This is a genomic window from Pseudomonas sp. P867 (genome assembly GCF_019891455.1).
GTDB lineage: Bacteria > Pseudomonadota > Gammaproteobacteria > Pseudomonadales > Pseudomonadaceae > Aquipseudomonas > Aquipseudomonas synxantha_A.
The window spans coordinates 55,647-104,963 of sequence record NZ_JAFLXB010000018.1 but is presented as its reverse complement, the minus strand read 5'-3'; the positions used below and the strand labels follow the sequence as shown (position 1 = coordinate 104,963).

Genomic DNA, 49,317 nt, shown 5'->3' with positions numbered 1-49,317 from the left:
GGTCACCGAAGGGCCGAAAAACCACTCAATGTGGTGAGTAGGTTCTCCAGTGGTGGTCGCGCTTGAGTTCAGGCAATCTGAAAATCCGACTTTTTCAACAGAATCGGCCGATTGCTGCCCCTGGCGAGAGGCATAAAACGGCCAAAGGCGGACATCAAAGCAGGGAGAAATAAATCCTCCCATTTACCCCCGGTCTCGCCTCCTTCCGACTAGTAAGTGCTCTGGCCGGCATGAGGCGACCCCGTATTAGCACGTGCAGGTGCAGTAGGCTCATACGGGACAAATGATTTACGAGAGAATCGGGATGTCAGCCAGCATGTCCTTAAGCGTGATGGCATCCCACGGCAGATGCTCGGTGATACCTAAACCAACTACATCAGTCGCACTGGACACATCGTTGATCAATCGCACCACTTGGGCCGCGCTCATTTTCCCTGCTGGAAAAGCCTCATAAGGATCGCTCGCCGGGTTGGGCTCACCGAAGAACACCGAGCGAAACTCAGTCGGGTTCAGAACATCCAGGTCAAAGTGGATGGCCAGATGCTTGATTTCGTTGAGACGGATCCACTCCAGTACGCTTTCACTGGACGAGATCAGCGCTTCTGGTGTTGCAACACTCAGACTGTGGCGTTCGATGAATTCAGCTTCCTGGCGGGTCAGACCATCCTGCCGCAGCCCTGCAAACATCACCTTCTTCGGATCAATGTGCACCTTTACTTGAGCTGCCAGCGTTGCGTCTCCTTCACCGAGCAGGTTGGCCATTACCATCGTGTGGGCGTTGCAATACTCTTTCGGGTTTTTGATATCCGGGTGTGCATCTATCCAGAGGATAGCGAGCTGGCCGTCGTACCGTTCGTTGAGGTAAGCGAACGGGGCTTGGTCGACCAGGCAGTCGCCTCCAAATACCACTACGCGGTCTGGGCGATGCTCATTAAGTACTTCAGTTGTTGCCTGGAGCTGCTCCATGATCGCTTCACGATGGGCTACGCCATCCTGAATCACCGTCTTCTGCCCGGTATAGGGCTTTACGGGAATCTCGATCAGAGGGCTGGTACTGGCCGGTGCCAGGAAGGCTAGTAGCTCTGCACCGAACCCGGTTGGCGGATTGTCACCACCTTGCCACTGGGGAATCTTCAGGCGAAGTGTTTTACGTGGGCCGGCCAGCTCGATGGTAAGCTCGCTTTCCTTAACGCTGGCAATCGGCTGGAGCACATCACCGTTGAACGGACGCATTTCAAGCTGAGCTTCCAATCGGTTTGGCAGGTCTGGGTTAGCCAGGGCTGCTTTGCCAATGGCTAAAACGCTCGCGCCTGCATCCAGCACCTTGCCGGCACTCTCAAGATCTTCCAGGCCGCCATTGGCAATGATCGAAACGCCAGGGGCGTAACGGTGCGCGAGCGACACCAGGGTATCCTGGCCTTCGGGGAAGGCTGGCTTTGAAGCATCGTATTCAGTGACATGGATGAAGTCTGCGCCTGCTTGCGCAAGAGCACTGAAAATGATCTGCGCGTCAGCTTCGCCGCCCGGCCACTTACTGGTGAAATCGTTCACCTTGCCTTGTGAGATCCGGATGCCGACCCGAGCTAACTGACCGATTTCCTTTTTGACCTTCTCTACGATTTCCGCCAGCAGCGAGACCCGCCTCTGCGTATTTCCACCCCAGCGATCGGTGCGTTTGTTGGTCTCGTAGCTTAGGAACTGATCGAGCAAATAGCCGTTGGCACCGTGAATCTCGACGCCGTCGAAGCCCGATATGCGTACAGCGCGAATCGCTGAGCTGACGAAGCCCTCGACGATTTCAGCGATTTGCTGCTCGCTCAATTCTTTCGGTTCGGCGTAATCGCCCTTGCCGTAGTAGAAACTCAGTTGCTGACCCTTTGGCTTGATCGCCGAAGGCGCGACGGTTTCGGTGCGAAAACGATTACTCTGGCTGAGCGCGCCCGAGTGCATTATCTGAGCGAAGAAACGGCTGCCCCTGGCCTGAACCGCCTGCACGGTAGCCACCCAGGCGTGCGCTTGTTCGTCGTCAGCCAAGCCAGGCTGGAATGCGTATCCCTGGGAGTAATTCCTGTCGGTATAAAGCCCTTCGGTAGTAATCAGACCGAAACCACCCTGTGCGAAGCGCAGGTAGTACTCATGCATCGCCGCAGTGATTTTGCCATGCTCAGTGGCAGTGACGCGGGTCATGGGGGCAACAGCAAGATGGTTCTTCAGCTTCAAACCGTCTATTTGAGTGGTTGCCAAAACTCGAGGTATTACTTGCGCAGTCATGATCTCAGTCCTCATCAAAATTCTTGGACTGTTGGACGAATCACGATTTCGTTGATGTCCACGTCCTGGGGTTGTTCGATGGCATAGGCGATGGCGCGGGCGACTGAATCGGAGGAAATCTGGTTGGCCTGATAGAAGCCTTTCACCACCTCCGCAGTATCGCTATCGCAGGTGTGGTGCTTGAGCTCAGACTCAACCGCGCCGGGAGAGATGATTGTCGAGCGGATGTTATGGCCAATCTCGCTGCGCAAGCCTTCAGCGATCGCCCGCACAGCGAACTTGGTGGCGCTGTAGACACTGCCGATGGGTGCAAAGACCTTGATGCCGGCTACCGACGAAATATTGATGATATGCCCGCTGTTCTGAGCCTCGAAGCGTGGCAGTACGGCCGCGATACCATAGAGCACGCCTTTGATGTTGATGTCGATCATGCGATCCCATTCATCAACCCTGAGCTTGTTGATCGGCGCCAGCGGCATGGTGCCGGCGTTATTAACCAGCACATCGATTCGGCCGAACTTCTCGACGCCGGCGGCTGCCAACGCTTCCAGATCCTCTCGACGCGTCACATCCGTTTGCACCGCGATGGCTTGGCCACCCTCAGCAGCAATCTCTGCGACTATTTGATCAAGGCGTTCCAGTCGGCGAGCACCCAGAACAACCTGTGCACCCGCACGAGCCAGGAGGCGAGCTGTAGCCTCGCCCAAACCGCTGCTGGCTCCGGTAATGATGACAACTTTGCCTGCGATATTTGATTGGCTCATACGAAGAATCTCCGTTGTTGGAAAAGGTGCGTTACACCCTACCCGTCAATGACCAACCAAATAATGGGTAAACTGCTTATTTATAAACAACCAAGAGTTGCCTATGGATCGTCTTCGAGCTATCGAAATCTTCATCAAATCCGCCGACCTGGGCAGTTTTTACAAAGCCGCCGCAGTGCTGGGTATAACCCCTCAAGCCGTCAGCAAGGCCGTTCGTCAGCTGGAGGCAGAGTTAGGATTGCCGCTGTTCCGGCGTTCGCGGCGCAGCTCAAGCCTGACCGAAGAGGGGCGCACCTTCCTCGAACGAACCCGAGGCGGGGTTGCGGCACTGGCATCGGCATGGGAACAGACCCGACAAGCCACTGCGTCTGACCAGGGGCTCATTCGTCTGACAGCACCATTGAGCTTATGTAAGAACCTCATGCTGCCACTCATCAAGAGCTTTCAGCAGGCACATCCAGATGTTGAATTCGATCTGGTGGCGGAGGATCGATACACAGATATCGTGAGTGCCGGCATTGATGTGGGCTTCAGATCAGGTTTCTCCCCCGAAGGGCAGCTCGTGGTGAGGGAACTGATGCGACTCCAACTGATCGCCTGTGCCTCTCCAGACTATCTGGATCAACACGGCGTTCCTGCCACGCGCATGGATCTGGTCAACCATGAGTGCATTGGCAGTCGTAGGCCGAATACCGGTCGGGTCATTCCTTGGGAATTCAACGTCGATGGCATCGCCGAGTACGAGCCTGTCCATGTCTCGTTCTGTACCAATGACGTAGGTACCGAATTGCAAGCCGCTTTGGCAGGCATGGGGATAGGCATGATCGATGGCATCATCGCCGCTCCCTATCTGCGCAGCGGTGAACTAGTTCCTCTGTTCTGCAGTAGCATCAGCGAGCGATACGCGATCTTTCTTTATCATGCCCATCAGCCTGACATGCCTCGGCGCGTCCAGCGCTTCATTGAGCACGCGGCCCAGTATATTAAACAGCAGGCCGACAGTTTCCGCTTTGATGAAAAACAGCTTTCAGCTTTGCATCTGGGATACGTAAAGGAACTTCAAAAACCATTCAAACAGTCAGGGCGAGAATATGTAATCACTCTTGGCAGGTCCGAGAGCCAAGAGTGACTGATCCAAGCGCCACTGCCATCTTCCTTACTTACTGCAGATATCGAAGAGGCTGATTCGTACCACAGATGGAGATTTGCAAAGATCTGCTTCTGGCCGAAAGACTGACAAGTCTTGAGCGTACGCTTTTGGCCGGTTAGCTAACGTTGCTCCGATTAGCCATCCTTGTCCTTCCACACGTGGAGGACTTGTCATGAACATCATCGCTACCTGCAGACGTCAGCCCCGGAACAAAGGAAAACTGGTCGGGCAGAAAACCCCACTCCGACTGAGAGATATCTGGGCCATCCGAGTAAGGCTTCAAATTGCGGAAAGAACCCGAGATCTGGCTCTCTTCGATCTGGCCATCGACAGCAAGCTTCGAGCCTGCGACTTAACCAAGCTCCGCGTGCGCGACGTTGCTCATGGCGAGCACTTATCATCACGAACCATGGTGATGCAGCAGAAGACGCAACGGCCTGTGCAGTTTGAGATCACTGATCAAACACGATCTGCTCTCTGGGCCTGGATACATCGGGCCCAGCTACGCAGCGAGGACTACCTTTTTCCTAGCCGGCTGCATACTTCAGACCATCTATCTACTCGTCAATACGCTCGTATCGTCAAAGGCTGGGTGAAAGCCGTGGGCCTTGATCCAGCCATGTATGGCACACACACAATGAGACGTACGAAGGCATCACTGATCTATCGCAGGACGAAGAACCTGCGGGCGGTTCAGTTGCTGCTCGGCCATACGAAGCTGGAGAGCACTGTTCGATACCTGGGGATTGAGGTCGATGACGCCCTGGAGATGGCGGAACAGACTGAGGTTTGACCATGCATAGCGACGGTCGAAGTTAGACCGTCGCTAACCGGCCCGCTCGTCGACAGAGACGTCGACTACGCGGACCGCATTGGTATCACTGACTTAATCGTCAAGGCTTTCGGGAAGCAGAGTGCTTTGTCCGCGATAGTCACCTTGGATGAAACGTTTCATAGGCAATCCTGCGTTATCACTTTGGGCAATCGGAGCAACGTTGGAAGACTCTTGATGTACTCTGATGCAAGAAAGTAATGCTAGTAAATTTGGAGCTTAAGGATCTGCCTATGGATGTGATTTCAGCGCACCAATTTTCTACAAATCACCGTACTCAAATTGAGGCAAGCGATCACTGTGGCTGTTTTTACTGCTTAGGTGTGTTTTCGCCCTCTGAAATCACTGAGTGGGTTGATCTAGATAGCACCGCTCTGTGTCCGAAGTGCGGGATCGACTCGGTCATCGGTTCAGCATCCAGTCTGCCGATTACCCCTGTATTTCTTTCGAAAATGCACGAACACTGGTTCTAGAAGATCCTGTCATTCGAGGGCATCCCTTCGGTTTGAGATCTACAGACTAGCTTTACCTCAGTGCCGAACGTTCCTGCTAAGTATTTACACACTCTGGGCCGAAAGCAGTCGCCGCTCTCCTCATCGCAGAGGGCTTTGTGCCGAGGCTGAATCCACCAAAGCCATCAAGCGCCAACTCGCCGAGTCGTTGTACGTGGCTTACAACGACGCGACGAGTTATCGAGCTATTGAATTAAAGGGCTAATCATCACCCAGGGCAGGGCGCTTCGCGATCGAGGAGTCTGGCGGTAAGCAGTACGCCCAGTTCGCTCAGTTGGTGTATGGCGAGGGCGATGTCGCGGTGTTTGCCGTTGAGGTCTTCGGACAGGTCGAGCAGGAGGGTGCTGACGCTGGTGAAGGTTTCGTAGCTGTTGGTGATGAGGCTTTCGTTGTTGGCGTTGGGGGCAACGTTGAAGAGGGCACTTGAATCTGCTTTTGACATGAGTAGACATCCTGAGTGATGCCACCACCTTTCCGCTACTAAACAGTGGGTGGCAGCTGTACGCAGGTTAGTAGACCGGTGGACATCTAAAGCCGGCGCGCCCGAAGACGCCCTGCGCACAGCCACCATCAAGCACAGACGCACTGTCTGACTGATGAAACTCATGCACTAATAGATACCCAAGCTCAGGCTACTAAACCCGAATCACTGAACAATTCAGCGACCGAGCCACCTTAGAGACGGCCACCCCAGCGCACAAGCCGGCGGATTCTGACGCACGCGTAGGCAATGGAGCAAGGCGCGGTGTGGAAATCGGATTTTGCCTTCAGGCGCTGCGTTATCGTTTGGGTTTTTCGCGAGCAAGCTCGCTCCTACAGAAGTGCCATATTCCGGTGTTATGGTTGGCGCTGACGATGGAGGACTGAACATGACATTGACTGTCGACACCTTGCTCGAATTGGCCATGGCCAACCCTATCAATGCGCAAATCACCGCGCGCCTGCCGGATCTGGGTGTGCAGCAGTGCATGCTCACGGCGGGCTGTTTGTTCCAGGCGGTGTGGAACCATCAGGCGAATCTGCCGGCGGCTCAGGGCGTGAAGGACTATGACGTTTTTTACTTTGACGAGGACCTGTCCTACGAGGCGGAAGACGCGGTAATTCGTGCGGCGCAGGTGCTATTCCAAGACCTGGGGGTGAATGTGGAGGTCAGGAATCAGGCGCGGGTGCACCTTTGGTATGGGCAGCGGTTTGGCCGGCCTTACCCGCAGTTGCATTCGGCCCGGCAAGGGGTGGACCGTTACCTGGTGGCGGGCACGTGTATTGCGCTGGATATTGCCTCGGGCGAGGTGTACGCGCCTTATGGCTTGGAGGATGTGAAGCAGGGTGTCTTGCGTATCAACCCCTTGCATCCGGAGCCGGAGCTGTTTTTGCACAAGGCCAGGAGTTATCAAGCGCGTTGGCCGTGGCTCGAGATTGTCGAGCCGGGCTTAGCCCCAATGCTGTAGGAGCGAGCTTGCTCGCGAAAATCGTTAACGATAACGCGTGCCTTCAGATTAAACGCGGCGCCTGTGAGTTTTTCGCGAGCAAGCTCGCTCCTACAGTAACCCCCCGAGTACGCCGCAACCTATTACTACCAGCCATGGCGGCAGCTTCCACACCATCAACGCGACCAGTGCGAGTAGCGCCAACGCCACGTCATACACATTGAAAATCGCGCTGGTCCACACTGGCTGGTACAGCGCCGCCAACAACAGGCCAACCACCGCCGCGTTCACCCCGGCCAGTGCCGCCTGGGTACGCGGGCTGCTGCGCAGGTTTGCCCAGAAGGGCAAGGCACCGAAGATCAGCAGGAACGACGGTGCGAAGATCGCCAGCAGGGCGATCACCCCGCCAAGCCAACCGCTCGGGGCGTGGGTCATGGAGGCACCGAGGAAGGCGGCGAAGGTGAACAGCGGGCCGGGCATAGCCTGGGTGGCGCCGTAACCGGCGAGGAATACATCGTTGCTGACCCAGTGGCTGGGCACCACTTCGGCTTGCAGTAGCGGCAACACTACGTGGCCGCCGCCGAATACCAGCGCGCCGGTGCGGTAGAAGGCGTCCACCAGCGCCAGCGTGGGGTTGAGCGCCCATGCGGAGAGGAGTGGCAAGCCTATAAGCAGCAGCAAAAACAGCATCAACCACAGGGCTCCGGCACGGCGGCTGATGGCGATGGGCAGCGCGTCGGGCTCGGCACTGCTCTCGGGCTTGAACAGCAACAGGCCGGCCACGCCTGCGACCACCATGACCCCGACTTGAGCCCAGGCGGAGGGTTGCAGCAGCACCACGCAGGCGGCGATCAACATCAACGCCACCCGTAAAACGCCTCGGCACAGGTTGCGTGCCATGCCCCATACGGCCTGGGCCACCACCGCTACGGCGACGACCTTGAGGCCGTGCAGCGCGCCATGGGGGAGGGCGCCGCCGTAGTGGGCCAGCCCCAGGGCAAACAGGATCAGGGCGATGGCCGACGGCAAGGTGAACCCGGCCCAGGCTGCCGCCGCGCCCCGGTAACCCGCGCGGGACAGGCCCAACGCGATACCGACCTGGCTGCTGGCCGGGCCGGGGAGGAATTGGCAGAGGGCGACCAGTTCGGCATAGCTGCGCTCGCTGAGCCAGCGGCGGCGGCTGACGAACTCTTGGCGAAAATAGCCCAGGTGCGCAATCGGCCCGCCGAAGGAGGTGAGGCCCAGGCGCAGGAAGATCAGGAACACTGACCAGGGGCTGCTGCGGTGATCGGCAAGCTGGGGCAAGGGGGCGTCTCGGGCAACGATGCTGGATGTTGCCGACCATAACCAATTTTCATGACGCGCAGAAGAGCGGGTATTTTGCTGCTCCCATTGAATTTATCCGCGGTTGCTTGAGTCACTCAAAGCAGTGCATTGTTTTTCCATCCACAGGACCTCAAGGACCGACCATGACCTTTTTCATCTTCCTGCTCGCCTGCGCCGCCGCCGCCAGTACCGGTGTGATCTTCAAACCCGGTGCCTGGTACGAATCCCTGGTCAAGCCCAGCTTTACCCCGCCCAATTGGCTGTTCCCGGTGGCATGGACGATCATCTACCTGCTGTTGGCCTGGGCCGGTTACCGCTTGACCCTGATCCCCGGCAGCGAAATGGTGTTGGCCTTGTGGGCGGCGCAGATTGCATTGAACACGCTGTGGACGCCGGTGTTCTTCGGTGCCCATCGGTTGTTCGCCGGGATGGTGATTATCGTGCTCTTGTGGCTCACCGTGGCAGCGATGGTGGTGCTGGCCGTGCGCCTGGATTTGATTACCGGACTGATCCTGTTCCCGTATCTGGCGTGGCTGTGCGTGGCCGCGGCGTTGAACTTCTCGATCCTGCGTAATAATCGCTGATGGCTTACCAGCATTGGCCCGCCAGCGAGCCCGAACTGGCCCAGATGCGCCGCTTCAATCAGAAACTGGCGTGGATGCCGCGCTTTAAAGTCCGCAACCGCGTGACGCCGCGCATGATCCAGGCACTGCTACGCGCCAGCCAGACGTTCAAGAAGGCGCCCGTGGTTGAGCTGAAAAGGCTGGGCACGGTGCCCGTGCGCATCTTGCGCCCCAGTGGCAAGCTCAAAGGCGTGGTGCTGGATATCCACGGCGGTGGCTGGGTGATCGGCAATGCGCAAATGAATGACGACCTTAACCTCGGCATGGTCAACGCTTGCGATGTGGCGGTGGTGTCGGTGGATTATCGGCTGGCGGTGGATACGCCGATCGAAGGGTTGCTGGACGACTGCCTGACGGCTGCGCGCTGGCTCCTGGCGGATTGCCCGGAGTTTGCCGGCCTGCCGGTGTTTTTCGTCGGTGAATCGGCCGGCGGGCATCTGGCGGCGGCCACCTTGTTGGCGCTCAAGCAATGGCCCGAGTTACTCCAGCGGGTAAGCGGCGCGGTGTTGTATTACGGCGTCTACGATTTGACCGGCACGCCCAGTGTGCGCACGGCCGGGCCGGGCACCTTGTTGCTGGACGGACCGGGCATGGTCCAGGCGCTGCGCCTGCTGACGCCGGGGATCAGCGACGAGGCGCGCCGGCAGCCGCCTTTGTCCCCTTTGTATGGGGACTTTGAGGGGCTGCCGCCAGCGCTGATGTTCGTGGGCGAATTGGACCCGCTCAAGGATGACACCCTGCTTATCGCCGAGCGATGGGCGGCGGTTGAGGCCCATCTACTGCCGGAAGCGGCCCATGGGTTTATTCATTTTCAGGTGGCGATGGCCGATCGCGTGTTGGCTTACGCTCGCCAGTGGATAACGGCTCGGATCCTTGGCGATGAGCGTTAGTATCGAGGCGGTGCAGGCCGCTGACATTCCTCAGGTGCTGAGCTTCGCTTTGCAGGCGCGTGATGAACTGTTTCCTACGCTTAGTGCCACCGGTGTCCCTCACGATCTGGCGCAGTTTGAAGCGATCTACCTTGAGGGCGGCGGGCGGTTTTTGATTGCTCGTGCCGAAGGCCGGATAGTTGCCTCGGTGGCTTATCGGCCCTACGACGGCCGCTTCCCGCAGTTGAACTATCAGGGGCGCAAGACGGTGGAAGTGGTGCGCCTGTATGTGCTCCCGGCAGTGCGCCGCCTGGGCCTGGCGGGCCAGTTGTACCGCTCGCTGGAGGCGCTGGCGCGGGCGAATGGCGTGGAGGTGATGTACTTGCACACCCATCCGTTTCTGCCCGGCGCGATTGATTTCTGGCGGCGGCAGGGGTTCGAAGTGGTGGATGTCGAGGCCGACCCGATCTGGCAAACAACCCATATGCACCTGCCTCTGTAGAACCAATGTGGGAGGGGGCTTGCTCCCGATGAGGGAGTGTCAGCAAACACATCTATGACTGACCCACCGACATCGGGAGCAAGCCCCCTCCCACATTTTGATCACAGTTGGCTGTCAGGCTGTCACCAGAACAAGCTGCTCCAACCTACAGGTTCAGTTGGAGCGCAGACGCAGGATTTGCGCACCGTCGAACGGGTCTGTCAGGTAATGCCCCTGCACCCCGAAGGTCTCTTGCAAACGCTGCGGCGTCAGCACTTGCAGCGGCGCGCCCAGCGCCACCAGGTGCCCGCGATCCAGTACGGCCAGGCGATCACAGGTCAGCGCCTGATTCAGGTCATGCAGCGCAATCAAGGTCGTCACCGGCAAGCCTTGCACGCCTTTGAGGATCGCCAGTTGATGCTGGATATCCAGGTGATTGGTCGGCTCGTCCAGCAATAAAATCTGCGGCCGTTGCGCCAGGGCGCGGGCGATGTGTACGCGCTGACGCTCGCCACCGGAGAGGCTGCGCCAGGCGCGTTGGCTCAGGTGGGTGGCGTCTACGTCGTGCAGGGCCTGGTGCACGATGGCATCGTCTTCGCGCGACCACGGGCTCAGCGCCGACAGCCACGGCGTGCGGCCCAGGGCCACGGCATCGAACACGCGAATGGCGTCGTCGGTGTCGGCCTGTTGCTCCACGACCGCCAATTGTTGCGCGATGGTGCGGCGCGGCAACTCACCCAGCGGCTTGCCACCCAGGCGAACATCGCCGCTGGCCGGCACACGTAATCCAGCCAGCAATTTGAGCAGGGTGGATTTGCCTGAACCATTGGGCCCGACGATGCCGAGGGTTTCACCCAACTGCACGTCCAGGTCAATGTCACGCAGCAACTGCGCCTCACGCACTTTGAAGCCCAGGCCGCTGCAACTGAGCACGCTCATCGCGCATTCCTCCGGCCAATCAGGATCAGCGCAAACACCGGCGCGCCCACCAATGCGGTCACCACACCCACCGGAATCACCTGGCCCTTGATCAAGGTGCGCGACAGCACGTCCGCAGCGATCAAAAACAGCGCGCCACCCAAGGCGCTGGCTGGCAGCAAGCGCGAATGCCCGGTGCCAAGCAACAGGCGCACCGCGTGGGGAATCACCAAACCGACAAACCCGATGGAGCCGACGATGGACACCATCACCGCCGTCACCAGCGCAGCGCAGGCCACCAGCACAAATTGCACGCGGCGCACCGGGATGCCGAGGGAGGCCGCCGAGTCGCTGCCGAAGGTAAACGCATCCAGTGCGCGACGGTGCCACAGGCACACCGCGAGCCCCACGACCGCCACCGGCACCGCCAACCACACCGATGGCCAGCGCACGCCGCTGAGGTTGCCCAGCAGCCAGAACATAATGCCGCGGGCTTGTTCGGAGCTGGCGGACTTGGTGATCAGGAACGCGGTCAGGGCATTGAACAACTGCGAGCCGGCGATGCCCGCGAGGATGATCTGCCCGGTGCCGCTGGACGATCCGCTGGCCCGCGCCAGCAGCGTCACCAGCGCAAACGCCGCCATCGCCCCCACAAACGCGCCGGCCGATAACGACACCAGGCCACCGCCCACGCCAATCAAGGCAACGAGTACCGCGCCGGTTGACGCGCCGGCGCTGATGCCCAGCAGGTACGGATCGGCCAGCGGGTTACGCAGCAGTGATTGCAGGATCACGCCGCATGTTGCCAACCCTGCGCCGCAGGCTGCGGCCACCAGGGCACGGGTGAGCCGATAGTTCCACACCACACCTTCGTCGATGGGGTCCAGCACGAAGCCTGCGCCCCAGAGTTTATTGGCGAGCACCTGCAGCACCACCTGCGGTTCGATGGCAGTTTCACCGATGGCGACGCCAGCGAGTAGGGCGAGCAGCAGCAACGCCAGGGCGAGTAGGGTGCGCATCATTGGCCCAGGTTATAGCCGTCGATGGCGGCGGCCAGTTGTTCAAGGCCTTCGAAGGTGCGCAGGCTCGCCTGCAACGCCAGGGCGTCGAGGATGATGATGCGGTTGTTCTTCACCGCGTCCATGTTGCGGGTCACGGGGTCGCTGCGCAGGAAGGCGAGTTTCTTTTCATGGTCGTCGGCCGGGTAGCGGCGGCGGTCCATGCGTGCGATCACCAGGAAGGTGGGGTTGGCCTTGGCGATGGTTTCCCAGCCGACGGCGGGCCACTCTTCATCGGACTGCACGACGTTACGCAGGCCTAGGGTTTGCAGCATGAATTGCGGCACGCCCTTATGGCCGGCTACGTAAGGGTCGCTGGCCATTTCGGCGCTGGAGAACCACACCAGTGCGCTGGCCTGCTTCAAGCCTTTGCCCTGCGCCGTAGCGACGGATTTGGCCAGGCGCGCCTTGAGTTCGTCGGTCAGTTGCTGGCCGCGATCCTGTACGTCGAAAATCTGCGCCAGTTGCTGGAGGCTCTGGTAGATCGTCTCGATGCGAAAGGGCTCCAACCGGGTGCCATCGGCGCCCACCAGGTTGTCTTTGCCTTCGCAGTCGGACGGCAACAGGTAGGTGGGGATCTTCAGTTCATGAAACTGCTCACGGGTGCCGACCACGCCTTGGGGCCCTACCACCCATTCCAGTTCGGCGGCCACCAGTTGCGGGCGCTTGGCGAGTACGGCTTCGAAGCTTGGCTCGTTGTTGGCCAGGCGCTCGATGAGGTCGTCCTGGGCCTTGTACTGCGCCGCCACGTTGTTGAACCACAGCGAAGTGCCGACCACCTTGTCGCCCACGCCCAGGGCGTAGAGCATCTCGGTGGCGGCCTGGCCGATGGTCACGCTGCGGGCGGGGGCGTGCTGGAAGGTCAGGGTGCTGCCGCAGTTTTGCACGGTCAACGGGTACTGAGTGGGCGCGGCTTGCGCCAGGGCACACATACCCAAGCCTGCGATCAGGGCGGTAACGCGTGGCAGCATGAGGCGATCTCCTTGTGAACCGTAGGTGCAGCAGGGGAGGTACGGCTCGGAAATACGCCCATGGACGCTGCTGATGGGCAGGGCCAGGATGTCCTTCCCGGACACCCCGCCGGTTAGTGAATTAGCTGGGCCGGCAGGTCTCCTGACTGATGCGTCGTCGCCTTGCTCCCGCCTTCCCGGACGCGGTCCAGTGGCAGTGGGAGCAGGCTCGGCATCTACAGTTGCGGGGGCAGTTTCGGTTCACGTCGCGTGCGGCGTTTCGAATTCCCTGTTAGTCCCATACGGGAACCGGCGGCGGTATGGTAAGCGATCACACCCTGTAGGCGCGAATCAGAGTCGAATATCTTGCGGCCCGCGGATCAGCGCTTCGATCCGGGTGCCTGTGGCGCGCTCTTCGTTGCTGAACCCGTCGTAGTCGGCCAGGTTGGCGAAGCGGATTCCGGTCAGTTGTTCGATCGCAATCACACTGCGCTGGTAGGTGCGAAGCGGGCCGAATACCAGGTCGAGTTGGCCCAGCTCGCGGCTTTGGTCAATCATGTAGGCGCTGGCGGACGGTTTGCCATCGTCGCTGAGGTAGGCCACCACTTTCCAGAACGCCTTGGGGATTTTCACGCCACGGTAAAGCCGGTCGTCATCGGCGAACACTGGCCCGGTAAACACCGTGGCCCGGGCTTTCCAGCGCTGGGTGTTGTCGAGGATGTAGTCTTCGAGCTCCAGCCAGGTTTTCTGGTTGAAGCCGCTCATTTGAGGGGAGCAGTTGGTGAAGTGAAAGGTGTCGAAGTTGGCGGTGTTCGCCTCGTCGCCCCAGTTGGGGTCCTGGCGCCGTACCAGGTGGCCGCGGTCCAGGCCATTGCCGGCATAGAGGTCTTCACCTACTTGGGCGTCCAGGGGCAAGCGGCCATCGTAGGCCCAGGTGTCGTTGCTGCGCGTGATGTCCACATGCTTGGCGCCGTCGATATTGACCCCCACGTAGAGCGCCAATCGTCGGGAGCGCGACATGGTGATGGAGAAATGCGTGTAGTCCAGGCGCTTGGGTTGCACGTCGCCCGCCAGTGGCTCGCCAACCGTGGGCCATGGCACCACGAAATCGCTGAGGAAATCGTCGGCATAGCCCGCGCGGTTTTTGAAGTCCTTGGCCGCTGTGACACGCGGCGTCGCGGCTCTGGCTTCCAGCAGGGTGGGGCTGGCCGCGACCAATGGACGCAGGTCGGCGAGCCTTGGGCGGTGGGAAAGGTCGATTTGGGCTGTGCGGGCGGGCATGGGCATGTTCCTTATGGGCCTCGGATAAACACCACTGAAACACAAACTCATGACAATTTGGCCCAGGGGGCGAACACAGGGCTATCCTGAAAACCGTTACCCGGACGTTCATCACACGCCAAAAAGGAGCCAGCTCATGTGTGTTCGCCAACTGCGCAACCCGATTTTCTGCCTGATCCCGCCGTACATGCTCGACCAGATCGCCCGCCACGGGGATAAAGCCCAGCGGGAGGTCGCATTACGCACGCGCGCCAAGGACAGCACGTTCCGGTCGTTGCGTATGGTCGCGGTACCCGCCAAGGGCCCGGCCCGCATGGCGCTGGCCGTGGGCGCCGAGAAACAGCGCTCGATCTACAGCGCCGGAAACACCGATAGCCTGCCCGGCAAGCTGATTCGCGGTGAAGGGCAGCCCGCCAGTGGCGATGCCGCGGTGGACGAAGCCTATGATGGACTGGGCGCGACCTTCGATTTTTTTGACCAGGTATTCGACCGCAACTCCATCGACGATGCGGGCATGGCGCTGGACGCCACGGTGCACTTCGGCCAGGACTACAACAACGCGTTCTGGAATTCGACCCAGATGGTGTTCGGCGATGGCGACCAGCAGTTGTTCAATCGTTTCACCGTGGCACTCGACGTCATTGGCCATGAGTTGGCTCATGGCGTGACCGAGGATGAGGCCAAGCTGATGTACTTCAACCAGTCCGGCGCGCTGAACGAGTCGCTGTCGGATGTATTCGGTTCGTTGATCAAGCAGTACGCGCTGAAGCAAACGGCCGAGGACGCCGACTGGTTGATCGGCAAGGGGCTGTTTACCAAAAAGATCAAAGGCACCGCTCTGCGTTCGATGAAAGCCCCGGGCAGCGCCTTTGATGACAAGCTGCTGGGCAAAGACCCGCAGCCGGGGCATATGGATGATTTTGTGCAAACCTACGAGGACAATGGTGGCGTGCATATCAATTCCGGCATTCCCAACCACGCGTTCTATCAGGTGGCGACCAAGATTGGCGGGTTCGCCTGGGAGCGTGCAGGGCGGATCTGGTATGACGCACTGCGCGATTCGCGGCTGCGGCCCAATTCCGGCTTTTTGCGTTTTGCGCGTATCACCCATGATATTGCCGGTCAGCTTTATGGCGTAAACAAGGATGAGCAGAAGGCGGTCAAGGCAGGCTGGAAAGCGGTGGGCATTAACGTTTGACGAAGCCGCCTGTGCGGCGAGGAACAGCCATGCGAATTTCAATCAAGGAAAGCGGCGGGGCGGCGTTTTTTCCAGGGTTGGCCAAACCGCGCAGCGTCGAACTGGACGCGCTGCCCGAGCAGGACCAGCAAGAGTTGCGGCAACTGATCGAAGACTCGGGTTTCTTTCGGTTGCCGCAAAGCACTCGCCCTGAACCAGGCAACCCCGGCCAGGTGCATTACACCCTGACAGTGACGGAAGGAGCGCGCGAGCACACGGTCTGTGTGCTCGCGCCGGTAAAACCCCAGGCCCTGGATGGTTTGGTGCAGTGCGTGCGACGACATATTAATTGTTGAAGTGCCAAGGCTGGCAGGCTACTTGCGATCCAGCCACACCGTCTGCGCATTGCAGAACTCGCGTACACCGAAGTGCGACAGCTCGCGGCCGAACCCGCTTTTCTTTACGCCGCCAAACGCCACCCGAGGGTCCGACACGCTGAACGCGTTGACGAAGACCCCGCCGGTTTCCAGCTGGTCGGCAATCGCTCGCGCCTTTGCCGAGTCGGCCGTGAAGATGCTGGCCGTCAGGCCGAACTCGCTGTCGTTGGCCAGGGCCACGGCGTGGTCGGCGTCGCGGGCGGTGATGATCGACGCCACGGGGCCGAACAGTTCCTGTTTGAACGACGTCATTTGGTCGGTGACGTCGGCCAGTACGGTCGGCTCATAGTAATTGCCCGCGCCCGCGACTTTATGGCCGCCCAGCAGCAGCCTGGCGCCTTCTTCCAGGGTCGCCTGGACCTGGCCGTGCAGTTCGTCACGCAGATCAAAACGCGCCATGGGGCCAATATAGGTGGCGGTCGAGGTGGGTTCGCCCATCACCAGGGCGCGGCTGGCTTCCAGGAATTTGGCGGTGAAGGCTTCAACCACGCCTGCTTCGATGATCAAGCGCTTGGCGGCTGCGCAGACCTGGCCGCTGTTCTGGAAGCGGCCGATGACGGCGGCTTGTACGGCGGCGTCGAGGTCGGCGTCGTTGAGCACGATAAACGGGTCGGAGCCACCCAGTTCCAGCACGCATTTTTTCAACGCGGCCCCGGCCTGTGAGCCGATGGCAATACCGGCGCGAACGCTGCCGGTGAGCGTCACGGCGGCGATGCGCGGGTCGGCGATGGCGGTGGACACGCCGTCCTGGGTCACGTTGATCACTTCAAACACGCCTTCGGCAAAACCGGCTTTGCGCAGCGCTTGCTGGATCAGGTAGGCGCTGCCCATTACGTTGGGCGCATGTTTGAGTACATAGGTGTTGCCGGCGAGCAGGGTCGGCACGGCGCCGCGCAGCACTTGCCACACCGGGAAGTTCCACGGCATCACCGCGAGGATCGGGCCCAGTGGGCGGTATTCGATCCGGGCGCTGCCGTTGTCCACCAAGGTAGGTTCCGGGGCGAGCATGGCCGGGCCGTGGGCGGCGTACCACTCGCTGAGCTGGGCGCATTTTTCAATCTCGGCGCGGGCCTGGGCGATAGGCTTGCCCATTTCCAGGGTGATCATCTGCGCCATGTCTTCAGCTTGCTCACGCAGGGCGACAGCCAGGGCCAGCAGATAGTCGGCACGCTGGTTCACCGGGGTGTGGCGCCAGGTACGGAAGGCATCGGTCGCGCGGGTGAGGGCGGCATCCAGTTGTGCTGCGCTTTCATAGGGGTAGCTGGCAACGGTTTCACCGTTGGCGGGATTGATCGACAAGGCGTGGGTCTGGTGGGAAATAGCGTTGTTCATGGCACCGTCCGGCTGAATGAGTGGAATGGGACCAGCGTACGGGGCTGTATCTTTTCTGGAAACTGAATAATATTAAGCAATACGTTCATGAATGGAGAATGACTTGGATCTGGTGCAGCTGGAAATCTTCAAGGCGGTTGCCGAACAAGGCAGCATCAGCGCCGCCGCACAGTTGATTCATCGGGTGCCGTCGAACCTCACCACGCGCATCAAGCAACTGGAGCAGGATTTGGGCGTGGAGTTATTCATCCGTGAGAAGAGTCGATTGCGTTTGTCCCCTGCGGGGTGGAATTTCCTCGGCTATACGCGGCGCATTCTCGATCTGGTGCAGGAAGCCCGCGCCACGGTGGCGGGGGAGGAGCCCCAAGGCGCCTTTGCCCTGGGCTCGCTGGAGAGCACGGCGGCGGTGCGTATCCCGGCGTTACTAGCGGCGTATAACCAGCAATACACCAAGGTGGAGTTGGACCTGAGTACGGGCCCCTCGGGCACCATGATCGAAGGCGTACTGTCGGGCCGGCTGACGGCGGCCTTTGTCGATGGGCCGGTGCTGCATTCCACGCTGGAGGGTGTGGCGGTGTTTGAGGAGGAGATGGTGGTGATCGCGCCGCTGCATCACGCGCCGATCAGCCGGGGGCAGGATGTGAATGGCGAGAACATCTATACGTTTCGCTCGAACTGCTCGTACCGGCATCACTTTGAACGCTGGTTTTCACAGGATGGCGCGGTGCCGGGCAAGATCTTCGAGATCGAGTCCTACCATGGCATGTTGGCCTGTGTCAGCGCCGGGGCCGGGCTGGCGCTGATGCCGCGCAGTATGCTGGAGAGTATGCCGGGGTGTGCGGCGGTGAGTGTGTGGCCGTTGACGGACAGCTTTCGACTGCTCAATACCTGGCTGATCTGGCGGCGGGGCACGGTTTCGCAGAGTTTGAACAGTTTCGTAAAACTGCTGGAAGAACGCAATCTGCCAGCATCCTAGATCAAATGTGGGAGCTGGCTTGCCTGCGATAGCGGTGTGTCAGTCAATGAATCTTTAACTGAACCGCTGCTATCGCAGGCAAGCCAGCTCCCACAGGTGTCTTGCATCAGCCGCCAAATTGCAGGGTGCCCATCGCCAGTTTGGCCATGATCGCCGTTGCACCCAGTTGCACCAGCCATAAAGCCAACCCTCCAAGAAATACACCTAACGCCACTTGCAGAACCAAACTCTTCTGGCGCTTGGCTTGCGGTGCGCGTGGGGCATAGTCGTGCAATTCGTCGCGGTCGGCGCGCAGGTCCAGGTCATCGTTTCTCATAGGGTTCTCGCAGCAAGGAGGCAGTCGACGTTCAGTCTAGTGTGTTCGCCAATAAAAAGGGGGAAGCCAATGGCTTCCCCCTTCGTCTAACGCTTGCCGGCTTACAGCACCTCGACAATCGCCTTGGTCACCGCACCAATGTTCGACTGGTTCAGCGCCGCCACACAGATACGCCCGGTGTCCAGTGCATAGATGCCAAACTCGGTACGCAGGCGTGTGACTTGCTCAACGGTCAGGCCGGAGTAGGAGAACATCCCACGCTGGCGACCGACGAAGCTGAAGTCATGACCTGGCGCAGCCTTGGCCAGCTCGGCCACCATCTGCTCGCGCATACCGCGGATGCGCAGGCGCATTTCGGCCAACTCGGCTTCCCACTGAGCGCGCAGCTCAGGGTTGTTCAACACTGCGGCAACGATGGCTGCGCCGTGGGTGGGCGGGTTGGAGTAGTTGGTGCGGATCACGCGCTTGACCTGGGACAGGATGCGCGCGCTTTCTTCCTTGGACTCGCTGACGATCGACAGCGCGCCTACGCGCTCGCCATACAGCGAGAACGACTTGGAGAACGAGCTGGACACAAAGAAGGTCAGGCCCGACTCAGCGAACAGGCGCACTGCGGCGGCGTCTTCGTCGATGCCATCGCCAAAGCCCTGGTAGGCCATGTCGAGGAACGGCACCAGGTTCTTGGCCTTGACCACCTCCAGCACGTCTTGCCAGTCGGCCGGGCTCAGGTCGACGCCGGTCGGGTTGTGGCAGCAGGCGTGCAGCACCACGATGGACTGTGGTGGCAGGGCGTTGAGGTCTTCGAGCAGGCCGGCACGGTTCACGTCATGGGTGGCCGCGTCGTAATAACGGTACGTCTGCACCGGGAAACCGGCTTTTTCGAACAGCGCCTGGTGGTTTTCCCAGCTTGGGTCGCTGATGGCGACGACGGCGTTGGGCAGCAGTTGCTTGAGGAAGTCTGCGCCGATTTTCAGCGCGCCAGTACCGCCGACGGCCTGGGCGGTAATCACACGGCCGGCGCTCAGCAGCGGCGACTGCGCACCAAACAGCAGCTTCTGCACGGCCTGGTCGTAGGCCGCGATACCGTCGATCGGCAAGTAGCCACGGGCGGCGTGTTGCGCCACGCGAATGGCTTCCGCTTCGGCAACGGCACGCAAGAGTGGAATTTTCCCCTCCTCGTTGCAGTAAACGCCCACGCCAAGGTTGACCTTGGTGGTTCGTGTATCGGCGTTGAATGCTTCGTTGAGGCCCAGGATAGGATCGCGTGGTGCCATTTCGACAGCGGAGAACAGGCTCATTTTTGCGGCAGCTCTATGGGGGAAGGGAGGGACGTGTCGCGCTCCAGCCGAATGCACTAGAGCGGTGCACAAACGGGGAGCTAGTATAGAGGCCATCACCGCGCAGGGCGACAGCCGAAATGGCTTTTCGGCCAAGTTTTTCGGTTTATTTGCTGACCGTTAGTCTTATTGCAACCTTGAAGGGAAAGGACATGTAGGACGTCAGCCTTGAAACCCGTCACATTCGCCACCACTTCTACAGCTATCATGGTTTTTTCCTGCAACCTGCGATGATTATTCGCGGGTTGCTGAGCTATTTCGTCCCTGGCGGTGTCGAGTCTGGGGTGACTTCACGAGGTACGTTATGTCGGATTTCCAGCTCGTTACCCGTTTTGAACCCGCCGGCGATCAACCGGAAGCCATTCGCCAGATGGTCGAAGGCATCGAGGCCGGCCTGGCGCACCAGACGCTGCTTGGGGTGACCGGTTCCGGCAAGACCTTCAGCATCGCCAACGTGATCGCCCAGACCAACCGCCCGACCCTGGTGCTGGCGCCGAACAAGACCCTGGCCGCGCAGCTTTACGGCGAGTTCAAGGCGTTCTTCCCCAACAACGCGGTTGAGTACTTCGTTTCCTACTACGACTACTACCAGCCCGAAGCCTACGTGCCGTCCTCCGATACCTTTATCGAGAAGGATGCATCGATCAACGACCATATCGAACAGATGCGGCTGTCGGCGACCAAGGCGTTGCTGGAGCGCAAGGACGCGATCATCGTCACCACGGTGTCGTGCATCTACGGTCTGGGCAGCCCCGAAACCTACTTGAAGATGGTGCTGCACGTTGACCGTGGCGACAAACTCGACCAGCGCGAACTGCTGCGCCGCCTGGCGAGCCTGCAGTACACCCGTAACGACATGGACTTCGCCCGCGCCACCTTCCGGGTGCGCGGCGATGTGATCGACATCTACCCGGCCGAATCCGACCTGGAAGCGATCCGCATCGAGCTGTTCGATGACGAAGTCGAAAGCCTGTCGGCCTTCGACCCGTTGACCGGCGAGGTGATCCGCAAGCTGCCGCGCTTTACCTTCTACCCGAAAAGCCACTACGTGACCCCGCGTGAAACCCTGATGGGCGCCATCGAGGGTATCAAGGTCGAGTTGGCCGAGCGTCTGGAATACCTGCGTTCCAACAACAAGCTGGTGGAAGCCCAGCGCCTTGAGCAGCGCACCCGTTTTGACCTGGAAATGATCCTGGAGCTGGGCTACTGCAACGGCATCGAAAACTACTCGCGCTACCTGTCGGGTCGCGAATCCGGGGCGCCGCCGCCGACCCTCTATGATTACCTGCCGCCGGACGCCTTGCTGGTGATCGACGAATCCCACGTCAGCGTGCCGCAGGTGGGGGCCATGTATAAGGGCGACCGCTCGCGTAAGGAAACCCTGGTGGAGTACGGCTTCCGCCTGCCGTCGGCGCTGGACAACCGGCCAATGCGCTTTGACGAGTGGGAGGCCATCAGCCCGCAGACCATCTTTGTGTCGGCGACGCCCGGCAACTATGAAGCCGAGCACGCTGGTCGCGTGATCGAGCAGTTGGTGCGACCTACTGGCCTGGTGGACCCGGAGATTGAAATCCGCCCGGCGCTGACTCAGGTCGACGATCTGCTGTCGGAGATCAACAAGCGCGTGGCCCTGGAAGAGCGGGTGCTGGTTACCACATTGACCAAGCGCATGTCCGAAGACTTGACCGACTACCTGGCCGACCACGGCGTGCGCGTACGTTACCTGCACTCGGACATCGACACCGTGGAGCGGGTAGAGATCATCCGCGACCTGCGCCTGGGGACCTTCGATGTGCTGGTGGGGATCAACCTGCTGCGTGAGGGCCTGGACATGCCCGAAGTGTCGCTGGTGGCGATTCTGGATGCGGACAAGGAGGGCTTCCTGCGCTCCGAGCGCTCGTTGATCCAGACCATCGGCCGGGCGGCGCGTAACCTCAATGGCCGGGCGATCCTGTATGCGGACCGCATCACCGGCTCCATGGAGCGGGCGATTGGCGAGACCCAGCGTCGTCGCGACAAACAGATCGCGTTCAACCTGGAACACGGCATCACCCCCAAGGGCGTGTTCAAGGACGTTGCCGACATCATGGAAGGCGCCACCGTGCCCGGCTCGCGCAGCAAGAAGCGCAAGGGCATGGCCAAGGCTGCCGAGGAAAGTGCCAAGTACGAGAACGAACTGCGCTCGCCGAGTGAGATCACCAAGCGGATTCGGCAGTTGGAAGAGAAGATGTACCAGCTGGCTCGGGACCTGGAGTTTGAGGCGGCGGCGCAGACGCGGGATGAGATTGGCAAGTTGCGCGAGCGTCTGTTGGCTGTTTAATTTGCGTTGATTGGGCTGGCCTCATCGCGGGCAAGCCCGGCTCCCACATTGATCTGTGAACGCGGTCAAAATGTGGGAGCTGGCTTGCCTGCGATGGCCGCGCCTCGGTTTTCCAGATATCCCCCAGGCTGTTACCATTCGCCCCTTGTTTCAATTTTCAGTTTTATCGCCCATTCGAGACCTGCCATGACCACCGTCCGCACGCGCATTGCGCCATCGCCTACTGGGGATCCCCACGTCGGTACTGCTTACATCGCCTTGTTCAACTACTGCTTTGCCAAGCAGCATGGTGGTGAATTCATCCTGCGGATCGAAGATACCGATCAACTGCGCTCCACCCGTGAGTCGGAACAGCAGATTTTCGATGCCTTGCGCTGGCTGGGCATTACCTGGGCTGAAGGTCCGGACGTCGGCGGCCCGCATGGCCCGTATCGCCAGAGCGAGCGCAGCGACATCTACAAGCAATACACCCAGCAACTGGTCGACATGGGCCACGCCTTCCCGTGCTTCTGCACCGCCGAAGAGCTTGACCAGATGCGCGCCGAGCAACAGGCCCGTGGCGAGACCCCGCGCTACGATGGTCGCGCGCTGCTGCTGTCCAAAGAAGAAGTGGCCGCACGCCTGGCGGCTGGCGAACCCCACGTTATCCGCATGAAAGTGCCGAGCGAAGGCGTGTGCGTGGTGCCGGACATGCTGCGCGGTGACGTCGAAATCCCGTGGGACCGCATGGACATGCAAGTGTTGATGAAGACCGACGGCTTGCCGACGTACTTCCTGGCCAACGTGGTCGACGATCACCTGATGGGCATCACCCATGTGCTGCGCGGTGAAGAGTGGCTGCCATCGGCGCCGAAACTGATCCTGCTGTACGAATACTTCGGCTGGGAGCAACCGCAGCTGTGCTACATGCCGCTGCTGCGTAACCCGGACAAGAGCAAGCTGTCCAAGCGCAAGAACCCAACGTCGGTAACGTTCTACGAGCGCATGGGCTTTATGCCTGAGGCGATGCTCAACTATCTGGGCCGCATGGGCTGGTCGATGCCGGACGAGCGCGAGAAATTCTCGTTGCAGGAAATGGTCGACAACTTCGATCTCTCCCGTGTCTCCCTCGGCGGGCCGATCTTCGATATCGAGAAGCTGTCGTGGCTCAACGGCCAGTGGCTGCGTGACTTGCCCGTGGAAGAGTTTGCCAGCCGCGTGCAGCAATGGGCGTTGAACCCCGAGTACATGATGAAGATTGCGCCGTTGGTGCAGGGCAGGGTAGAGACATTCAGCCAGGTCGCGCCCTTGGCCAGTTTCTTCTTTGCCGGCGGCGTGAACCCGGATGCCAAGCTGTTTGAATCCAAAAAGCTCTCCGGCGACCAGGTTCGCCAACTGATGCAGTTGATCCTGTGGAAGCTCGAAAGCCTGCGCCAGTGGGAAAAAGATGCGATCACGGCCACGATCCAGGCGGTGGTGGAATCCCTTGAGCTGAAACTGCGCGATGCCATGCCGCTGATGTTTGCCGCGATCACCGGGCAAGCGAGTTCGGTGTCGGTGCTCGATGCGATGGAAATCCTCGGCCCGGACCTGACCCGTTTCCGCCTGCGCCAAGCCCTTGATTTGCTTGGTGGTGTGTCGAAGAAAGAAAACAAGGAATGGGAAAAGCTGCTGGGCGCCATCGCTTAAGCAGGCCGTTGCAGTGACGAAACCCCGGTTTTCCGGGGTTTCGTCGGTAAGTGATTGTTATCCCGGCAAAAAATTTTGAAAATTGTTGAAAATAAATTTGACACGTTTCCAAACCGCCATTAAGATTCGCCCCGTCCTCACCGATGAGGGGCTATAGCTCAGCTGGGAGAGCGCTTGCATGGCATGCAAGAGGTCAACGGTTCGATCCCGTTTAGCTCCACCAATTTACAGGTTCAAGGTTCCGGCCACACCGTCCTTGAATTGATCAGGTCTCAGCTCTGATCAGATGTACAGAAGGTTTCGTCCCCTTCGTCTAGTGGCCTAGGACACCGCCCTTTCACGGCGGTAACAGGGGTTCGAGTCCCCTAGGGGACGCCAGTTTCAACAAGCAGCTCGAAAGGTCTGCTGCGTCGCGAGACGAAAAATCCGGGGCTATAGCTCAGCTGGGAGAGCGCTTGCATGGCATGCAAGAGGTCAACGGTTCGATCCCGTTTAGCTCCACCAATTTTACAGGTTCAAGGTTCCGGCCACACCGTCCTTGAATCGATCAGTTCTCAGCGCTGATCAGTGTATAGAAGGTTTGTGTCCCCTTCGTCTAGTGGCCTAGGACACCGCCCTTTCACGGCGGTAACAGGGGTTCGAGTCCCCTAGGGGACGCCACGATTACCCGCTTTGCGGGATTTTTAAGGGTCATTCAATTATTGAATGGCCCTTTTGTTTGTCTGGCGTTCGGCCATTTTCTTGATTGATTCCATTTTTTTGTTCTGACCGGCGGTCGTACCTTTCGCTTGCGCAATATTATTATGGTAATAATATCCAACCCATGAAAGTCGGAGGCCTTGATGAGCGATAAAAAAGCGCAAACCCGCGAACGTATTTTGCAGGCTGCCAGCGCGGCATTGATCCAGCGCGGCCCGGCTGAGCCGAGTGTGGGGGAGGTCATGGGGGCGGCAGGGCTGACCGTCGGTGGTTTCTACGCGCACTTTGAAAGCAAGGACGCGTTGATGCTGGAGGCGTTCAGCCAGTTGCTGGCGCAGCGCCGGGCCTCTATCGACGATCTGGACACGCAGCTCACCGGCGAAGAGCGTCGGGCGCTGGTGGCGGCCTTCTATCTGTCACGCAAGCATCGTGATTCAACCTCCCAGGCCTGCCCCTTGCCGGCCACAGTTGGCGAGATGGGTCGCTTGCCCGACGCATTTCGCGAGGTCTTGAGCGAGCACGTGGAGCTGATGACTGCGCAGCTGGCCGACAGCCCTGAAGACATCGACAAGGCGCTGGCGGACATGGCCTTGATGGTGGGTGGCCTGACATTGGCTCGCGCACTGGGGCCGGGTGAGTTGTCGGACCGCGTAATCCGAGCGGCCAAGTCGGCGGTGCGCTGAAGAGGCGCGCCTCGACTGCCGCCGTCTACAGCAGCGGCAAACCGCCTGATACACTGCCCCGCCGACATCAATCGACTGGAGCAAGGCATGGGCTGGGATTTGGCAACGCCGTTTATCATCGATCTGCAGGTTGCGCCTGAAGACATCGACGGCCTCGGGCACGCCAACAACGCGGTGTACGTGTCCTGGCTTGAGCGTTGCGCCTGGCGCCACTCCCAGCGCCTGGGTCTGGACCTCACCGAGTATCGCCGCCTGGACCGCGCCATGGCGGTGGTACGCCATGAGATCGATTATCTGGCGGCAGGCTATGAAGGCGATGAGCTGCAACTGGCCACCTGGATCGTCGACTGGGATCAGCGCCTGAAAATGACCCGTCGTTTCCAACTGGTACGCCCCCGCGACGGCGCGACGCTGCTGCGCGCGCAAACCACCTTTGTGTGCATCGAGTTGTCCAGCGGCAAACCCAAGCGTATGCCTGCCGAGTTTATTGAAGGTTACGGTCCCGCCCTGACAGGGGGTTAACGGTCCTCGCCGGAAACCCAGTAAACTGCGCCACGATTTTTGTTGAGTGTTTTCCATGCAAATTGCTTTGGCGCCCATGGAGGGGTTGGTCGACAACATCCTGCGGGACGTGTTGACCCACGTGGGCGGTATCGATTGGTGTGTGACCGAGTTCATCCGTGTCAACGACCGCCTGCTCACCCCGGCCTATTTCCACAAGCTCGCTCCGGAGCTGCTGCACGGTGCCCATACCGCAGCGGGTGTGCCGCTGCGTGTGCAACTGCTCGGCTCCGACCCGGTGTGCCTGGCCGAAAACGCTGCCCTGGCCTGTGAGCTGGGGTCTGAGGTGATTGACCTGAACTTTGGTTGCCCGGCCAAGACCGTCAACAAGTCCCGGGGTGGCGCGGTGCTGCTCAAGGAGCCGGAGCTGCTCAACCAGATCGTCGAGCACGTGCGCCGTGCCGTGCCCGCCCACATTCCCGTGACCGCCAAGATGCGCCTGGGCTTCGACAGCCCGGATGGCGCGCTGGTATGCGCCACCGCGTTGGCCGAGGGCGGTGCTGCACATATCGTCGTCCACGCGCGCACCAAAGCCGATGGCTACAAGCCGCCGGCCCACTGGGAGTGGATCCCGCGGGTGCAGGACGTGGTCAAGGTGCCGGTATTTGCCAATGGTGATATCTGGAGCGTCGAAGATTGGAAGCGTTGCCGTGAAATCAGTGGCGCCGAAGACATCATGCTCGGCCGTGGCCTGGTGGCGCGTCCTGACCTGGCAAGGCAGATTGTGGCGGCCAAGGCCGGTGAGGAAGTGGTCGAGATGACCTGGGCGCAGATGCAGCCGATGCTTCAGGAGTTCTGGCGCCAGTCGGTGGCGCAACTGACTGAAAAACAGGCACCCGGCCGCTTGAAGCAATGGCTGGCGATGCTGACGCGCAACTACCCGCAGGCGGTGGAGCTGTTCACCGCGCTGCGCCGCGAGACCGACCTGCAATGCGTCAGCCGTCTGCTGGGCATGCAGCATCCGGTCCCGCTCGACCCTGTTCCAGCAACCGCCTGAAGCCTTCTATCGGCAACGGACGGCTGTGCAGATAACCCTGGAATAAATGGCAGCCCAGCTTTTGCAGGAACGCCAGTTGCTCCGGGGTTTCCACGCCCTCGGCGATCACGTCCAGGTTCAAGCTGCGCGCCATGGCTACGATGGCGCGGATGATCTCGGCGTCATTAGGGTCGTGGGTGGCATCGCGTACGAATGACTGATCGATTTTCAATGCATCCACGGGCAGGCGCTTGAGGTAGGTCAGGGATGAGTAGCCGGTGCCGAAGTCATCCATTGCGAAGCTCACGCCGAGCTTTTTCAGGCGACGCATCTTCGCCACGGTATCGTCCAGGTTCTGGATCACGATGCCTTCGGTGATCTCCAGTTTCAGCAGGCTGGAGGGCAGTTGATGCTGCTTGAGGCTGTGTTCTACCCGTTCCACAAAGTCGTTCTGGCGAAACTGCCGCGGGCTGATATTCACGCACAGGCTGAAATTGAGCGGGTCTACCAGACCGTCGGCAATCAACTGGGCAAAGGCGCCGCAGGCTTCATCGAGAATCCAGGTGCCGACTTCCAGGATCAGGCCGCTGTCTTCCAATACCTTGATAAATTCCGTCGGCGACTGCGCGCCCAGTTGCGGATGTTGCCAGCGCACCAGGGCCTCGGCCCCCACAATCCGGTTGCCACGCGCATCCACCTGGGGCTGGTAATGCACGCTGAACTCGCCGCGTGACAGGGCCAGGCGCAGGTCGGTCTCCATGCGAAGGCGCTCGCTGGCGGTTTTTTGCATGCTGTTGTGGAACATCTGTGTGGTATTGCGCCCTGAATCCTTGGCGCGGTACAGGGCGATGTCGGCACGCTTGAGCAAATCGGCTGGCGTGGTGCCGTGGTCGGGAATCAGCGCTACGCCGATGCTGGGCGTGACCTGCAAACGATGGCCGTCAAGGAACATCGGCTCCGACAGCAACTCACGCAATGTATCGGCCACGCTTTGCACCTGGTCGCTGACCTCCTGGCGCTTACCCTCAAGACCGCTGAGCAGCACCACAAACTCATCGCCGCCCAGGCGTGCCACGGTGTCCTCCATGCGCACGCTGGCTTCCAGGCGTGCGGTGACGATTTTCAACACGGTATCGCCCACCGGGTGGCCGAGGGAATCGTTGATGTGCTTGAAGTGGTCGAGGTCGAGGAACAGCAGGGCGCCGCGCAGGTTGTGGCGCTTGAGCAGGGCGATCTGCTGGCTCAGGCGGTCCATCAGCAGTGCGCGATTGGGCAGGTTGGTGAGCGGGTCGTGATAGGCCAGATGGCGGATCTGCGCCTGGGCGTTTTTCAGCAGGCTGACGTCTCGTGCGGTCAGCAGCAGGCAGGGGGTTTCGTTCAGGGTGATCGGCTCGACCGAGACCTCCACCGCCAGCACCTCGCCTCGTTTGTTGTGCCAGAGCATTTCCAGATGATGGATGCGGCCCTTGATCTGCAACTCGGCCAATAATGCCGCGCGCTGGTTTTCATCGGCCCAGATGCCGATCTGGTACAGGGTCAGGCCGATGGCTTCTTCGGTGCGGTAACCGGTCAGGCGGCAAAAACCGTCATTGACCTCCACATAACGGCCGGTGTCGCGTTCGGTGATTGAAATCGCGTCGGGGCTGGAGTGAAACGCCTTGGCGAACTTCTCTTCACTGGCCTTGAGGGCAGCTTCCGAGCGTTGCTGCTGGGTGATATCCCGAAGGGTGGTGACGATGCAGGGTTGGTCGCTGACCTTGATCAAGCGGCTGGAGATGACGCAGGTCAGGCTTTGGCCGTCCTTGTGATGCACCACGATGGCCACATTGCTCAGGGCCTGTTCGCGAATCACCCGCTCGATGCGTTGCAGGCGCTTGCTGGAGTCGTCCCACAGGCCGATTTGTTCGGCGCTTTTGTCCAGTACTTCGGCGGCTGTCCAGCCAAAGGTCTGGGTAAACGCCGGGTTGATCTCGATAAAAGCGCCGCTTTCCAGGCAGGTCACGCAGATAGGGTCGGGGCTGGCCTGGAACAGGCTGGCAAATTTTTCCTCGGAGGCGGTGAGGCGTTGCTCGCGTTCGACCTGATCGGTGATATCCAGCAAGGTGCCCGCCATGCGCAGGGGTTTGCCTGCTTCGTCGCGGTACAGGCGCGCACGGCTTTCCAGATAGCGTGGGCTGCCGTCCTCCAACTGCACGCGGTAGGTCAATTGGTAGTTGCCGTCCGGGCCTTCACGCAAGCTGCGGTAGGCATTGCGCATACCCTCGCGATCCTGGTCGGACATCCCTTCGAAAAATGCATCGAAGGATTCATGAAAGGGCGCGGGTTCGAGCCCGTGCAGTTGGGCGGCGCGGGCCGAGCCGTAGAGCATGCCGCTGGGGATGTGCCAATCCCAGGCGCCCAGTTGCGCGGAATCCAGGGCCAGGTCGAGGCGCTCCTGGCTGTCTTTGAGCGCTTGCTCGGCGTTTTTGCGTTCGGTGGTGTCCAGGAACGTGCTGATCAGGTAAGCCTCACCGTCCAGTTCCACCTTCTGGGCGCTGAGCGTGCCGTCGTGGATCTGGCCGTTGCTGGCGCAGAACTGCACCTCCATGGTGATGGGTTCGCCTTTGCGCTGGGTGGCCTTGACCAGCAGTGCACGCTGCTCCGGATGGCGCCACAGGCCCAGTTCCAGGGTGGTACGGCCGATGGCATCGGCCACCGGCCAGCCGAACAGCATTTCGAAATACTGGTTGGCTTCGCTGATCAAGCCATCGGCCTGGCGGGTCAGTAGCACCATGTTCGGGCATAAATGGAACAATGTGGCGAAGCGCTTTTCGGAGTGGCTGAGGGCGTGTTCGCGGTCGCGCTGATGGGTGATCTCGCGGATCACTCCGATCATGCGGCGCCGTCCGGCTTTTTCCGGCGCGAGGCTGCCGCTGATTTCCAGCCAGTGCAGGCTGCCATCGGGCCACTGGATGCGATGGTGCATGGCCCGTTCGAACGGCTCTCCTGCCAGGACCGCGTGAAAACCACGCACCACCCGTGCGCTGTCTTGCGGGGCCAGCAAGTCAAGGTAGTCGAGGTCCTTGGGCAAGGGTTGATGCGGGTCAAAGCCGAATAACGCTTGAGTACCCCGTGACCAACTGATTCTTCCCGTGTCGATTTCCCAGCACCAGGCGCCCAGCCGGGCGGCATTCAGGGCTGCCAGCAATTGCGGGGCACTGTCCCAGCTTTGCTCCGCCGCTTGGGGGTCCAGGGCGTAGATGCGGGGCAGGGGGGGTACGGGGTCGCCGGGGTTGCGCATTGTCAATGTGCCTTGGCTCGGTGAGAAGACAGCGCGGTTTTCCTTGAAACCCGAGGCCGCACAGTGTCATGCCGGTAACCCTGGCAGATCGACCTGTGCATCCAGCAGGCTCATGAAAGCCCGCGCAGCGTTCGATAGCGTCCTTTCTGTATGCACGATATAGCCTAGCTGGCGACTGAGTTGTATGCCCGGCAAAGCGATACTTGCCACTTGATCATCGAGCATGGTGCGCGGCAACACGCTCCAGGCCAGGCCGATGGACACCATCATCTTGATGGTTTCCAGGTAGTTGGTGCTCATCGCAATATTTGGCGCAAGCCCCTGGGCTTCGAACAGGCGGCTGACAATATGGTGCGTAAAGGTGTTGCCGCCGGGAAACACCGCCGGGTGCCTGGCGATATCGGCCAGGCTGATGGAGCCGTTGCTGATCAGGCTGTGTTCCGGCGCTACCACAAAGTCCAGCGGGTCATCCCATACCGGCGAGGCGCGCACCAGATGGTGCGGCTCGGGCGCCAGGGTGATTACCGCCACTTCGGCGCGACCATGGAGTATTTCTTCGTAGGCCACTTCTGAATCCAAAAACTGAATATCCAGTGCCACGTTTGGGTATTGCCGTGTGAAGGTGCGCAGGATCGGTGGCAGGCGGTGCAGGCCTATATGGTGGCTGGTGGCCAGAGTGAGGCGCCCGCTGACTTCCCCTGTAAGGTTGGTCAGGGCGCGGCGGGTGTCGTCCAGCACGTTGAGGATTTGATAAGCGCGCGGCAGCAAGGCCCTGCCGGCTTCGGTCAAGCCGACTTCACGGCCCAAGCGATCAAACAAGCGCACTTTCAATTGCTGCTCCAGGCCCGCGATGCGTTTGCTGATGGCGGGCTGCGTCAGGTGCAGGCGTTCGCCGGCCCCCGAGAAGCTGCCGGTCTCGGCGATGGCGATAAAAGCATTGAGGTTGGCCAGATCCATGGTGCTATTCCAGTTGGTAATCCAAAGCATAAAAAATATGAATTTGAGTTATTTAATGTAGCGCCATACCATCAGCCTCACAAGCCAAAGGGTTATTGAAAAGCCCGGCGTATAGAAACACCGCTGATGAGGACCGACTGATGGCCGGCAAAACGCTTTACGACAAGCTTTGGGATTCCCATGAAGTGAAACGTCGCGATGATGGATCGTCGCTGATCTATATCGACCGTCACATCATCCATGAAGTGACCTCGCCCCAAGCGTTCGAAGGCCTGCGACTGGCCGGGCGCAAGCCATGGCGCGTCGACTCCATCATCGCCACGCCGGACCACAACGTGCCGACCACTCCTGAGCGCAAGGGCGGTATCGAGGCCATTGCCGACCAGGTCTCGCGTTTGCAGGTGCAAACCCTCGACGACTATTGCGACGAATACGGCATCACCGAATTCAAGATGAATGACGTGCGCCAGGGCATCGTCCATGTGATCGGCCCGGAGCAGGGTGCGACCTTGCCGGGCATGACCGTGGTCTGCGGCGACTCCCACACCTCCACCCACGGTGCGTTCGGCGCCCTGGCCCATGGCATCGGCACCTCCGAGGTGGAACATGTGTTCGCCACCCAGTGCCTGGTCGCCAAGAAAATGAAGAACATGCTGGTACGCGTCGAAGGCCAATTGCCGTTTGGCGTGACCGCCAAGGACATCGTGCTCGCCGTGATCGGCAAGATCGGCACCGCCGGCGGTAACGGCCACGCCATCGAATTCGCCGGCAGCGCCATTCGCGACTTGTCCATCGAAGGGCGCATGACCATCTGCAACATGTCCATCGAGGCCGGTGCCCGTGTGGGCATGGTGGCGGCGGATGAGAAAACCGTGGAGTACGTCAAAGGTCGCCCGTTTGCCCCGCAAGGCGCCGATTGGGACGCCGCCGTCGAAGCCTGGAAAGACCTGGTGTCCGACGCCGATGCGGCGTTCGACACCGTGGTCGAACTCGACGCTGCGCAGATCAAGCCGCAAGTCAGCTGGGGCACTTCGCCCGAAATGGTCCTGGCCGTTGACCAGAACGTACCGGACCCGGCCAAAGAGGCCGACCTGGTCAAGCGCGGCTCCATCGAGCGTGCCTTGAAGTACATGGGCTTGAAAGCCAACCAGGCGATCACCGACATCCAGTTGGATCGCGTGTTCATTGGCTCCTGCACCAACTCGCGGATCGAAGACCTGCGCGCCGCGGCGGTGATCGCCAAGGGCCGCAAGGTTGCCTCGACCATCAAGCAAGCTATTGTGGTACCGGGTTCCGGCCTGGTGAAGGCGCAAGCCGAAGCTGAAGGCCTGGACAAGATCTTCCTCGAAGCCGGTTTTGAATGGCGTGAACCAGGCTGTTCGATGTGCCTGGCGATGAACCCGGACCGTTTGGAGTCGGGCGAGCATTGCGCGTCCACCTCCAACCGTAACTTTGAAGGGCGTCAGGGCGCCGGTGGCCGCACCCACCTGGTCAGCCCGGCCATGGCCGCCGCCGCTGCCGTCAACGGTCGTTTCATCGACGTTCGCGAATTGATCTGAGGAATACCCGATGAGAGCTTTTACCCAGCACACAGGTCTTGTAGCGCCGTTGGACCGTGCCAACGTGGACACTGACCAGATCATCCCCAAGCAGTTCTTGAAGTCGATCAAGCGCACCGGTTTTGGCCCCAACCTGTTCGATGAGTGGCGCTATCTGGATGTGGGCTACGCCTACCAGGACAACTCCAAGCGCCCGCTGAACAAAGACTTTGTGCTCAATGCCGAGCGCTATCAGGGTGCCAGTGTGTTGCTGGCCCGGGAAAACTTCGGTTGCGGCTCCAGCCGTGAACACGCGCCGTGGGCCCTGGAAGAGTACGGCTTTCGCAGCATCATCGCGCCCAGCTATGCCGACATCTTCTTCAACAACAGCTTCAAGAACGGCCTGTTGCCGATCATCTTGAGCGATGCCGAAGTGGATGAGCTGTTCCAGCAAGTGGAAGCGAATGTGGGCTATCAGTTGACCGTGGACCTGGCCGCGCAGACCGTCACCCGTCCGGACGGCAAGGTCTATCACTTTGAAGTAGATGCGTTTCGCAAGCACTGCCTGATCAACGGCCTGGACGATATCGGCCTGACCTTGCAGGACGGCGATGCGATTGCCGCGTTTGAAGCCAGGCACCGGGCGAGTCAGCCTTGGTTGTTTCGCGATGCCTGATTTGCGGTAACCGTGCGGGCCCCATCGCGGGCAAGCCCGCTCCCACATGGATCGATGTTCGCCTGAACACCTCGGTCAACTGTGGGAGCTGGCTTGCCTGCGATAGCGCCAGTGCAACCACCACAAACCCCAAGGAAAGCCACCATGACCACCACTGCCCATACCCAAGTCGTGCAAAAACAATTCGGCGAACAGACTGCGGCCTACCTGAGCAGTGCCGTGCACGCCCAGGGCACCGAGTTTTCGCTGCTGCAGGCCGAGCTGGCCGGGCAGGGCGCTGCACGGCTGCTGGACCTGGGTTGCGGTGCCGGTCATGTGAGTTTCCAGGTGGCGCCTCTGGTTAAAGAAGTGGTGGCCTATGACCTGTCCCGGCAGATGCTCGACGTGGTCACCGCCGCCGCGAAAGATCGCGGCCTGCACAATATCCGCACCGTCCACGGCGCCGCCGAGCGTCTGCCGTTCGCCGATGGCGAGTTCGACTTCGTGTTCAGCCGTTATTCGGCCCACCACTGGAGTGACCTGGGCCTGGCCCTGCGGGAAGTGCGCCGCGTGCTCAAGCCGGGCGGGGTGGCGGCGTTTGTGGATGTCTTGTCACCGGGTAGCCCATTGCTGGACACTTACCTGCAAACCGTCGAAGTGCTGCGCGACACCAGCCACGTGCGAGATTACGCCGCCGCCGAGTGGATGCAGCAACTCAGCGAGTCCGGTCTGCATGTGCGTAACAGTCTGCGCCAGCGCCTGCGCCTGGAGTACACCTCGTGGGTCGAGCGCATGCGCACGCCAGAGGTGCTGCGTGCGGCAATCCTTGAGCTGCAAAGGGCGATGGGCCAGGAAGTGCGCGATTATTACGAAATTCAGGCCGACGGCACCTTCAGCACCGACGTGCTGGTGGTCTTTGCCCAGTGTTGATTGATTTTTCCCGACCTGCCCACGGGCGGGTCGCTTGATGAAATGAGGAACCCATGAGCAAGCAGATTCTGATTCTCCCTGGCGACGGTATTGGTCCGGAAATCATGGCCGAAGCGGTCAAGGTGCTGGAGCTTGCAAACGCCAAGTACAGCCTGGGCTTCGAGCTGAGCCACGACGTGATCGGCGGCGCCGCCATCGACAAGCACGGCGTGCCCCTGGCTGACGAAACCCTGGACCGTGCCCGTGCGGCCGACGCCGTGTTGCTCGGCGCCGTGGGCGGCCCGAAGTGGGACAAGATCGAGCGTGACATCCGACCGGAGCGCGGCCTGTTGAAAATCCGCGCGCAACTGGGCCTGTTCGGCAATCTGCGCCCGGCGATCCTCTACCCGCAACTCGCCGATGCCTCAAGCCTCAAGCCGGAAGTGGTGGCGGGCCTGGATATCCTGATCGTGCGTGAGCTGACCGGCGGTATCTACTTCGGCTCGCCACGGGGCGTGCGCGAGTTGGAAAATGGCGAGCGCCAGGCCTACGACACCCTGCCGTACAGCGAGAGCGAAATCCGCCGTATTGCCCGGGTCGGTTTCGATATGGCCCGTGTGCGTGGCAAAAAGGTGTGCTCGGTGGATAAAGCCAACGTGCTGGCCTCCAGCCAACTGTGGCGCGAAATCGTTGAGGAAGTGGCCAAGGATTACCCGGACGTCGAACTGAGCCACATGTACGTCGACAACGCCGCGATGCAACTGGTGCGTGCGCCCAAGCAGTTCGACGTGATCGTCACCGACAACCTGTTCGGCGACATCCTGTCCGACCAGGCGTCCATGCTCACAGGTTCCATCGGCATGTTGCCGTCGGCGTCCCTGGACACCAACAACAAGGGCATGTACGAGCCGTGTCACGGTTCGGCGCCGGACATCGCAGGCCAGGGCATTGCCAACCCGCTGGCGACCATTTTGTCGGTGTCGATGATGCTGCGTTACACCTTCAACCTGAGTGAAGCGGCCGACGCGATCGAGAAAGCCGTCAGCCTGGTACTGGACCAGGGCCTGCGCACCGGGGACATCTGGTCCCAGGGCTGCACCAGGGTCGGAACGCAAGAAATGGGCGACGCAGTAGTCGCCGCGCTGCGGAATCTGTAATCTCTCGGGCCCGCTTGCAGTTGTTGCTGCAAGGCGGCCCACTTTTTAACAAGGTGTAGTTGCGATGAAACGTGTAGGTCTGATCGGTTGGCGCGGTATGGTCGGTTCCGTGCTCATGCAGCGGATGCTGGAAGAGCAGGATTTCGATCTTATTGAGCCGGTGTTTTTCACCACTTCGAACGTAGGTGGCCAAGGGCCGTCCGTGGGCAAGGATATTGCCCCGCTCAAGGACGCCTACAGCATTGAAGAGTTGAAGACCCTCGACGTGATCCTGACGTGCCAGGGTGGCGACTACACCAGCGAAGTCTTCCCCAAGCTGCGCGAAGCCGGCTGGCAGGGTTACTGGATCGACGCCGCTTCCAGCCTGCGTATGCAGGATGACGCGGTGATCATCCTTGATCCGGTCAACCGTAAGGTCATCGACCAGCAACTGGATGCCGGCACCAAGAACTACGTGGGCGGCAACTGCACCGTCAGCCTGATGCTGATGGGGCTCGGTGGCCTGTTCGAAGCCGGCCTGGTCGAGTGGATGAGTGCCATGACCTATCAGGCTGCTTCCGGTGCCGGTGCGCAGAACATGCGCGAGCTGATCAAACAGATGGGCGCGACCCATGCCGCTGTCGCCGATCAACTGGCCGACCCGGCCAGCGCGATTCTCGACATCGACCGTCGTGTGGCCGAAGCCATGCGCAGCGACGCCTACCCGACCGAGAACTTCGGCGTGCCATTGGCCGGTAGCTTGATCCCGTGGATCGACAAGGAACTGCCCAACGGTCAGAGCCGCGAGGAGTGGAAGGCTCAGGCCGAGACCAACAAGATCCTCGGTCGCTTCAAGAACCCGATTCCGGTGGACGGCATCTGCGTGCGCATTGGCGCCATGCGTTGCCACAGCCAGGCGTTGACCATCAAGCTGAACAAAGACGTGCCGATCGCCGATATCGAAGGCTTGATCAGCCAGCACAACCCTTGGGTCAAGCTGGTGCCGAACAACCGCGATATCAGCATGCAGGAGCTGAGCCCGACCAAGGTCACCGGTACCCTGAATGTACCGGTGGGCCGTCTGCGCAAGCTGAACATGGGTAGCCAGTTCCTCGGTGCGTTCACCGTCGGCGACCAGCTGCTGTGGGGCGCGGCTGAACCGCTGCGTCGCATGTTGCGGATTTTGCTGGAGCGTTGATCGCTTTCTTGCATTGAAGAACCCCGCGCTCTGGTGACAGGCGCGGGGTTTTTTATTGTTCTGTCGGGCGCTATCGGGAGCAAGCCCCCTCCCACATTCGACCCAGTTCCAACCTTGAAATGGAGGGCAAGTGTGGGAGGGGGGGCTTGCTTGCGATAGCGCCATCAGCCACACCACAAGGCCCAGGCTAATTGCCTCACCCCCAGCCACCCGGTAAAGTGCCGCTCCCCCCTGCAATGCCCGAGGCAGCCCCCATGACCCAGACCTTTGAAATCGCCGTGATCGGTGCCACCGGCACCGTGGGTGAAACACTGGTGCAGATCCTCGAAGAACTGGATTTCCCGGTAGGCACCCTGTATTTGCTGGCGGGCAGCAACTCGGCGGGGGCTTCGGTGCCGTTTCGTGGCAAGAACGTGCGGGTCAAAGAGGTCGACGAGTTCGATTTCAGCAAGGCGCAGTTGGCGTTCTTCGCAGCAGGCCCGGCGGTGACCCTGAGTTTCGCCCCGCGCGCCACAGCCGCTGGCTGTTCGGTGATCGACTTGTCCGGTGCATTGCCTGCCGAACAGGCGCCGCCAGTGGTGCCGCAGGCCAACGCCCAGGTGTTGAACGGTTTGAAAAAGCCGTTCCAGCTCGGCAGCCCAAGCCCGTCTGCCACCTACCTGGCGGTAGTGCTCGCGCCGTTGCGGGGTTTGGTGGACATCCAGCGCGTGAATGTCACCGCCAACCTGGCGGTCTCTGCCCAGGGCCGGGAGGCCGTCAGCGAGTTGGCGCGGCAGACCGCTGAGTTATTGAACGTGCGTCCACTGGAGCCGAAGTTCTTCGATCGGCAAATGGCGTTCAACCTGCTGGCTCAAGTCGGTACGCCAGACGCCCAAGGTCATACAGCCTTGGAGAAACGCCTCGTACACGAGCTGCGTGCCGTGCTGGAAACACCTTTGCTAAAGATTTCCGCAACCTGCGTTCAAGCCCCGGTGTTTTTCGGCGATAGCCTGACAGTGTCGTTGCAATTGGCCGCGCCGGTCGATCTGGCCGCAGTCAACCGTGCACTCGATGCTGCGCCGGGTATCGAGCTGGTTGAGGAGGGCGATTACCCAACGGCTGTAGGCGATGCGGTCGGCCAGGATGTGGTTTACGTAGGACGCGTACGTGCAGGTGTCGACGACCCCGCGGAACTAAATCTGTGGTTGACGTCAGATAACGTACGCAAGGGCTCGGCCCTGAACGCTGTGGAGCTGGCGCAGTTGTTGATAAAAGGCCTTGTGTAAAAGATACTTGGCGGCAATTTGTAGATTGATTCTAGCCAGGCGCTATGCTTGGTCCCAAGTGAAACACAAGCGCGTCGGTGACCTATCGGCTCGCCATGCCTTATGGCAGCGGTTACCAACCTTCTCGCAGGGCGGGGAGCGTTCAAACAAAGGATGAGGCTATGGTTCAAGTTCGCAAACTGGTGTTAGCAATAGCGGCCGCCTCGGCGCTGTCCTCCGGTATGGCGCAGGCGCTGCAACTTGGGGAGATGACCCTCAAGTCGAAGTTGAACCAGCCGCTGTCGGTGGAAATCGAATTGCGTGATGTGGGCGGCCTCACGGCGGCCGAGATCACTCCGAGCCTGGCTTCTGCCCAGGCCTTCGTGGATGCGGGTGTTGACCGCCAGGCGTTTCTCGATGACCTGACGTTCACCCCGGTGATCAACCCCGAAGGTCGCAGCGTGGTGCGCGTGACCTCCAGCAAGCCGCTGCCCGATTCCTATGTGCGCTTCCTGCTGCAGGTGCAATGGCCCAATGGCCGTTTGATGCGTGACTACAGCGTACTGCTCGACCCGGCCAAGTTCGACCAGCCGGCACCGACTGCCAGCGCGCCGGCCAGTACCGCACCTGCCGCCGGCACGCCCGCCCAGCACACCACCACGTCCCGCGACACCTTGTGGGAAATCGCCGCGAAGAATCGTAACGGCGCCTCGGTCCAGCAGACGATGCTGGCGATCCAGGCGCTCAACCCTGACGCTTTTATCGATGGCAATATCAACCGCCTGAAAACCGGCCAGGTCCTGCGCCTGCCAGATGTCACGCAAAGTACGGCGCTGGCGCAGCCTCAAGCGATCGCCGAAGTCAGCGCGCAGAACGCCGCATGGCGTCAGGGCCGTCGTACCCCCAAGGGCCAAGTGGCCGGCAAGGCGCAGTTGGATGCGACCAAGCGTACCCAGGCCGGCAATGCGCCGACGAGCACCCAGGCCAAGGACAACTTGAGCCTGGTCTCGGCCGAAGCCGCCAAGCAAGGTACGAAGGGCAAGGCCGGTGATAACCGTGCATTGAGCGACAAGCTGGCGATGACCCAGGAAGAGCTGGACACCACCCGCCGCGATAACGAAGAACTGAAGAGCCGCGCCGCCGACTTGCAAAGCCAGTTGGACAAGTTGCAAAAGCTGATTCAGTTGAAGAATGACCAGTTGGCTCGCTTGCAGGCGCAAAACGGTGAGCCGGCTACGGCTGCAATCCCTGCGCAGCTGGCAGGTGAGCCCGCAGCAGAGCCTGCGGCGCCCGCTGCAACCCCTGCACCCGCCGCTGAACCGCCCAAGCCGGTCGCGGCACCTGCTACCACCGAAGGCAAGTTCAATGACTTGCTGACCAACCCTATTATCCTCGGCATCATTGGCGGGGCAGGCATCCTGGTGGTGCTGCTGCTTCTGTTGCTGTGGGCGCGCCATCGCAATGCCCGCCGCGAAGAGGAAAAGCATCTGCGCATGGCGCGGGCGCTGGCCGAAGAGCCTGAGTTCACGCCCAATATTGACCAGGACCTGCCGCCCGACAGTTTTGAAGGCCTTGAAGTGCCGCCGCCGAGCGTCAAGCTGGGCGCCGCGCCAGCGCCTGCCCCGGTGGCTGAGCCGGTTGTCGTGCCGACTGTCGCTTCCGTGCTCGCACCCCTGGCCGTCGCTGTTGCCCAGGAGAATTCCAGCGATGCATTGGCTCAGGCCCAGTCCCATATCGACCGCGGCCACCTGAACCAGGCGGCTGATGTGCTTGAACAAGCCATCAAGCATGAGCCCAAGCGCAGCGACCTGCGTTTGAAGCTGATGGAAGTCTACGGCCTGCAGAATGACAAGGACGGCTTCGTCACCCAGGAGCGGCAATTGGTCGCCAACGGTGAGAACCACGCCCAGGTCGAGCAGCTCAAGAGCCGCTTCCCGGCCATGGCCGTGCTGGCAGCGGGCGTCAGCGCCGCCGTGGCTGCTGCGGCTCTCGATGCGCAGTACGTCAAGGATTTGCTCGATGACAAGCCGGCCGCGCCTGAGCCGGCGGACACCTTCGACAACGATTTTGACCTTAGCCTGGATGAGCTGGAAGCTGCCTCGCCGGCCGAGATCGCCCGGGACCAGCAAACCTTTGAAGCACTGCTGCAACAACAGACTGAGGCAAAGGCCGATGCGCAGGATCTCTCGGACTTTGACCTGGACCTGCAACTGGATCCGCCAGCGTCGAAATCCGATGACGACTTCCTCTCGGGACTTGAGGAGCAGATGAAGGACGTGCCGCCTGTCGAGCCGCCCACCCTGACACCTGCCGCGCTGGACGAATTCGAGTTGCCGGAAGACTTTGACCTGTCCCTGGCTGATGAGCCGACGGCCCCGGCAGCCAAGCCCGATGCGTTTGCCTCGGAACTGGACGACGTCAATGCCGAGTTGGACCGATTGTCCCAGAGCCTGGAGCACCCGCCGATCGAGCCGACCTTCACGGCCGAGGATGCCGCGCTGGGCGGTGATGATGAACCGGATTTCGATTTCCTCTCAGGCACGGATGAAGTCGCTACCAAGCTCGACCTGGCCCAGGCTTACATCGACATGGGTGATGCCGATGGCGCTAAAGACATCCTTGATGAAGTCTTGGTCGAAGGCAACGAAGACCAGCGTGGCGAAGCCAAGGAAATGCTCGGCCGAATCTAAAGCCAGGCGCTATAACAGTGTGGGAGGGGCGGTGCGACGATTCGACTTGCTCCCTCCCACATTTGTTTGGCATCGATCCATAACAAAACGCCCGTCAGGCATCCGACGCCTTTATAATGCCCGCCTTTGCGCAACTCATCAGGCTCTCAGTTCTTGGCAAATATAGATAACGCGGCCGCCGAAATGGCGGCCGCCGGCTTTTACCGCATCGCCCTGGGCGTGGAATACAAAGGCTCGCGCTATCGCGGCTGGCAGCGTCAGGCCTCCGGCGTGCTGACGGTGCAGGAAACCCTCGAAAACGCCCTGTCCAAAGTCGCTGACTCGCCGGTGTCGCTGATGTGCGCCGGGCGTACCGACGCTGGCGTACACGCGTGTGGCCAGGTGGTGCACTTCGACACCCAGGCCGAGCGGTCGATGAAGGCGTGGGTGATGGGGGCGAATATCAATTTGCCCCACGACGTGAGTGTGAGCTGGGCCAAGGTCATGCCGGCGCATTTTCATGCACGCTTCAAGGCCATCGCCCGGCGTTACCGCTACGTGATCTACAACGATCAGATCCGGCCCGCGCATCTCAATGAAGAAATTACCTGGAACCACCGCCCACTGGATGCCGAGCGCATGGCCGAGGCCGCGCAGCACCTGGTGGGCGTGCATGACTTCAGCGCCTTCCGCGCCGGCCAGTGCCAGGCCAAGTCGCCGATCAAGGAAGTTCATCACCTGCGAGTCACCCGCCACGGCAAGATGATCGTGCTGGATATTCGCGCCGGAGCGTTCCTGCATCACATGGTGCGCAACATTGCCGGCGTGCTGATGACCATCGGCACCGGCGAGCGCCCGGTTGAGTGGGCCAGGGAAGTGCTGGAAAGCCGCATTCGTCGCACGGGCGGCGTCACGGCGCACCCATTTGGCCTGTATTTGGTGGATGTGGAGTACCGCGACGAGTTCCAGTTGCCGGAACGCTTTATCGGGCCACACTTCCTCACAGGTTTCAGTGAACTTGGCGGCTGACGCCCGGAAAAGCTTTTGTTAACATCCGGGACTTTCTCGGTCCAACCCTGAGGTTCCTACGACATGTCAGCCGTTCGCAGCAAGATTTGCGGGATTACCCGCATAGAAGACGCGCTGGCGGCAGTCGAGGCAGGGGCCGATGCCATCGGTCTGGTGTTTTATGCCAAAAGCCCGCGCGCGGTGAATGTGCTGCAGGCGCGGGCCATCATTGCGGCGCTGCCGCCTTTCGTGACCACCGTGGGCTTGTTCGTCAACGCCAGTCGCTGCGAACTCAATGAAACCCTGGATGCGGTGCCGCTGGACATGCTGCAGTTCCACGGCGATGAAACGCCTGATGAGTGTGAAAGTTATCAGCGCCCGTACATCAAGGCGTTGCGGGTCAAGACGGGCGACGATATCGCCGCGGCGTGTGCCGCGTATATCGGCGCTCGCGGGATCCTGCTCGACACCTACGTCGAAGGCGTACCGGGTGGTACGGGTGAGGCGTTCGATTGGTCGCTGATTCCCGAAGGGTTGAGCAAGCCGATCATCCTGGCCGGTGGGCTCAACCCTGCGAACGTCGGGGCTGCCATCGAGCAGGTGCGGCCGTATGCCGTGGACGTCAGCGGTGGGGTGGAGCAGGGCAAGGGCATCAAGGATCACAACAGGATTCGCGCATTCATGCAGGCCGTGCGCAACAGCAGTGGCGGGATGTGACGGCTGGCAGTCTGCCGCCGTCCATAACTACCACTGTGTAAAACAGCCCGGCGCCGCCTGTGGGTGGCCCGGAAATGAAGTGGCAACCCTGCGCTGGCAGGTTGTCTGGAAGGCTGAGGATGCAGGCGGGAAATGGCAGGTCCAACGTCTGACCCCGTCCCGCAGGCATCATCGCCACATATGAATTTAGCTCAAGGGCATACGCGGGGCTGTGTTCAAGCCACCGGTACTGGAGAAAGAAAGCATGAGCAACTGGTTAGTAGACAAACTGATCCCTTCGATCATGCGTTCCGAGGTGAAGAAAAGCTCGGTTCCTGAAGGTCTGTGGCACAAGTGCCCGTCCTGCGACGCGGTGCTGTACCGCCCGGAGCTGGAAAAGACCCTGGATGTTTGCCCCAAGTGCAATCACCACATGCGTATCGGCGCGCGCGCGCGCATCGACATCTTCCTGGATGCCGATGGCCGCAACGAACTGGGCGCTGACCTGGAGCCGGTCGACCGTCTCAAGTTCCGCGACAGCAAGAAGTACAAGGACCGTCTGGTCGGTGCGCAGAAGCAGACCGGCGAGAAGGACGCGCTGATCTCGGTCAGCGGCAAGCTGCTGGGCATGCCGGTGGTGGTCTCGGCCTTCGAGTTTTCCTTCATGGGCGGTTCCATGGGCGCCATCGTCGGTGAGCGCTTTGTGCGTGCGGCCAACTACGCCCTGGAAAACCGTTGCCCGATGATCTGCTTCGCCGCCTCCGGTGGTGCGCGTATGCAGGAAGCGCTGATCTCCCTGATGCAAATGGCCAAGACCTCGGCGGTACTGGCGCGTCTGCGCGAAGAAGGCATTCCGTTCATCTCGGTACTGACCGACCCGGTCTACGGCGGCGTTTCCGCCAGCCTGGCGATGCTCGGCGATGTGATCGTCGGCGAGCCCAAGGCGCTGATCGGTTTTGCCGGCCCGCGTGTGATCGAGCAAACCGTGCGCGAGAAGCTGCCGGAAGGCTTCCAGCGCAGCGAGTTCCTGCTGGAGCACGGTGCTATCGACCTGATCATCCCGCGTGGCGAACTGCGTCCACGCCTGGGTAACCTGCTGGCGCAAATGATGGGCCTGCCGACGCCTGTGTACGTCGCGCCTAAAGTCGAGCCAATCGTCGTGCCGCCGGTGCCTGCAAACCTATGACCCAACGTACCCTGGGCGAATGGCTCGCCTACCTTGAGCAGTTGCATCCGTCCGCCATCGACATGGGCCTGGAGCGCTCGCAACAGGTAGCGGCCCGCCTCGGGTTGGGCCAGCCGGCACCGCGTGTGATCACGGTGACCGGCACCAATGGCAAGGGCTCCACCTGTGCCTTTGTCGCGGCGCTGTTGCAGGCCCAAGGCCTGAAGGTCGGCGTGTACAGCTCGCCGCACCTGCTGCGCTACAACGAGCGGGTACAGCTCAATGGCGTCGAAGCCACGGACGAGCAGTTGTGCGCAGCCTTCGCTGCCCTGGATGCCGGGCGTGGCGATATTTCCCTGACCTATTTCGAGATGGGCACCCTGGCGGCGTTCTGGCTGTTCGAGCGTGCGCAACTGGATGTGGTCGTACTGGAAGTCGGCCTCGGCGGGCGCCTGGATACGGTCAATGTGGTGGATGCCGACCTGGCGCTGGTCACCAGCATCGGTGTTGATCATGCCGACTACCTGGGCAATACCCGCGAGTCCGTGTCCTATGAAAAGGCCGGGATCTTCCGTCCAGGCAGGCCGGCGCTGTGTGGCGACCTGGATCCGCCGCAACCTTTGCTGGACAAGGTGCGCGAGCTGGATTGCCCGTTCTACCTGCGCGGCCGTGAATTCAATCTCGATATCGGTGCGACCCATTGGCAATGGCGCGGGCGTGATGCCCGTGGCAAGGTGGTCGAGCTGCTTGATTTGCCGCTGCTGAACCTGCCGATGGAAAACGCTGCGCTCGCGCTGCAAGCCTATTTGCTGCTGGATCTGCCGTGGGATGCCGAGCAGATCGGCGCAACCCTGCGGGCGACGAAAGTGGTGGGGCGCCTGGATCGTCGGGTGCTCGACTGGCAAGGCAAGCGCCTGAACCTGTTGTTGGATGTGGGGCACAACCCCCATGCGGCTCACTATTTGGCGCAGCGCCTGGCACGCACGCTACCGGCCGGCCGTCGACTGGCGGTGTTCGGGCTGTTGGCCGACAAGGATCTGGATGGGGTGGTTGCGCCGTTGCTTGGCAGTGTTCAGTCTTGGGCTGTTGCGCCGCTGGATACGCCGCGCAGCCGGCCGGCGGTTGAGCTGCAGACCGCCTTGCAGAACCTTGGCGCGCCCGTGACGTCGTATGCAAGCATCACTGCCGCCCTTGAAGCGCAGTGTGCGGTGGCTACGGCAGAGGACGAAATCCTGTTGTTCGGATCATTTTATTGTGTTGCCGAGGCGCTCGAATGGCTGGCCCGGCGCTCCACGGAGGAAGCTGCACATGGCATTACTGGATAGCGCATACAAGCAGCGAATGGTTGGAGCCCTGGTATTGGTGGCGTTGGCAGTCATCTTCCTGCCGATGCTGTTTTCCCGTCAGGACGAGCAGCGCCAGGTGGTGGTTGAAGCGCCCGCTGCGCCCCAGGCGCCGGTGGTGCCCCAGGTTCAGGTCGAGCCGGTGGTGGTGCCCGAGCCTCAGGCGTTGCCGGAAGAACCTGTACCTGTCGAGGAGGAGGTCGCCACGCAACCGGCTCCTTCGATGCCGGTGCAGCCAAGTGTGCCGGTGGTCAAGCCGACGCCGGCACCGGCTGTCGCTGCCAAACCGCCTGCACCGGCGCCAACGCCCAAGCCTGTGGCGCCGCAGCCTGCTGCGCCGGGTAAACCGGATGTGGGCCAGGGCCGCATTGATCCCAATGGCCTGCCGATCAGTTGGTCGATCCAGCTCGCCAGCCTGGCCAATCGCGAAAGTGCCGACGCCTTGCAGAAAAAGCTGCGTGCCCAGGGTTATAACGCTTACATCCGCAGCGCCGATGGCAAGAATCGTGTGTTTGTCGGGCCGCTGATCGAGCGCGCCGAGGCTGATCGCCTGCGCGATTTGCTGGGCCGCCAGCAGAACCTCAATGGGTTTGTGGTGCGCTTCCAGCCAGAGCGCGGCTGATTCAAGCAGGCATTAACGCAATCTAAGTGTGGGAGGGGGCTTGCTCCCGATAGCGGTGGGTCAGTCAGTACATCTGATACTGACACACTTCAATCGGGAGCAAGCCCCCTCCCACATTGGTTTATGGTGGGCTTGAAATGGCGTTCACACCGCCCAATCTATTGATTTGCAAAGCAGCCGCAATCACCGCTTACCGATAGCCCGGCGCTCTGCTAAAATGCGCCGCCTTATCCGTACGTAGGCTGCACTGTGCCATTTACCTGGGTTGATTGGGCGATCGTTGCAATCGTCGCCATCTCCGCTTTGATCAGTCTGAGCCGCGGCTTCGTAAAAGAAGCACTGTCGTTGCTGACCTGGATCATCGCAGGAGTCGTAGCCTGGATGTTCGGTGGTTCACTGTCGGTCTACCTGGCCGGGTACATAGAGACACCTTCGGCTCGCGTCATCGCGGGCTGCGCCATCATGTTCATCGCCACGCTGCTGGTGGGGGCAATGGTCAATTATCTTATTGGCGAATTGATACGTGTCACCGGCCTCTCCGGGACCGATCGATTTCTCGGCATGGCCTTCGGTGCCGCGCGTGGCGCGTTGCTGGTGGTCGTGGCGGTCGGGCTGTTGAGCCTGGGGCCGGTACAGCAGGATTCGTGGTGGCAGGAGTCGGTACTCGTGCCAAAATTTCTATTGGTTGCAGATTGGTCCAAGAACCTCATATTGGGGTGGAGCAGTCAGTGGCTGGCCAGCGGAATCAGCGTACCCGCTGATCTTCCGTTCAAGGAACACCTCTTGCCGGCGCAAACGCCTCAGTAAGCTGTGTTCAGTCAAGATTCATTAAGTAGGGGTTGCGTCGCATGTGTGGCATCGTCGGTATCGTCGGTAAGTCGAACGTCAATCAGGCGCTGTATGACGCGCTAACCGTCCTCCAGCACCGCGGCCAGGACGCTGCCGGTATTGTGACCAGCCACGACGGCCGGTTATTCCTGCGCAAGGACAATGGCCTGGTGCGTGACGTGTTCCATCAGCGTCACATGCAGCGCCTCGTCGGGCACATGGGCATTGGCCATGTGCGTTACCCGACTGCCGGTAGTTCGACTTCGGCCGAAGCTCAACCGTTCTACGTCAACTCGCCTTACGGCATCACCCTGGCGCACAACGGTAACCTGACCAACGTTGAACAGCTGGCCAAGGAGATCTACGAATCTGACCTGCGCCACGTCAACACCAGTTCCGACTCGGAAGTGCTGCTCAACGTGTTCGCCCACGAACTGGCCCAGCGCGGCAAGCTGCAGCCGACCGAAGAAGACGTGTTTGCTGCCGTGATCGACGTGCACAACCGTTGCGTCGGTGGTTATGCCGTGGTGGCGATGATCACCGGGTACGGCATCGTCGGTTTCCGCGACCCCCACGGCATCCGCCCGATCGTGTTCGGCCAGCGTCACACCGACGAAGGCGTCGAGTACATGATCGCGTCCGAAAGCGTGTCCCTGGATGTACTGGGCTTCACCCTGATCCGCGACCTGGCGCCGGGCGAGGCTGTCTACATCACCGAAGACGGCAAGCTGCACACCCGCCAGTGCGCCGTTGCGCCGAAGCTGACCCCGTGCATCTTCGAACACGTCTACCTGGCGCGTCCGGACTCGATCATCGACGGTGTGTCGGTCTACAAGGCGCGTCTGCGCATGGGCGAGAAGCTGGCCGAGAAGATCCTGCGCGAGCGTCCTGAGCACGACATCGACGTGGTCATCCCGATTCCGGACACCAGCCGTACCGCTGCGCTGGAACTGGCCAACCACCTGGGCGTCAAGTTCCGCGAAGGCTTCGTCAAGAACCGCTACATCGGCCGTACCTTCATCATGCCCGGCCAGGCTGCGCGCAAGAAATCGGTGCGTCAGAAGCTTAACGCCATCGAGCTTGAGTTCCGCGGCAAGAACGTGATGCTGGTGGACGACTCCATCGTACGCGGCACCACCTGCAAGCAGATCATCCAGATGGCCCGCGAAGCCGGTGCGAAGAACGTGTACTTCTGCTCTGCAGCGCCTGCGGTGCGTTACCCGAACGTGTACGGTATCGACATGCCGAGCGCCCATGAGCTGATCGCACACAATCGTTCGACCCAGGACGTGGCCGACCTGATCGGCGCCGACTGGCTGATCTACCAGGACCTGCCAGACCTGATCGAAGCGGTCGGCGGTGGCAAGATCAAGATCGAGCAGTTCGACTGCGCCGTGTTCGACGGCAAGTACGTGACCGGAGATGTCGACGAGGCTTATCTGAACAAGATCGAGCAGGCGCGTAACGACTCGTCCAAGATCAAGACCCAGGCGGTCAGCGCGATCATCGACCTGTACAACAACTGAGTAGACACCGGCCCTGAGGGGCCGGTTTTGTATCTTAAATAACGTATTGAGTAAGGAGTCGCAGCATGAGTCAGGAATGGGATGCCGGTCGGTTGGACAGCGACCTCGATGGCGTAGCTTTCGATACCCTGGCTGTGCGCGCCGGCCAGCACCGCACCCCGGAAGGGGAGCACGGTGACCCGATGTTCTTCACCTCAAGCTACGTGTTCCGCACGGCGGCCGACGCTGCGGCGCGTTTTTCCGGTGAGGTGCCGGGCAACGTGTACTCGCGCTACACCAACCCGACCGTGCGCGCGTTCGAAGAGCGTATCGCGGCCCTGGAGGGCGCTGAGCAGGCTGTGGCGACCGCGACCGGCATGGCGGCCATCCTGGCGGTGGTGATGAGCCTGTGCAGCGCTGGCGACCATGTGCTGGTGTCGCGCAGCGTGTTCGGCTCGACCATCAGCCTGTTCGAGAAGTACTTCAAGCGCTTCGGTATCGAAGTGGATTACGTGCCCCTGGCGGATTTGTCCGGCTGGGATGCGGCGATCAAGGCCAATACCAGGCTGCTGTTCGTCGAATCGCCGTCGAACCCGCTGGCCGAGTTGGTCGACATCGCTGCGCTGTCCGAAGTCGCCCACGCCAAGGGTGCGATGCTGGTGGTGGATAACTGCTTCTGCACCCCGGCCTTGCAGCAACCGCTGAAGCTGGGTGCGGACATCGTGGTGCACTCGGCAACCAAGTTCATCGACGGCCAGGGTCGTTGCATGGGCGGCGTGGTGGCTGGACGCAGCGAGCAGATGAAGGAAGTGGTGGGCTTCCTGCGTACCGCCGGCCCGACCCTGAGCCCGTTCAATGCCTGGATCTTCCTCAAGGGCCTGGAAACCCTCAGCCTGCGCATGAAAGCCCATTGCGCCAACGCCCAGGCCCTGGCCGAGTGGCTGGAGCAGCAGGACGGTATCGAGAAGGTGCACTACGCTGGCCTCAAGAGCCACCCGCAACACGCCTTGGCCCAGCGCCAGCAGCGTGGTTTTGGTGCGGTGGTGAGTTTCGAAGTCAAGGGCGGCAAAGACGGCGCCTGGCGCTTTATCGATGCGACGCGCTTGATCTCCATTACCGCCAACCTGGGTGACAGCAAGACCACCATCACTCACCCGAGCACCACCTCTCATGGGCGCCTGGCGCCGCAGGAGCGTGAAGCGGCCGGTATCCGTGACAGCCTGATCCGTATCGCGGTGGGCCTGGAAGATGTAGCAGACTTGCAGGCAGACCTGGCCCGCGGGCTGGCGGCCTTGTGATCGAGTGGTCCATGGAGGCCGCAGCGGCCAGTAACGGGCGCGTTGCGCTGGTAACGGGCGCGGCGCGGGGCATTGGTCTGGGGATTGCCGCGTGGCTGATCAGCGAAGGCTGGCAGGTGGTGTTGACCGACCTTGACCGCGAGCGCGGCGCCAAGGTGTCCAAGGTGCTGGGTGATAACGCCTGGTTCATCACCATGGACGTGGCCGACGAGAAGCAAGTGGCCCAGGGGGTTGCAGAGGTGTTGGGGCAGTTCGGGCGACTCGACGCGCTGGTCTGCAATGCCGCCGTGGCTGACCCGCGCAATATCACCCTGGAAAGCCT

At 60.9% G+C, this 49,317-nt stretch carries 44 protein-coding genes, 4 tRNA genes, 2 pseudogenes and 1 riboswitch (1 of these 51 cut by a window edge); of the genes and pseudogenes, 34 read left to right on the top strand and 16 right to left on the bottom strand.

The genetic code is table 11. The annotated features are described in order from the left end of the window. From J1G33_RS25590 to J1G33_RS25580, 4 genes and pseudogenes are all read right to left on the bottom strand, one after another. On the bottom strand, positions 1-183 hold a 183-nt coding region (locus tag J1G33_RS25590), incomplete at its 3' end, for a hypothetical protein (RefSeq protein ID WP_223019011.1). 105 nt (positions 184-288) lie between these two features. Further along, complete coding sequence (locus tag J1G33_RS28005; protein WP_323134844.1) at positions 289-1,002, bottom strand: arginase family protein; 714 nt, start codon at positions 1,000-1,002, stop codon at positions 289-291. Between the two features lie 171 nt (positions 1,003-1,173). Further along, positions 1,174-2,271, bottom strand: a pseudogene (locus tag J1G33_RS25585) (NADH:flavin oxidoreductase); the annotation flags it as partial. Between the two features lie 14 nt (positions 2,272-2,285). Beyond that, positions 2,286-3,035 (bottom strand): SDR family oxidoreductase, encoded by a 750-nt coding sequence (locus tag J1G33_RS25580; RefSeq protein WP_032880218.1) that lies wholly within the window; start codon positions 3,033-3,035, stop codon positions 2,286-2,288. Positions 3,036-3,138: 103 nt separating this feature from the next. On the opposite strand from J1G33_RS25580, the gene J1G33_RS25575 reads away from it, so the two are divergent. Together J1G33_RS25575 and J1G33_RS25570 are read left to right on the top strand one after the other, a co-directional pair. Beyond that, entirely contained in the window at positions 3,139-4,164 is a 1,026-nt protein-coding gene (locus J1G33_RS25575; RefSeq protein WP_223019010.1) for a LysR family transcriptional regulator, read from the top strand. Between the two features lie 193 nt (positions 4,165-4,357). After that, a complete protein-coding gene (locus J1G33_RS25570) occupies positions 4,358-4,978 on the top strand; it encodes a tyrosine-type recombinase/integrase (protein WP_223019009.1) in 621 nt (206 codons plus the stop codon). 96 nt (positions 4,979-5,074) lie between these two features. Here J1G33_RS25570 and J1G33_RS28000 read toward each other — a convergent pair. After that, positions 5,075-5,140 (bottom strand): annotated as a pseudogene (locus J1G33_RS28000) (hypothetical protein); the annotation flags it as partial. 597 nt (positions 5,141-5,737) lie between these two features. Next, on the bottom strand, positions 5,738-5,971 hold the full coding sequence (locus J1G33_RS25565; RefSeq protein WP_032880222.1) for a DUF6124 family protein: 234 nt from the start codon (positions 5,969-5,971) through the stop codon (positions 5,738-5,740). 427 nt (positions 5,972-6,398) lie between these two features. Between J1G33_RS25565 and J1G33_RS25560 the strand changes: the two genes are divergently transcribed. After that, a complete protein-coding gene (locus J1G33_RS25560) occupies positions 6,399-6,977 on the top strand; it encodes a nucleotidyltransferase family protein (RefSeq protein WP_103733772.1) in 579 nt (192 codons plus the stop codon). A 90-nt stretch (positions 6,978-7,067) separates the two neighbouring features. On the opposite strand, the gene chrA is transcribed toward J1G33_RS25560, so the two are convergent. Continuing rightward, complete coding sequence (gene chrA / locus J1G33_RS25555) at positions 7,068-8,261, bottom strand: chromate efflux transporter (RefSeq protein ID WP_032880224.1); 1,194 nt, start codon at positions 8,259-8,261, stop codon at positions 7,068-7,070. Positions 8,262-8,425: 164 nt separating this feature from the next. On the opposite strand from chrA, the gene J1G33_RS25550 reads away from it, so the two are divergent. Genes J1G33_RS25550 through J1G33_RS25540 form a run of 3 tightly spaced genes read left to right on the top strand, consistent with a single transcriptional unit; the run spans position 8,426 to position 10,276 of the window. After that, positions 8,426-8,866, top strand: a complete 441-nt coding sequence (locus J1G33_RS25550) for a TspO/MBR family protein (RefSeq protein WP_003192600.1) — start codon at positions 8,426-8,428, stop codon at positions 8,864-8,866. After that, a complete protein-coding gene (locus tag J1G33_RS25545; RefSeq protein WP_223019008.1) occupies positions 8,866-9,795 on the top strand; it encodes an alpha/beta hydrolase in 930 nt (309 codons plus the stop codon). Before J1G33_RS25550 ends, J1G33_RS25545 begins: the two co-directional genes overlap by 1 nt. Further along, entirely contained in the window at positions 9,785-10,276 is a 492-nt protein-coding gene (locus J1G33_RS25540; RefSeq protein WP_223019007.1) for a GNAT family N-acetyltransferase, read from the top strand. Before J1G33_RS25545 ends, J1G33_RS25540 begins: the two co-directional genes overlap by 11 nt. A gap of 153 nt (positions 10,277-10,429) precedes the next feature. On the opposite strand, the gene J1G33_RS25535 is transcribed toward J1G33_RS25540, so the two are convergent. The 4 genes from J1G33_RS25535 to J1G33_RS25520 form a co-directional block, all read right to left on the bottom strand. Beyond that, positions 10,430-11,194 carry an ABC transporter ATP-binding protein gene (locus tag J1G33_RS25535; RefSeq protein ID WP_223019006.1) on the bottom strand — a complete coding sequence of 255 codons (765 nt, stop codon included), beginning with the start codon at positions 11,192-11,194 and terminating at the stop codon, positions 10,430-10,432. After that, a complete protein-coding gene (locus tag J1G33_RS25530; RefSeq protein ID WP_032880229.1) occupies positions 11,191-12,195 on the bottom strand; it encodes an iron ABC transporter permease in 1,005 nt (334 codons plus the stop codon). Before J1G33_RS25530 ends, J1G33_RS25535 begins: the two co-directional genes overlap by 4 nt. After that, positions 12,192-13,202, bottom strand: a complete 1,011-nt coding sequence (locus tag J1G33_RS25525; RefSeq protein WP_223019005.1) for an ABC transporter substrate-binding protein — start codon at positions 13,200-13,202, stop codon at positions 12,192-12,194. Before J1G33_RS25525 ends, J1G33_RS25530 begins: the two co-directional genes overlap by 4 nt. A 114-nt stretch (positions 13,203-13,316) precedes the next feature. After that, positions 13,317-13,510: riboswitch (cobalamin riboswitch) on the bottom strand. Positions 13,511-13,532: 22 nt separating this feature from the next. Further along, positions 13,533-14,462 carry a DNA/RNA non-specific endonuclease gene (locus tag J1G33_RS25520; protein ID WP_223019004.1) on the bottom strand — a complete coding sequence of 310 codons (930 nt, stop codon included), beginning with the start codon at positions 14,460-14,462 and terminating at the stop codon, positions 13,533-13,535. 136 nt (positions 14,463-14,598) lie between these two features. On the opposite strand from J1G33_RS25520, the gene J1G33_RS25515 reads away from it, so the two are divergent. Together J1G33_RS25515 and J1G33_RS25510 are read left to right on the top strand one after the other, a co-directional pair. Beyond that, entirely contained in the window at positions 14,599-15,660 is a 1,062-nt protein-coding gene (locus J1G33_RS25515) for a M4 family metallopeptidase (protein WP_032880233.1), read from the top strand. A gap of 29 nt (positions 15,661-15,689) precedes the next feature. Then, the gene (locus J1G33_RS25510; protein WP_005789790.1) at positions 15,690-15,995 is read left to right on the top strand and encodes a protealysin inhibitor emfourin; all 306 of its coding nucleotides are present in this window, start codon (positions 15,690-15,692) and stop codon (positions 15,993-15,995) included. 18 nt (positions 15,996-16,013) lie between these two features. Here the strand turns inward: J1G33_RS25510 and J1G33_RS25505 are convergent, their stop codons facing one another. Then, positions 16,014-17,408, bottom strand: a complete 1,395-nt coding sequence (locus tag J1G33_RS25505) for an aldehyde dehydrogenase family protein (protein ID WP_148854398.1) — start codon at positions 17,406-17,408, stop codon at positions 16,014-16,016. 103 nt (positions 17,409-17,511) lie between these two features. Here J1G33_RS25505 and J1G33_RS25500 point away from each other — a divergent pair, with 103 nt between their 5' ends. Continuing rightward, positions 17,512-18,384 carry a LysR family transcriptional regulator gene (locus tag J1G33_RS25500; RefSeq protein ID WP_223019003.1) on the top strand — a complete coding sequence of 291 codons (873 nt, stop codon included), beginning with the start codon at positions 17,512-17,514 and terminating at the stop codon, positions 18,382-18,384. 106 nt (positions 18,385-18,490) lie between these two features. Here the strand turns inward: J1G33_RS25500 and J1G33_RS25495 are convergent, their stop codons facing one another. Both J1G33_RS25495 and J1G33_RS25490 read right to left on the bottom strand, forming a co-directional pair. Continuing rightward, positions 18,491-18,700, bottom strand: a complete 210-nt coding sequence (locus J1G33_RS25495; RefSeq protein ID WP_005789784.1) for a hypothetical protein — start codon at positions 18,698-18,700, stop codon at positions 18,491-18,493. Between the two features lie 101 nt (positions 18,701-18,801). Continuing rightward, entirely contained in the window at positions 18,802-19,998 is a 1,197-nt protein-coding gene (locus J1G33_RS25490; protein WP_223019002.1) for an amino acid aminotransferase, read from the bottom strand. A gap of 343 nt (positions 19,999-20,341) precedes the next feature. On the opposite strand from J1G33_RS25490, the gene uvrB reads away from it, so the two are divergent. The 9 genes from uvrB (at position 20,342) to J1G33_RS25445 (ending at position 26,965) form a co-directional block, all read left to right on the top strand. Continuing rightward, positions 20,342-22,357 (top strand): excinuclease ABC subunit UvrB, encoded by a 2,016-nt coding sequence (gene uvrB / locus J1G33_RS25485; protein ID WP_005789781.1) that lies wholly within the window; start codon positions 20,342-20,344, stop codon positions 22,355-22,357. Positions 22,358-22,543: 186 nt separating this feature from the next. Beyond that, positions 22,544-24,025, top strand: a complete 1,482-nt coding sequence (gene gltX, locus J1G33_RS25480; RefSeq protein WP_005789780.1) for a glutamate--tRNA ligase — start codon at positions 22,544-22,546, stop codon at positions 24,023-24,025. Between the two features lie 147 nt (positions 24,026-24,172). Continuing rightward, positions 24,173-24,248: transfer RNA gene (locus J1G33_RS25475), tRNA-Ala, on the top strand. Between the two features lie 79 nt (positions 24,249-24,327). Further along, a tRNA-Glu gene (locus J1G33_RS25470) sits at positions 24,328-24,403 on the top strand. Between the two features lie 50 nt (positions 24,404-24,453). Further along, a tRNA-Ala gene (locus J1G33_RS25465) sits at positions 24,454-24,529 on the top strand. An 80-nt stretch (positions 24,530-24,609) separates the two neighbouring features. Further along, positions 24,610-24,685 (top strand) — tRNA-Glu (locus J1G33_RS25460). Positions 24,686-24,867: 182 nt separating this feature from the next. Next, the gene (locus tag J1G33_RS25455) at positions 24,868-25,407 is read left to right on the top strand and encodes a TetR/AcrR family transcriptional regulator (RefSeq protein WP_005789779.1); all 540 of its coding nucleotides are present in this window, start codon (positions 24,868-24,870) and stop codon (positions 25,405-25,407) included. An 87-nt stretch (positions 25,408-25,494) separates the two neighbouring features. Continuing rightward, entirely contained in the window at positions 25,495-25,929 is a 435-nt protein-coding gene (locus J1G33_RS25450) for a thioesterase family protein (RefSeq protein ID WP_005789778.1), read from the top strand. A gap of 55 nt (positions 25,930-25,984) precedes the next feature. Next, the gene (locus J1G33_RS25445) at positions 25,985-26,965 is read left to right on the top strand and encodes a tRNA-dihydrouridine synthase (RefSeq protein WP_005789777.1); all 981 of its coding nucleotides are present in this window, start codon (positions 25,985-25,987) and stop codon (positions 26,963-26,965) included. Here the strand turns inward: J1G33_RS25445 and J1G33_RS25440 are convergent. Beyond that, on the bottom strand, positions 26,904-30,224 hold the full coding sequence (locus tag J1G33_RS25440; protein ID WP_032880242.1) for an EAL domain-containing protein: 3,321 nt from the start codon (positions 30,222-30,224) through the stop codon (positions 26,904-26,906). The genes J1G33_RS25445 and J1G33_RS25440 overlap by 62 nt on opposite strands. Positions 30,225-30,290: 66 nt before the next feature. After that, positions 30,291-31,181 (bottom strand): LysR family transcriptional regulator, encoded by an 891-nt coding sequence (locus tag J1G33_RS25435; protein WP_005789775.1) that lies wholly within the window; start codon positions 31,179-31,181, stop codon positions 30,291-30,293. 140 nt (positions 31,182-31,321) lie between these two features. Between J1G33_RS25435 and leuC the strand changes: the two genes are divergently transcribed. From leuC to J1G33_RS25355, 16 genes are all read left to right on the top strand, one after another. Further along, positions 31,322-32,740 carry a 3-isopropylmalate dehydratase large subunit gene (gene leuC / locus J1G33_RS25430; RefSeq protein ID WP_223019001.1) on the top strand — a complete coding sequence of 473 codons (1,419 nt, stop codon included), beginning with the start codon at positions 31,322-31,324 and terminating at the stop codon, positions 32,738-32,740. Between the two features lie 10 nt (positions 32,741-32,750). Next, positions 32,751-33,395, top strand: coding sequence for a 3-isopropylmalate dehydratase small subunit (gene leuD / locus J1G33_RS25425; RefSeq protein WP_005789771.1), 645 nt, complete (start codon positions 32,751-32,753; stop codon positions 33,393-33,395). A 144-nt stretch (positions 33,396-33,539) separates the two neighbouring features. Next, positions 33,540-34,304 (top strand): class I SAM-dependent methyltransferase, encoded by a 765-nt coding sequence (locus J1G33_RS25420; RefSeq protein WP_223019000.1) that lies wholly within the window; start codon positions 33,540-33,542, stop codon positions 34,302-34,304. Positions 34,305-34,357: 53 nt separating this feature from the next. Beyond that, positions 34,358-35,440 (top strand): 3-isopropylmalate dehydrogenase, encoded by a 1,083-nt coding sequence (gene leuB, locus J1G33_RS25415; protein ID WP_032880245.1) that lies wholly within the window; start codon positions 34,358-34,360, stop codon positions 35,438-35,440. 64 nt (positions 35,441-35,504) lie between these two features. After that, entirely contained in the window at positions 35,505-36,617 is a 1,113-nt protein-coding gene (gene asd / locus J1G33_RS25410; protein WP_005789767.1) for an aspartate-semialdehyde dehydrogenase, read from the top strand. Positions 36,618-36,871: 254 nt separating this feature from the next. Further along, a complete protein-coding gene (locus J1G33_RS25405) occupies positions 36,872-37,882 on the top strand; it encodes an aspartate-semialdehyde dehydrogenase (RefSeq protein WP_223018999.1) in 1,011 nt (336 codons plus the stop codon). Positions 37,883-38,043: 161 nt separating this feature from the next. Next, complete coding sequence (locus J1G33_RS25400) at positions 38,044-40,551, top strand: FimV/HubP family polar landmark protein (protein ID WP_223018998.1); 2,508 nt, start codon at positions 38,044-38,046, stop codon at positions 40,549-40,551. Positions 40,552-40,734: 183 nt separating this feature from the next. Beyond that, positions 40,735-41,559, top strand: a complete 825-nt coding sequence (truA, locus tag J1G33_RS25395; RefSeq protein ID WP_005789756.1) for a tRNA pseudouridine(38-40) synthase TruA — start codon at positions 40,735-40,737, stop codon at positions 41,557-41,559. 63 nt (positions 41,560-41,622) lie between these two features. Continuing rightward, positions 41,623-42,255, top strand: coding sequence for a phosphoribosylanthranilate isomerase (locus J1G33_RS25390; protein WP_005789755.1), 633 nt, complete (start codon positions 41,623-41,625; stop codon positions 42,253-42,255). 244 nt (positions 42,256-42,499) lie between these two features. Further along, entirely contained in the window at positions 42,500-43,420 is a 921-nt protein-coding gene (accD, locus tag J1G33_RS25385) for an acetyl-CoA carboxylase, carboxyltransferase subunit beta (protein WP_005789754.1), read from the top strand. Next, entirely contained in the window at positions 43,417-44,724 is a 1,308-nt protein-coding gene (gene folC, locus J1G33_RS25380) for a bifunctional tetrahydrofolate synthase/dihydrofolate synthase (protein WP_032880250.1), read from the top strand. The genes accD and folC overlap by 4 nt, the downstream gene beginning before the upstream one ends. After that, on the top strand, positions 44,708-45,364 hold the full coding sequence (locus tag J1G33_RS25375; protein ID WP_223018997.1) for an SPOR domain-containing protein: 657 nt from the start codon (positions 44,708-44,710) through the stop codon (positions 45,362-45,364). Before folC ends, J1G33_RS25375 begins: the two co-directional genes overlap by 17 nt. A 249-nt stretch (positions 45,365-45,613) precedes the next feature. Continuing rightward, positions 45,614-46,171, top strand: a complete 558-nt coding sequence (locus tag J1G33_RS25370) for a CvpA family protein (RefSeq protein WP_005789751.1) — start codon at positions 45,614-45,616, stop codon at positions 46,169-46,171. A 41-nt stretch (positions 46,172-46,212) separates the two neighbouring features. Then, a complete protein-coding gene (gene purF / locus J1G33_RS25365; protein ID WP_003192537.1) occupies positions 46,213-47,718 on the top strand; it encodes an amidophosphoribosyltransferase in 1,506 nt (501 codons plus the stop codon). A gap of 65 nt (positions 47,719-47,783) precedes the next feature. Beyond that, the gene (locus J1G33_RS25360) at positions 47,784-48,995 is read left to right on the top strand and encodes an O-succinylhomoserine sulfhydrylase (protein WP_122734599.1); all 1,212 of its coding nucleotides are present in this window, start codon (positions 47,784-47,786) and stop codon (positions 48,993-48,995) included. A gap of 11 nt (positions 48,996-49,006) precedes the next feature. After that, a protein-coding gene (locus tag J1G33_RS25355; protein ID WP_032880253.1) for an SDR family oxidoreductase crosses the window boundary here: on the top strand, positions 49,007-49,317 show its 5' end (the start). The gene runs 454 nt beyond the window's last position; the window shows 311 of its 765 coding nt (coding positions 1-311); its start codon is at positions 49,007-49,009; the stop codon falls past the right edge of the window.

What these genes read in the sequence shown, in the direction of transcription:
- J1G33_RS25580 (WP_032880218.1), bottom strand. Translation starts at nt 3,035, where the DNA reads ATGAGCCAATCAAATATCGCAGGCAAAGTTGTCATCATTACCGGAGCC.
- J1G33_RS25575 (WP_223019010.1), top strand. Translation starts at nt 3,139, where the DNA reads ATGGATCGTCTTCGAGCTATCGAAATCTTCATCAAATCCGCCGACCTG.
- J1G33_RS25570 (WP_223019009.1), top strand. Translation starts at nt 4,358, where the DNA reads ATGAACATCATCGCTACCTGCAGACGTCAGCCCCGGAACAAAGGAAAA.
- J1G33_RS25565 (WP_032880222.1), bottom strand. Translation starts at nt 5,971, where the DNA reads ATGTCAAAAGCAGATTCAAGTGCCCTCTTCAACGTTGCCCCCAACGCC.
- J1G33_RS25560 (WP_103733772.1), top strand. Translation starts at nt 6,399, where the DNA reads ATGACATTGACTGTCGACACCTTGCTCGAATTGGCCATGGCCAACCCT.
- J1G33_RS25550 (WP_003192600.1), top strand. Translation starts at nt 8,426, where the DNA reads ATGACCTTTTTCATCTTCCTGCTCGCCTGCGCCGCCGCCGCCAGTACC.
- J1G33_RS25545 (WP_223019008.1), top strand. Translation starts at nt 8,866, where the DNA reads ATGGCTTACCAGCATTGGCCCGCCAGCGAGCCCGAACTGGCCCAGATG.
- J1G33_RS25540 (WP_223019007.1), top strand. Translation starts at nt 9,785, where the DNA reads ATGAGCGTTAGTATCGAGGCGGTGCAGGCCGCTGACATTCCTCAGGTG.
- J1G33_RS25535 (WP_223019006.1), bottom strand. Translation starts at nt 11,194, where the DNA reads ATGAGCGTGCTCAGTTGCAGCGGCCTGGGCTTCAAAGTGCGTGAGGCG.
- J1G33_RS25530 (WP_032880229.1), bottom strand. Translation starts at nt 12,195, where the DNA reads ATGATGCGCACCCTACTCGCCCTGGCGTTGCTGCTGCTCGCCCTACTC.
- J1G33_RS25525 (WP_223019005.1), bottom strand. Translation starts at nt 13,202, where the DNA reads ATGCTGCCACGCGTTACCGCCCTGATCGCAGGCTTGGGTATGTGTGCC.
- J1G33_RS25520 (WP_223019004.1), bottom strand. Translation starts at nt 14,462, where the DNA reads ATGCCCGCCCGCACAGCCCAAATCGACCTTTCCCACCGCCCAAGGCTC.
- J1G33_RS25515 (WP_032880233.1), top strand. Translation starts at nt 14,599, where the DNA reads ATGTGTGTTCGCCAACTGCGCAACCCGATTTTCTGCCTGATCCCGCCG.
- J1G33_RS25510 (WP_005789790.1), top strand. Translation starts at nt 15,690, where the DNA reads ATGCGAATTTCAATCAAGGAAAGCGGCGGGGCGGCGTTTTTTCCAGGG.
- J1G33_RS25505 (WP_148854398.1), bottom strand. Translation starts at nt 17,408, where the DNA reads ATGAACAACGCTATTTCCCACCAGACCCACGCCTTGTCGATCAATCCC.
- J1G33_RS25495 (WP_005789784.1), bottom strand. Translation starts at nt 18,700, where the DNA reads ATGAGAAACGATGACCTGGACCTGCGCGCCGACCGCGACGAATTGCAC.
- J1G33_RS25490 (WP_223019002.1), bottom strand. Translation starts at nt 19,998, where the DNA reads ATGAGCCTGTTCTCCGCTGTCGAAATGGCACCACGCGATCCTATCCTG.
- uvrB (WP_005789781.1), top strand. Translation starts at nt 20,342, where the DNA reads ATGTCGGATTTCCAGCTCGTTACCCGTTTTGAACCCGCCGGCGATCAA.
- gltX (WP_005789780.1), top strand. Translation starts at nt 22,544, where the DNA reads ATGACCACCGTCCGCACGCGCATTGCGCCATCGCCTACTGGGGATCCC.
- J1G33_RS25455 (WP_005789779.1), top strand. Translation starts at nt 24,868, where the DNA reads ATGAGCGATAAAAAAGCGCAAACCCGCGAACGTATTTTGCAGGCTGCC.
- J1G33_RS25450 (WP_005789778.1), top strand. Translation starts at nt 25,495, where the DNA reads ATGGGCTGGGATTTGGCAACGCCGTTTATCATCGATCTGCAGGTTGCG.
- J1G33_RS25445 (WP_005789777.1), top strand. Translation starts at nt 25,985, where the DNA reads ATGCAAATTGCTTTGGCGCCCATGGAGGGGTTGGTCGACAACATCCTG.
- J1G33_RS25440 (WP_032880242.1), bottom strand. Translation starts at nt 30,224, where the DNA reads ATGCGCAACCCCGGCGACCCCGTACCCCCCCTGCCCCGCATCTACGCC.
- J1G33_RS25435 (WP_005789775.1), bottom strand. Translation starts at nt 31,181, where the DNA reads ATGGATCTGGCCAACCTCAATGCTTTTATCGCCATCGCCGAGACCGGC.
- leuC (WP_223019001.1), top strand. Translation starts at nt 31,322, where the DNA reads ATGGCCGGCAAAACGCTTTACGACAAGCTTTGGGATTCCCATGAAGTG.
- leuD (WP_005789771.1), top strand. Translation starts at nt 32,751, where the DNA reads ATGAGAGCTTTTACCCAGCACACAGGTCTTGTAGCGCCGTTGGACCGT.
- J1G33_RS25420 (WP_223019000.1), top strand. Translation starts at nt 33,540, where the DNA reads ATGACCACCACTGCCCATACCCAAGTCGTGCAAAAACAATTCGGCGAA.
- leuB (WP_032880245.1), top strand. Translation starts at nt 34,358, where the DNA reads ATGAGCAAGCAGATTCTGATTCTCCCTGGCGACGGTATTGGTCCGGAA.
- asd (WP_005789767.1), top strand. Translation starts at nt 35,505, where the DNA reads ATGAAACGTGTAGGTCTGATCGGTTGGCGCGGTATGGTCGGTTCCGTG.
- J1G33_RS25405 (WP_223018999.1), top strand. Translation starts at nt 36,872, where the DNA reads ATGACCCAGACCTTTGAAATCGCCGTGATCGGTGCCACCGGCACCGTG.
- J1G33_RS25400 (WP_223018998.1), top strand. Translation starts at nt 38,044, where the DNA reads ATGGTTCAAGTTCGCAAACTGGTGTTAGCAATAGCGGCCGCCTCGGCG.
- truA (WP_005789756.1), top strand. Translation starts at nt 40,735, where the DNA reads ATGGCGGCCGCCGGCTTTTACCGCATCGCCCTGGGCGTGGAATACAAA.
- J1G33_RS25390 (WP_005789755.1), top strand. Translation starts at nt 41,623, where the DNA reads ATGTCAGCCGTTCGCAGCAAGATTTGCGGGATTACCCGCATAGAAGAC.
- accD (WP_005789754.1), top strand. Translation starts at nt 42,500, where the DNA reads ATGAGCAACTGGTTAGTAGACAAACTGATCCCTTCGATCATGCGTTCC.
- folC (WP_032880250.1), top strand. Translation starts at nt 43,417, where the DNA reads ATGACCCAACGTACCCTGGGCGAATGGCTCGCCTACCTTGAGCAGTTG.
- J1G33_RS25375 (WP_223018997.1), top strand. Translation starts at nt 44,708, where the DNA reads ATGGCATTACTGGATAGCGCATACAAGCAGCGAATGGTTGGAGCCCTG.
- purF (WP_003192537.1), top strand. Translation starts at nt 46,213, where the DNA reads ATGTGTGGCATCGTCGGTATCGTCGGTAAGTCGAACGTCAATCAGGCG.
- J1G33_RS25360 (WP_122734599.1), top strand. Translation starts at nt 47,784, where the DNA reads ATGAGTCAGGAATGGGATGCCGGTCGGTTGGACAGCGACCTCGATGGC.